At 37.8% G+C, this 57,671-nt stretch carries 54 protein-coding genes (1 of these 54 running past the window's edge); 27 read left to right on the top strand and 27 right to left on the bottom strand.

Going from position 1 to position 57,671, the window contains the following annotated elements; all coding sequences use genetic code 11:
- Positions 1-3,459, bottom strand: the 5' portion of a protein-coding gene (locus M899_RS11130; protein ID WP_021271529.1) for a tail fiber domain-containing protein. 525 nt of this gene lie to the left of the window's left edge; the window shows 3,459 of its 3,984 coding nt (coding positions 1-3,459); its start codon is at positions 3,457-3,459; the stop codon falls past the left edge of the window.
- Between the two features lie 232 nt (positions 3,460-3,691).
- Between M899_RS11130 and M899_RS11125 the strand changes: the two genes are divergently transcribed.
- Positions 3,692-4,042: a hypothetical protein gene (locus M899_RS11125; RefSeq protein ID WP_021271553.1), complete on the top strand. Its 351-nt coding sequence runs from the start codon at positions 3,692-3,694 to the stop codon at positions 4,040-4,042.
- Here the strand turns inward: M899_RS11125 and M899_RS11120 are convergent.
- The 7 genes from M899_RS11120 to M899_RS11090 all read right to left on the bottom strand — a co-directional run bounded on the left by M899_RS11120 (position 4,031) and on the right by M899_RS11090 (position 10,995).
- A complete protein-coding gene (locus M899_RS11120) occupies positions 4,031-4,846 on the bottom strand; it encodes a uracil phosphoribosyltransferase (RefSeq protein WP_021271532.1) in 816 nt (271 codons plus the stop codon). The genes M899_RS11125 and M899_RS11120 overlap by 12 nt on opposite strands.
- A gap of 8 nt (positions 4,847-4,854) precedes the next feature.
- A complete protein-coding gene (locus M899_RS11115) occupies positions 4,855-5,484 on the bottom strand; it encodes a thymidine kinase (protein ID WP_021271560.1) in 630 nt (209 codons plus the stop codon).
- A 316-nt stretch (positions 5,485-5,800) separates the two neighbouring features.
- Positions 5,801-6,457 carry a hypothetical protein gene (locus M899_RS11110; protein ID WP_034728941.1) on the bottom strand — a complete coding sequence of 219 codons (657 nt, stop codon included), beginning with the start codon at positions 6,455-6,457 and terminating at the stop codon, positions 5,801-5,803.
- Positions 6,458-6,487: 30 nt separating this feature from the next.
- Positions 6,488-7,801: a hypothetical protein gene (locus M899_RS11105; protein ID WP_021271552.1), complete on the bottom strand. Its 1,314-nt coding sequence runs from the start codon at positions 7,799-7,801 to the stop codon at positions 6,488-6,490.
- Positions 7,802-7,809: 8 nt separating this feature from the next.
- Positions 7,810-9,345: a GldG family protein gene (locus M899_RS11100; protein ID WP_021271515.1), complete on the bottom strand. Its 1,536-nt coding sequence runs from the start codon at positions 9,343-9,345 to the stop codon at positions 7,810-7,812.
- 2 nt (positions 9,346-9,347) lie between these two features.
- A complete protein-coding gene (locus tag M899_RS11095; RefSeq protein WP_231370275.1) occupies positions 9,348-10,058 on the bottom strand; it encodes an ABC transporter permease in 711 nt (236 codons plus the stop codon).
- 10 nt (positions 10,059-10,068) lie between these two features.
- Positions 10,069-10,995: an ABC transporter ATP-binding protein gene (locus tag M899_RS11090; protein ID WP_021271545.1), complete on the bottom strand. Its 927-nt coding sequence runs from the start codon at positions 10,993-10,995 to the stop codon at positions 10,069-10,071.
- Positions 10,996-11,138: 143 nt separating this feature from the next.
- On the opposite strand from M899_RS11090, the gene M899_RS11085 reads away from it, so the two are divergent.
- Positions 11,139-12,119, top strand: coding sequence for a DHH family phosphoesterase (locus tag M899_RS11085; protein WP_021271519.1), 981 nt, complete (start codon positions 11,139-11,141; stop codon positions 12,117-12,119).
- On the opposite strand, the gene M899_RS11080 is transcribed toward M899_RS11085, so the two are convergent.
- A complete protein-coding gene (locus M899_RS11080) occupies positions 12,116-12,571 on the bottom strand; it encodes a hypothetical protein (RefSeq protein WP_021271563.1) in 456 nt (151 codons plus the stop codon). The genes M899_RS11085 and M899_RS11080 overlap by 4 nt on opposite strands.
- A gap of 415 nt (positions 12,572-12,986) precedes the next feature.
- Between M899_RS11080 and M899_RS11075 the strand changes: the two genes are divergently transcribed.
- Positions 12,987-13,634: a hypothetical protein gene (locus M899_RS11075; RefSeq protein ID WP_021271507.1), complete on the top strand. Its 648-nt coding sequence runs from the start codon at positions 12,987-12,989 to the stop codon at positions 13,632-13,634.
- 161 nt (positions 13,635-13,795) lie between these two features.
- Positions 13,796-14,422, top strand: a complete 627-nt coding sequence (locus M899_RS11065) for a hypothetical protein (protein WP_081653806.1) — start codon at positions 13,796-13,798, stop codon at positions 14,420-14,422.
- 63 nt (positions 14,423-14,485) lie between these two features.
- On the opposite strand, the gene M899_RS11060 is transcribed toward M899_RS11065, so the two are convergent.
- From M899_RS11060 to M899_RS11040, 5 genes are read right to left on the bottom strand one after another with little or no spacing between them, the layout of a single operon-like run.
- Complete coding sequence (locus M899_RS11060) at positions 14,486-16,066, bottom strand: hypothetical protein (protein WP_021271522.1); 1,581 nt, start codon at positions 16,064-16,066, stop codon at positions 14,486-14,488.
- 18 nt (positions 16,067-16,084) lie between these two features.
- Entirely contained in the window at positions 16,085-17,344 is a 1,260-nt protein-coding gene (locus tag M899_RS11055; RefSeq protein ID WP_021271557.1) for a TRAP transporter large permease, read from the bottom strand.
- 9 nt (positions 17,345-17,353) lie between these two features.
- Positions 17,354-17,848: a TRAP transporter small permease gene (locus tag M899_RS11050; protein ID WP_021271518.1), complete on the bottom strand. Its 495-nt coding sequence runs from the start codon at positions 17,846-17,848 to the stop codon at positions 17,354-17,356.
- On the bottom strand, positions 17,848-18,810 hold the full coding sequence (dctP, locus tag M899_RS11045) for a TRAP transporter substrate-binding protein (protein ID WP_021271517.1): 963 nt from the start codon (positions 18,808-18,810) through the stop codon (positions 17,848-17,850). Before dctP ends, M899_RS11050 begins: the two co-directional genes overlap by 1 nt.
- 17 nt (positions 18,811-18,827) lie before the next feature.
- The gene (locus M899_RS11040) at positions 18,828-19,796 is read right to left on the bottom strand and encodes a putative lipoprotein (protein WP_021271561.1); all 969 of its coding nucleotides are present in this window, start codon (positions 19,794-19,796) and stop codon (positions 18,828-18,830) included.
- A gap of 397 nt (positions 19,797-20,193) precedes the next feature.
- Here M899_RS11040 and M899_RS11035 point away from each other — a divergent pair, with 397 nt between their 5' ends.
- On the top strand, positions 20,194-20,391 hold the full coding sequence (locus tag M899_RS11035) for a hypothetical protein (RefSeq protein ID WP_021271566.1): 198 nt from the start codon (positions 20,194-20,196) through the stop codon (positions 20,389-20,391).
- Here the strand turns inward: M899_RS11035 and M899_RS11030 are convergent.
- Genes M899_RS11030 through M899_RS11015 form a run of 4 tightly spaced genes read right to left on the bottom strand, consistent with a single transcriptional unit; the run spans position 20,388 to position 23,230 of the window.
- Complete coding sequence (locus M899_RS11030; RefSeq protein WP_034728932.1) at positions 20,388-20,882, bottom strand: hypothetical protein; 495 nt, start codon at positions 20,880-20,882, stop codon at positions 20,388-20,390. The two genes, M899_RS11035 and M899_RS11030, sit on opposite strands and share 4 nt — an antisense overlap.
- A complete protein-coding gene (locus M899_RS17795; RefSeq protein ID WP_196801759.1) occupies positions 20,879-21,268 on the bottom strand; it encodes a DUF167 domain-containing protein in 390 nt (129 codons plus the stop codon). Before M899_RS17795 ends, M899_RS11030 begins: the two co-directional genes overlap by 4 nt.
- Entirely contained in the window at positions 21,247-21,909 is a 663-nt protein-coding gene (locus M899_RS11020) for a Maf family protein (protein ID WP_021271524.1), read from the bottom strand. Before M899_RS11020 ends, M899_RS17795 begins: the two co-directional genes overlap by 22 nt.
- Entirely contained in the window at positions 21,893-23,230 is a 1,338-nt protein-coding gene (locus tag M899_RS11015; protein WP_021271558.1) for a hypothetical protein, read from the bottom strand. The genes M899_RS11020 and M899_RS11015 overlap by 17 nt, the downstream gene beginning before the upstream one ends.
- A gap of 235 nt (positions 23,231-23,465) precedes the next feature.
- Between M899_RS11015 and ileS the strand changes: the two genes are divergently transcribed.
- The 3 genes from ileS (at position 23,466) to M899_RS11000 (ending at position 28,182) form a co-directional block, all read left to right on the top strand.
- On the top strand, positions 23,466-26,600 hold the full coding sequence (ileS, locus tag M899_RS11010; protein WP_021271543.1) for an isoleucine--tRNA ligase: 3,135 nt from the start codon (positions 23,466-23,468) through the stop codon (positions 26,598-26,600).
- A 146-nt stretch (positions 26,601-26,746) separates the two neighbouring features.
- Complete coding sequence (locus M899_RS11005) at positions 26,747-27,301, top strand: hypothetical protein (protein WP_021271559.1); 555 nt, start codon at positions 26,747-26,749, stop codon at positions 27,299-27,301.
- Between the two features lie 38 nt (positions 27,302-27,339).
- Positions 27,340-28,182, top strand: a complete 843-nt coding sequence (locus M899_RS11000) for a hypothetical protein (RefSeq protein ID WP_021271538.1) — start codon at positions 27,340-27,342, stop codon at positions 28,180-28,182.
- 30 nt (positions 28,183-28,212) lie between these two features.
- Here the strand turns inward: M899_RS11000 and M899_RS10995 are convergent, their stop codons facing one another.
- Together M899_RS10995 and M899_RS10990 are read right to left on the bottom strand one after the other, a co-directional pair.
- A complete protein-coding gene (locus M899_RS10995; protein ID WP_021271562.1) occupies positions 28,213-30,366 on the bottom strand; it encodes a TonB-dependent receptor in 2,154 nt (717 codons plus the stop codon).
- Positions 30,359-30,670, bottom strand: a complete 312-nt coding sequence (locus M899_RS10990; RefSeq protein WP_021271506.1) for a hypothetical protein — start codon at positions 30,668-30,670, stop codon at positions 30,359-30,361. Before M899_RS10990 ends, M899_RS10995 begins: the two co-directional genes overlap by 8 nt.
- A gap of 184 nt (positions 30,671-30,854) precedes the next feature.
- Between M899_RS10990 and M899_RS10985 the strand changes: the two genes are divergently transcribed.
- The 8 genes from M899_RS10985 to M899_RS10950 are packed head-to-tail and all read left to right on the top strand — an operon-like array spanning position 30,855 to position 41,410.
- The gene (locus M899_RS10985) at positions 30,855-31,610 is read left to right on the top strand and encodes an aspartate kinase (RefSeq protein ID WP_021271514.1); all 756 of its coding nucleotides are present in this window, start codon (positions 30,855-30,857) and stop codon (positions 31,608-31,610) included.
- Positions 31,607-32,857: a diaminobutyrate--2-oxoglutarate transaminase gene (gene ectB, locus M899_RS10980; protein WP_021271554.1), complete on the top strand. Its 1,251-nt coding sequence runs from the start codon at positions 31,607-31,609 to the stop codon at positions 32,855-32,857. The genes M899_RS10985 and ectB overlap by 4 nt, the downstream gene beginning before the upstream one ends.
- Positions 32,847-34,292, top strand: a complete 1,446-nt coding sequence (locus tag M899_RS10975; RefSeq protein ID WP_021271520.1) for a pyridoxal phosphate-dependent decarboxylase family protein — start codon at positions 32,847-32,849, stop codon at positions 34,290-34,292. The genes ectB and M899_RS10975 overlap by 11 nt, the downstream gene beginning before the upstream one ends.
- Positions 34,283-36,682, top strand: a complete 2,400-nt coding sequence (locus tag M899_RS10970) for a GNAT family N-acetyltransferase (RefSeq protein ID WP_021271544.1) — start codon at positions 34,283-34,285, stop codon at positions 36,680-36,682. The genes M899_RS10975 and M899_RS10970 overlap by 10 nt, the downstream gene beginning before the upstream one ends.
- Entirely contained in the window at positions 36,663-37,934 is a 1,272-nt protein-coding gene (locus M899_RS10965) for a lysine N(6)-hydroxylase/L-ornithine N(5)-oxygenase family protein (protein ID WP_021271530.1), read from the top strand. The genes M899_RS10970 and M899_RS10965 overlap by 20 nt, the downstream gene beginning before the upstream one ends.
- A 9-nt stretch (positions 37,935-37,943) precedes the next feature.
- The gene (locus M899_RS10960) at positions 37,944-39,746 is read left to right on the top strand and encodes an IucA/IucC family protein (RefSeq protein WP_021271504.1); all 1,803 of its coding nucleotides are present in this window, start codon (positions 37,944-37,946) and stop codon (positions 39,744-39,746) included.
- Between the two features lie 8 nt (positions 39,747-39,754).
- A complete protein-coding gene (locus M899_RS10955) occupies positions 39,755-40,981 on the top strand; it encodes an MFS transporter (protein ID WP_021271526.1) in 1,227 nt (408 codons plus the stop codon).
- 33 nt (positions 40,982-41,014) lie between these two features.
- Positions 41,015-41,410, top strand: coding sequence for a hypothetical protein (locus M899_RS10950; RefSeq protein WP_021271539.1), 396 nt, complete (start codon positions 41,015-41,017; stop codon positions 41,408-41,410).
- Between the two features lie 45 nt (positions 41,411-41,455).
- On the opposite strand, the gene M899_RS10945 is transcribed toward M899_RS10950, so the two are convergent.
- The 4 genes from M899_RS10945 to rpsU all read right to left on the bottom strand — a co-directional run bounded on the left by M899_RS10945 (position 41,456) and on the right by rpsU (position 43,607).
- Entirely contained in the window at positions 41,456-41,842 is a 387-nt protein-coding gene (locus tag M899_RS10945) for a hypothetical protein (protein ID WP_034728925.1), read from the bottom strand.
- 379 nt (positions 41,843-42,221) lie between these two features.
- Entirely contained in the window at positions 42,222-42,665 is a 444-nt protein-coding gene (locus tag M899_RS10940) for an NUDIX domain-containing protein (protein ID WP_021271547.1), read from the bottom strand.
- Between the two features lie 13 nt (positions 42,666-42,678).
- Complete coding sequence (locus tag M899_RS10935; RefSeq protein ID WP_021271550.1) at positions 42,679-43,173, bottom strand: hypothetical protein; 495 nt, start codon at positions 43,171-43,173, stop codon at positions 42,679-42,681.
- 212 nt (positions 43,174-43,385) lie between these two features.
- Positions 43,386-43,607, bottom strand: coding sequence for a 30S ribosomal protein S21 (rpsU, locus tag M899_RS10930; RefSeq protein ID WP_021271549.1), 222 nt, complete (start codon positions 43,605-43,607; stop codon positions 43,386-43,388).
- Between the two features lie 143 nt (positions 43,608-43,750).
- Here rpsU and M899_RS10925 point away from each other — a divergent pair, with 143 nt between their 5' ends.
- From M899_RS10925 to M899_RS17790, 3 genes are all read left to right on the top strand, one after another.
- Entirely contained in the window at positions 43,751-45,016 is a 1,266-nt protein-coding gene (locus M899_RS10925; protein ID WP_021271510.1) for a replication-associated recombination protein A, read from the top strand.
- Positions 45,017-45,152: 136 nt separating this feature from the next.
- Positions 45,153-45,974, top strand: a complete 822-nt coding sequence (locus M899_RS10920; RefSeq protein ID WP_021271523.1) for an endonuclease I family protein — start codon at positions 45,153-45,155, stop codon at positions 45,972-45,974.
- A gap of 147 nt (positions 45,975-46,121) precedes the next feature.
- Entirely contained in the window at positions 46,122-46,952 is an 831-nt protein-coding gene (locus M899_RS17790) for an endonuclease I family protein (protein WP_021271525.1), read from the top strand.
- Positions 46,953-46,981: 29 nt separating this feature from the next.
- Here M899_RS17790 and M899_RS10910 read toward each other — a convergent pair whose 3' ends face one another.
- On the bottom strand, positions 46,982-47,707 hold the full coding sequence (locus tag M899_RS10910) for a substrate-binding periplasmic protein (RefSeq protein ID WP_021271537.1): 726 nt from the start codon (positions 47,705-47,707) through the stop codon (positions 46,982-46,984).
- Positions 47,708-47,795: 88 nt separating this feature from the next.
- On the opposite strand from M899_RS10910, the gene M899_RS10905 reads away from it, so the two are divergent.
- The 3 genes from M899_RS10905 (at position 47,796) to M899_RS10895 (ending at position 50,289) form a co-directional block, all read left to right on the top strand.
- Complete coding sequence (locus tag M899_RS10905) at positions 47,796-48,821, top strand: phosphate porin (RefSeq protein WP_021271540.1); 1,026 nt, start codon at positions 47,796-47,798, stop codon at positions 48,819-48,821.
- Positions 48,822-49,019: 198 nt separating this feature from the next.
- Entirely contained in the window at positions 49,020-49,790 is a 771-nt protein-coding gene (locus M899_RS10900) for a substrate-binding periplasmic protein (protein WP_021271551.1), read from the top strand.
- 133 nt (positions 49,791-49,923) lie between these two features.
- Positions 49,924-50,289, top strand: coding sequence for a hypothetical protein (locus M899_RS10895; RefSeq protein WP_021271505.1), 366 nt, complete (start codon positions 49,924-49,926; stop codon positions 50,287-50,289).
- Positions 50,290-50,321: 32 nt separating this feature from the next.
- Here the strand turns inward: M899_RS10895 and sucB are convergent, their stop codons facing one another.
- On the bottom strand, positions 50,322-51,950 hold the full coding sequence (gene sucB, locus M899_RS10890) for a 2-oxoglutarate dehydrogenase, E2 component, dihydrolipoamide succinyltransferase (RefSeq protein WP_021271511.1): 1,629 nt from the start codon (positions 51,948-51,950) through the stop codon (positions 50,322-50,324).
- 22 nt (positions 51,951-51,972) lie between these two features.
- Entirely contained in the window at positions 51,973-53,361 is a 1,389-nt protein-coding gene (gene lpdA, locus M899_RS10885) for a dihydrolipoyl dehydrogenase (protein WP_021271527.1), read from the bottom strand.
- Between the two features lie 128 nt (positions 53,362-53,489).
- Here lpdA and M899_RS10880 point away from each other — a divergent pair, with 128 nt between their 5' ends.
- From M899_RS10880 to M899_RS10860, 5 genes are all read left to right on the top strand, one after another.
- Positions 53,490-54,383: a 3'-5' exonuclease gene (locus M899_RS10880; protein ID WP_021271508.1), complete on the top strand. Its 894-nt coding sequence runs from the start codon at positions 53,490-53,492 to the stop codon at positions 54,381-54,383.
- A gap of 37 nt (positions 54,384-54,420) precedes the next feature.
- Positions 54,421-54,639 (top strand): hypothetical protein, encoded by a 219-nt coding sequence (locus tag M899_RS10875; protein WP_021271509.1) that lies wholly within the window; start codon positions 54,421-54,423, stop codon positions 54,637-54,639.
- Complete coding sequence (locus M899_RS10870; RefSeq protein WP_021271531.1) at positions 54,636-55,670, top strand: KamA family radical SAM protein; 1,035 nt, start codon at positions 54,636-54,638, stop codon at positions 55,668-55,670. The genes M899_RS10875 and M899_RS10870 overlap by 4 nt, the downstream gene beginning before the upstream one ends.
- A gap of 152 nt (positions 55,671-55,822) precedes the next feature.
- Entirely contained in the window at positions 55,823-56,248 is a 426-nt protein-coding gene (locus tag M899_RS10865; RefSeq protein ID WP_021271546.1) for a hypothetical protein, read from the top strand.
- A gap of 8 nt (positions 56,249-56,256) precedes the next feature.
- Complete coding sequence (locus M899_RS10860) at positions 56,257-57,579, top strand: tetratricopeptide repeat protein (protein WP_021271534.1); 1,323 nt, start codon at positions 56,257-56,259, stop codon at positions 57,577-57,579.
- Positions 57,580-57,671 lie beyond the last annotated feature (92 nt).

Genomic DNA, 57,671 nt, shown 5'->3' with positions numbered 1-57,671 from the left:
ATGCGCAGGTGCAGATGTATTAATTCCCACTCGTTGATCTTTAGTGATATTTAAAATTTTATTGATTGTTCCCGTATCACCAGTACTTCTTTGAGTGCTATCAATTCCAATTGAAAAAATTCCACTCACTGGACTATGACGAAGTTCTGCTGGATAGATATTGGCAACAGTTGAAGATGTTTTCGCCAAACTTGGGATATAGCGAAAGCCGTAAACATCATCTCCACCATTATGAATGAAAAGATTGTCATTGATATTGATCCGCTCCTGAGTAGTTGTTCCCCCAAGAACGAGTCCTCCATTCCACATCATTTTCTTGGCATTGACGTCAAAGTATCCAACAACTTCATTGGCATCAGTCTCCGCAATTGCAATTGCTTCATCCGATTTAATAAGAATACCATTATCATAAGGAGCTGTGGCCCCATAACCACCCATAGCATTGATTCCTGTGGTGTATGGATAAATGGTATGCTCACTGGCCGTCCCAAAAGCATACCCTATTCCATAGCCCGATGAGGTTTCAATGTGACCATTATCGATATCAAGTTTTTGAGATGCCGTAGCAGAACCAATACCGACATAACCATTATCACGATTTATTTTCATAACCGTTGTACCGGCGCCAGCAACAAAGGAGTTTAGTAAGAGAGCATTTGAAGTATTGTCTCCATTAAATTGAAATTGAAAACCACTTTCACTTCCAGATGTTCCAAGTTCAAATAGATTTAAATTTGCAACATCGAGATCACTATCACCTGTGATTGTAAGAGTGGCGACACTTGTATCAAATACAGTGAGTTTGTCACGTGGAGATGAAGTTCCAATTCCCACCTTTCCCGTATCTGACAAGAAAAGAGAATTGGCAGGGGCCAAATTAGAAAAAGTCATTATATTGCCCGTACCATTATAAAAGTGCAGAGAATCTGTTGCTCCAGTGTAGATATTCCACTTTAGCACACTGTCTTTTAAAAACTTATATGAAGGTGTTGTCGCACTCGTGGAATCAACTGCAATGGAAGAGGCCCCGGCACTATTTTGGACGTGAAGTTGATATTGCGGATTTAAAGAACCGATACCGACGTTTCCTGTTTTACCAATAACAAGCCTATCAGTTAAAGTACCTGAAGCAACCCCACCCCAGATTGAAAATTGATTATCATTAACCCCAAGCCCAACATTGTAGGCCCTAAATTCCCAAATCGAATCATCTCCAGTGGTTTCTGTAAGACGAATAGCAACTGGATCAGTAGCACCCTGAACTTCTAATTTTGCAGCAGGTGTTGTTGTTCCAACTCCTACATTACCAGTATTAAAATAAATATCGCTGGCATTTTTAATCCATTTACCGTTGGCGTCTATTGAGTTTGTCACATAGGTTTTAATTGCGCTCACAGAAGGAGATCTATCGGTTTCAGATCCTGCAGTTGAATTAATAACTGCCGCACTCTTAGCTCTTGCATCTGTAAAATAAAGATTTGTCCCCTCAGCAATATCTGTCGTTACCAGAGAGATATTAGAAGACAAGGCCTTACCATTGACCGTTGTACTCTTATCAACTTTATTCGCATCTGCTGCATCTACATATGTTTTGATCGCCGCCACACTCGGTGCTTGATCCGCTTCACTTCCTGCTGTGGAATTTACAACGGCCGCACTCTTCGCTCTTGCATCAGTGAAGTATAAATTTGTACCTTCAGCAATATCACTTGTGACTAAAGTGATATCAGCAGAAAGAGGTTTTGAATTAATCGTACGCGAAGTAGAAACTTTATTATTGAAAGTATTCCAATCTGTACTTGATAAATATCCGTTCGTAGAATTAGAAGATTGTGTGATCGATAAGTTTGGAGTGGCCCCACCACTGGACTGCAAAGGAGCAGTAACAGCAACGTTTGTCACGCTTCCTGTTGTTGGAGCAATCCAAGATAAGTTTCCGGCCCCATCAGTAGAAAGGACAAATCCACTTGTTCCATTATTTGCAGGAAGAATAAAGCTGAGATCACTCCCCATCGCCGCATTAGCTTTCAAAGTGACGTAATTAGTATCGCCGTCTTTTAATTTTATACCAAAAGTTGAAGTATCGAGGGCCCCTGTCATGACAACTGTTCCATCTTTTTTCAAAAAATCTGTGGCCCCTAAACCCGTCACGGCACTATCTACATAACTTTTAATGGCCTTTTGAGATGGAACTTTAGCATCACTGTCAGCACTCAACGCGATGTCAGTATCGATATCGGCCGAATTAAATTTAGATGCGATGGCCGTGGTATTTGCCGAAATACTTGAAGAGTTCGTAGTCACACTTGTTTGCAAAGAGAGAATATCCCCTGCGTTTGTTGATATATTTGAAGTGTTAGTTCCTACTTGCGTATTTAAAGTTGAAATATCAACACCATTCACAGTACCAACATTTCCAATATTATTTGTCCCCATATCCAGAGCGCCAGTCATCACACCACCAGCAAGATCTAGTTTTGAAGCAAGTGAAGTAGAGAGCCCTAGAATTTTTGATTGATCAATTCCCGCAGTGGCATTGATATCCGCATTAGTAATTGTTCCATCTTGAATTTCAGAAGAAGAAACAGAGCCTGCACCACCACTTGATAGATCATCGGATATAACCCATTTTGATCCATCATATTTTAAAATTTTACCTGCACCAATACCTGTCGTATCCACATCGCCAAGTTGTGCAAGATTATAATCACCAATAATTGGAACAACGGGACCGACTCTCCCATTAAATGAAGTTACTCCTGTTGAGTTATCAATCTTATCCCAATTAACTCCATTCCAAACAACCCAATCGCCCGCGGCCCAGGAACTGATTCCGTCGACATCGATAGTTCCAGGGTTTGAAACCACATAATACTCACCCGCAACAGATGCAGGCCCTGCATCTGGGCCGACGCCAATTTGAGTGGCATCCCATGAACCAAGATAAACAAGTCCTGATAAATCAGTTGGTACCCATGTGCTGCCATTCCATTGCATGACTTGTCCTGTGCCAGCTCCCATATCTGAGAGATGATTCGCACCGACAGCACCATCTGCAATTTTAGTGGCACTCACGGCCCCATCTTGTAATTCAAATGTAATTGTAAACGTTGCCGCCCCATAGGCATCACTGATGATCAGATCAAAGAGCTGGCCAATTTTGAATGAAATATTATTCAATCCATTGGCGATTATTTGATTATTGGAAATCGACTCAATTGAAAACTCTTCCGAAAAAGATGAACCTTTAATCTTTACGTTGGTTGCGTATTTTAAATCTGATCCAGCAATAATGAGTTGATTATTGACGATAGAAACTGAAGTAACGCTAGCGCTATCCATTTGCGTCTTTGCACCAGAAATTCTCACGCCACCGTTTTTAATACTAATGGCCCCTTTGTCCATGACACAGGCAGAAAATGTGAGGGAAATAAAGATTAAAAAATGAAGTCTAAACAAGCATAACCCCTTGGTTATCCTATCGGAAATTATAAATCCTATATAAAAATTTATTAGGTTTTCTGCGATTTTAATGCTTTATAACCGACCTTTTCACTTAAGTGTCTGTAAAAACGCCGACATTAAAAGGCATAGGCCTTTCCAAATACATTCCTAACCAAATCTGAATTGTTCACTTCAATTCTGCTCCTGTATCTATGCCCCCACAAACACAACACAGAAAAGGAAAAAAATGAAAACTTTAATTCTTATTGCGACAGCTCTTACTTCATCGCTATCATCTGCCGCCATTATGCATTCTGATTACAATGAAAAACTAAACAGCAATATCGAAAAGGCCATTGAAGCTGAATGTGGAAAAATGAATTGGTTGGAAGTTGTTTCTGCAAAAAAACAAAGAGTACAAGTTGATCAAGGAATCGTAGATTACAAATACACTACAGAATTGAAAGCGACTTCACCTGAATACAAAAGATATTCAGTAACTGTGACGACTTGGTACTATGACAGCTATGACCATTCAACTCAAGACTGGGGTTCTTACCACACAGAATCTGTTGAATGTGCTCCCCTATACAAATGAGTTGTTGAGAATTTCTCCTACTCCACCGGCACCAGGCACAATGTACTGGTGCTCATTTAAACCAAACTCTTCATCAATAAAAGTTCCAGGCACCGAGGCCAAAACTTTATCACTTGAAAGCCCACGGTCTAATCTTAGAGCAAAGATTTGAACATCAGGATGATCTTTTTGCATACGGCGAATGTACTCAGGTGTGATGATTAAGTTCATCGTAATGTATTTGAGAGCGTCACCTTCAACACTATTTTTATAGTGTGAAATAGCATGTGACATACTTCCGCCTGTGGCACCCATTGGGTCAGGAAAAAGGACAATGGCATCCTTAACGGGACCACCAATCTTAGATCCAGAAAGATCAACTCCCACAACTTCATTAGCAGCATTAGTCTTTCTTTGAATATAAAAGTGATCTTGTCTTAGAACCTTTGGGTCCATAATAAAATTTAAATGGTGATAGCAAAGATGACTTGGATAAATTCCAGCACGAGCAAGATCAACACTCACCACAGGAGTTGATGCCTTAATCACTTCACCGTGAAAAACACCTTTTTCATGGTGCTCTTTCATACGAGTGTCCATCTTTACAACTTCACGAGGGAAACAAGAATTCACAACGGTATCAAGTAAAATACCATAGAGTCTTTCTACAATATAATTAAGAGAAGGTTGATGTGTTTCAGGGGCCGAAAGCTTTGCGAGAAAACTTTGGGCCATGGGATGAGAGAGGATATGAACGTTGGGGCCGTATTTGTGCTCAATCTCTAGAGCACGAGATTCCAAGTTTACATATCCTCTATCTGTCATAATATATCCTACACTTCTGCGATTGTTGTTTTTCTGTCGTTGTTTTTAGGATCGGACAGAGTCACAGAAAATGCAAGTAGATCTTCTTCTTCGGCAAAATAGTCAAAGTGAGAGCGACAACGAGCTTCATAAAGATCAGTCTCTCCGACAAGGACTTGATCTTTGCTTTGAACATTTGGCTTTCTGTAAGTTTTAGTTGCGGGACATCCGCACACAGTACAGATCGCATGAACTTTAACAACTTCATCAGCAACACAAAGAAGGTTGGCCATTGGACCAAATGGAAGTCCTCTATAGTCTTGATCAAGGCCTGCGCAAATAACACGGATACCACGTCTTGCAAGCTTAGTTACAACCTTAACAATATTATCATCAAAGAATTGAACTTCATCAATGGCCACGATTCTTGTTGAATCATAAAGTCTTTGAAGAATCTCAATTGAGTCTTTTACGGGAATCGCTTTCACTGCTTGTGAAGAATGGCTCACGACATCTGTTTCATGATAGCGGTCATCGATACCTGGTTTAAAAATTTGAATTTTCTGTCTTGCAATTTGTGCTCTACGAACTCTGCGGATCAACTCTTCTGTTTTTCCTGAGAACATAGGTCCACAAACTACTTCAATTGCGCCTGTCATAAATTGACTAACTCCTAGAGGTGACACTTTAGAACTCCTTTCTGATGTGCCCTGCCCCTCCCTTTTCTCGATTGTGTGTGTTTGAAAAAAAGAAGAACAAATGCTGTGAATGTCTCTGTTAATATGCGTGTTAATGCTCATGACAGTTTCTCAATATGGCCCCATTCTGTAAACGAGACCACTTGGTGTGTCATTATAAAAGTATAATAATTTTAGAAAGATAGCGGTGAGATTTTTTCCTAAAAAGGTCTTACAGGTTTTTGATGAAATGCGTGGGCCGCATGCGACAAAATGATATTTGTCGCTAAAATAGGCCCTAAAACATATTGACAATCATAAGGACGTACAAGAGGAGGATCATCAAGAACACTACGACTAAAAACACCGGCGAGAAAATCACCACAGAAGCTTGAAGCGCAGTCATACCAAGGTTCTTGCGAAGTCCCGCAAAGATATACACAAGAGATGAAAAGTGTTTTGCAACTTCTCCAAAAATAGGAATGAGAAGAAAGAAGTTTGATACAAGTGAGTGGTTTACAATCTCATCACTCATTTCATCAATATTACCTTTGATATTGAAAAGATTGGCGAAAAACTTAATGAGCACTCCCCAAAATTTTGTGTAGACCCACATACTAAAAGGATAGAAAATAGCGGCCATAAGCGCAGTTAGAAGTACCATTTGTTGTGATTTCATCGGAAAGTTATTGAAGAAGATATTCCCGTAACTCTCACTGTCAATCATTGCCTTAGAAGCAACAACTCCTAAATGAATTGAAAAAATCGCATAGACCGCATAAACCATACGAATGGCCCATGAAACGCTCATGGCCTCAAGAAATGATAACTTAATGGGAGCTTCACCAATCGTTTCATTCGTAATGATCGTGATTCTCTCGCGATCTTTTTGCGCCATACTCTCACGTATCTCACGCAATTTTTCGTGCCCTGAAAAAGGGTGAAGAAATGTCATTATATAATTATAAAAAAGAGTTCCCAAAATTTACCTCAAGTAATCTTTGATCGATAATGAAGGCGCAACCTCACCATCTATTTTGTAATGTAATTTTAACTTCTTTTCCTTATTTAACACAACTAATTCATGATCATTCTTATAAAACAAGTAACTCTCATTCCCATAGTGAAGGCTTAGTCCCTCTTGTTTCATATCTTCTTTTAAATAAGGTGTGAAATAACTAGCATCTCTAGTCAAATAATCGGTCAATTTTGAAAACTTAGTCTTGGTCTCGTTATTTTTCTGAGCCTCGGCCTTTTTGCCATTTTTTTCAAGAACAATTTTCTTATTTAAATCCAAGGATTCATGGAATCTCTTTACGATGAAATCCTGATACTCTGTAAAGAATAAATTATCATTTTGTTCACTGACAGCAATTGCGTAATCACTGCCTTTAATTTTAACAAAACTACCAATCGTATTTTTATACATTCTATAAAAGTCGACTTCGATTTTTTCTTCGCCTTTAAAAAGAGAGATCGTGCAAATATGCGTAGAAAATTCTTCATCTTTTACATTAATATAAACTTTTTGACCTTGCATCTTTTGAATATTTTCAACAAAGCTAGAGAGTTGAGCCTCATTGAAAGTAAATGAACTTGGTATCGAAGGCGTTAGTCTTTTTTCTTTTGGAATAATCACATAGCTAAGTTTTTTGACATTATTAACAGTAACTTTCGATAAAGATTCAAAATCAAATTTAATTTTTGAAAAAAGACTCTGATCATACATAAACTCTTTGGGTAAAAAGATTAGGGACTGTAACCTTCTATACTTATAGTCACTTCTCTCATTTCCTCTCGCATCAATCACGGCCTCTTCAGGTTTAGAATCTTCGACAATAGCGATTTTCTCTTCATTGCTTAGGGAATCGACAACTTCCATATAAAACTCTTTAGAGAAATCTAATTTCTTCCCTAAAAAGACTTGGGCCCATCCCTTTTCGAAAGTGAACTTAACCCATGCATTCTTTTCTTCAATGAAAAATGATCGCCCAATTTTTTCGACATCACGTACAGGGACTACAGACTTTAGGCGAAGCCTCGTTAATTGCTCTAGAATCATATCGCGTTTTTTATCGTCAATTGGGAAATTGCCATCGACAAAATACTGATCCCCTTTTAGTACGAGATCAAAATCGGGGAAGCTAATACTTTTAAGAGACCCTAGCAACTCTTCATTGAATAGGCTCTCTTGCTTTTGTTTTTGTTCTACTTTTTGGCGCGAGCCTCTCTCCTCCACAAAGTATGTGACGGCCAAAAGAGAAACTAAAATAAGGAGTAAGGATAAATTCTTTTTCACACAATTTCCTACAACAATCGCCTTTTTCTATAAAACAAAATTGAAGCTATAATGAATACAATTGGCAAGAATAGCACTGAAAAATAAAAAATGATCCCAACTTGTGGTCCACCAATAAAGACAGGCTCTTCTTTAAGTTCTGGTCTATCGAAAGAAGAAATTAGATCTCTTCCACTCAACCAGTCCACTGCACTTGTTAAAAAGAGATAATTACCCACCATTCGCCCATATTGATTAGTTACAAATGTAGAATTTCCAAAAGCAACAATACGAGAAGGCCTTTCGCCTTCTGCCCCATGACCAGTCCAAGTCCCAGCAAGTGCAATTGGCCCAAGTTTATCAACGCCTTCAGTAAATTCAACTTGGCCGTTGGCCACTTCGTTAAAATCGTTCTCGGCCCAACTCTCCCCACTCGATCTTGCTAAATACTGAAAACTCCCTTTATGAAGAGGAGAATCAGCAAACTCGATGGCCGAAGATACGGGAAAGAAAAGCTGACCATTAAAACCATCTGAAATCTTATGCTTTGAAAAATCCTGAACAATTGGCGCCAAACCATTTGAACCGCGAATAAAACTCCCCTTATCAACCACAATGTTGTTAGAGACGCGAACTCCCCATGTAATAAGGAAATTTCTTAAATCACTTAAAACATCGCCATTTAACATAGGATCAAGAGATACCAGTAAGCTCTTTCCACTTCTCATATAACTTTCAAGTGCACTGATTTCATTTTTATCAAATCCTGTTTTCGGACCCCAAATAACTAAGACATCAGCATCTTTTGGAACTTCTCCAGCGGCCAAAAGATCGAGTTCCTTAACAGTGTAGGCAAGCTTTGAGATAAAATTTTTCAAATAACTTAAACCTTGGTCGGACTCATCAGCGATTGAAGGACCAAGGTGATTTGTTAGGAAATAGACGACTGGTAGTTTATCTCTTGTTAATTTAATAAGTGCATTTGTTATTTCTAGTTCACGAATATTGAGAACCGTTTGTTTCTTCCCACTCATTTCTACAACGAGGGCCGGAACTTGTGTTATGCCTTCTTTATTAACAAGATCAGGTCTAATGGCCGCATCAATAAATTCGTATTCAAAAAGTGAGCTTTCTTGTCTGTAGAGTTCAAAGAGGGCCTTGATATTAGGGAAAAAAGTTTTATCACTAAAGATTTTCACATTAACTTTTTCTTTAACAGACTTTACGACTTTCACAGTTTGTTCTGACAAGGAATTGTTATTGTAATTGGTATAATCTTTTTTCAAAGGATTTTTGAATGCCAGATAATTTACTAATCCCAATATACAAAAGATAAGAAATGCCTGAACAACGGTATTCGTAAATTCTTTGAAAAAATGTGACGAATAAAGATCTTTAAAACGATCTCGTTGAATAATAATGAGCACCAAACTCATGACTATGGTAGCACCTGAAACAAAAAGACAAAGTTGTATTTCATCAGAAACAGACAACCAAAGTGCAACAACGACAAAATAAAGAATAACGTTAACTATATTGAACAGTGAGATTAATGATTTTTTCATAATTACCATCTCCTCGCTTCCACTGACTTATGAGTGAGAAAAAAGAAGAATCCAACAAAACTAAAATAGTAAATAAAGTTAAAGCTCACCAATTGCCCACGAGAAAAATGAGCATGATGAAATCCAATTGAAAAGTATTGAATAATTAAACCAACAATATAGTTATCCGTAACCTGCGCCATATTTACGAGAAGAAGTAAGGCAAATAATATACAGAAGGTCACGACAACTGAAATAATTTGATTCTCTGTTAAAGTCGAGGCAAAAAGCCCTACTGAAATATAGGCCATTACAGATAAATAAATCGCCAAATAATTTGTAAAGACCAGGCCCCAATCAGAAAATCCCGATAGTCCTAAAATAATAGGGAAAATAAATGTCAAGGCCACTAAAAAGAATACCACGATGAAAGTTGAGAGAAATTTTCCCACAATTACGGCCGATGGCTTCAAATTCGACATCATGATTAAATCAAGAGTTTGATTTTTTTTCTCTTCAGAAAACTGTCCCATCGTCAAAAGGGGGACAATAAACATAAGAAGAAAATTCATCGCCCCAAATGTTGGTAATAAGATTGTATCTATAATACTTAAATTTGTTATTTCATTTGAAGAAATCAGATAATTATAAAAAATTAGTCCCATGATTCCCGAGAACAAAGAGGCCAAAACATAAACAAGTGGTGAAGAGAAATAATCCTTCAACTCTTTCATTACTAGAAAATTAATTCCCTTGAGCATCTTGAACTCCAAATGTCACTTCTTTAAAAATTCCTTCTAAATCCATTGTCTCTTCTTTAAGGGAGAGAACAATGCAGCCCTCTTTTGCAAGAAAAGAGCTTAAACGAGAACGAATATCGTGGGCCTCTTTTGATAACACTTTAAAAGATGAAATATCGCCAAGCACTTGATCACGTAGTTCAATTGGCAACTCCTGTACCATCTTTTCAAGAATCTCAGAACGGGCACCTTCAACTTCAACATAAAGCCTTTGACCACCTGAGATTTTTTCACGAATTTGTGAAACTTCCCCTGTCGTAAGAATCTCACCCTTATTTATAATAGTGATGTCTTCACATAAAAGATTCGCTTCATATAATTGGTGCGTTGAGAGCAGGATCGTATGATTACGGCTCAGCTCTTTTATGAGATCACGAATCTCTAAAATTGCTTTTGGATCTAAACCTACCGTAGGCTCATCTAAAATAATAATCTCTGGATTGTGGACAAGAGTTGAAGCAATGCCGACTCTTTGCTTATATCCCTTAGATAGATTTCTAATGAGACGCTCTTTAACATCGAGGAGTCCACATTTTTTCATAATGACTTCAAGCGAATCACCGCCATGGTCTTTATCTAGAGAATAGAGGTTTTTCACATATTGGAGATAGCCCTCAACTTTCATATTCATATATAGCGGGGGATTTTCTGGCAAAAATCCAATACGCTCCCCTTCAATAATGGAAACGTTTCCTGAATTTGCTCTTAAAAGCCCCGTGATAATTTTCATCGTGGTGGATTTTCCGGCCCCATTTGGACCTAAAAAGCCGTGAATTCTTCCCTTTTTTACTTGAAAAGAAATCCCCTTAAGCGCCAGACGACCTGGGTATTCTTTTACAACTTGATCTAATTCAATGGCAATCGAGCTCACCTTAACTCCAGTTCATAATTTGCATAGGACCAATAATAAAAAAGCATAGCAAAAATAACTGATTTTGAAAAAAAACTTCAGGCAAACTTTGTGTTAAGATATTCATGGTTTAGGCCAAATGAAAATTAACCGATAAGTGACCTATGAGAATTAAAGAACATTTTAAAAAGTTGACTAAAAAGGCCAACAATATCGTCATTACCACTCACATTCATCCAGATGCCGATGGCATTGGCAGCCAGATTGCTTTGTGTATGGCCCTTAGAAAACTTGGCAAAAATGCCATCTGCGTTAACGAAGAACCTTTGTTCGATCGCTACCGCTATCTCGATCCTGATAACGTAATCATTAGCCTTGATGAATATAAGAAAAATGAATTTGCTGAAATCGATCTTTTTATCGTGACTGATACAAATTCACTGCCTCGCATTGGAACAAATGTTCAACAGCTTGTTTTAAAATCGCGCGATCTTCTTTTTATCGATCACCACCCTTGCCCGAAAGAGCTTCAGGCCATTCACTGTATTGATACAAATATGGCGGCCACAGGTGAGCTTGTGGGAAATCTCATCGAAGCTGTTGGTGTGGAATTTGATCAAAAAATAGCGTTGGCCCTTTATACGGCCATCATCATTGATACGTCGAGCTTTCGTTATCCAACGGTAACGGGCAACACTCACCGTATTATTGCAAAGCTTATGGATGCAGGAGTAAAACCTCCCGAGGCGTTTAATCGCATCAATGGCACAAAGAAGATTGGCTATATGCAACTTCTTGGCAAAGTTCTTAGCTCTGCCCAAACCACTAAAGATGAAACTGTAGCGTGGATTAGCTTAAGTGAAGAGATGATTGATTTTCATGACTCAGATGCTGAAGATACTCATGGCTTTATCAACCACCTACTCATTCTCGACAATATCAAAGTGGCCTGTATGTTTAGAAAGATTGGCAACAAGGTTAAAGTCTCATTGCGCTCAGCTGTGGATGAAATTGATGTTGGAATTATGGCCCAGGCCCTTGGGGGCGGTGGTCACAATCACTCTGCGGCAACGATTCTAGAGGGTGATTTCAATGAAGTCGTAAAATCGACGATCAAAAAAATTCAGGCGATGCTAGAGAGCTAACCTAGAATTTGGGCGAGAACTTCCCTTTCTTTATCGTTAAATTTAAAGGCGCCATTTTGAAGGGCGTCTTTTAGTTTTTCCTGAACTCTCGGATCTTTTGGATCATTTGTAGCGATATCGCTCTTAAGAAGAAGGTCTTTCTTCTCTTCGCTTTCCTTCTTTTCTGTATCAATACTTGGCGCTCGTTCAGCTTTCTTTGCATTCACTGCTTCTGGATGATCAGGAATATGATTATTAACTTTTTTAACAGGAGTCATAACCATATTCTTTTGCTTGGCCCTCTCAAGCTTAGCTCTTACATCACGTTCATTTACGTTCGGTGGGGCATGCTGCTTTACTCGCTCATCAGAAATTTTTAACTCTCCAGCGCCTTCACTGGCCGCATTTTTTTTATGCGTCTTGCGATTTGTCGTTTGAGTTGTTTGATTTTCAAAAGCGTTAAATATTCTCATAGGAAACCCCCAACTCTATTCTATCAAAATTACTTAGATCAATGGAGAGAGACACAATTACCCTGCACACTTTTTGAGGCGCCATTTTAGTACGTTTTTATGACTAATTTTCAACAAAAATGCTCGAAAACCTTTAACAGACGGGCTATTCAACGTTTGAATATTGTTGTGCTTTTCTCTTTTTTTTGACAATTCTTCTTAAGAAATGTCAAAAGTCCTCCGAAGAAATACTTGATCAAAACACTTGTATCGCTAGAATCTTTTTTACAGCCGACAATGTTGTCGAGATCTACTTGTGAGAGAAAATCTTTTTTTTACCTAATGGTTTTGTGGTACGTGAGTTGTGGTAGTACGTTTTAGTTGTGGGAAACCTTAGGCTCGATAAAGAAACGACGTTTCTTTAGAGAGAACCCGTATGAATTCAGCTTTAGCTTTAAGAAACTCAAAGGCCGTCCTTGTGACACTAATGCTTTCTTTTTCAGTTCTTTTTACGAGCTGTGGAAAAAGTAACACTAAACTAGAAATTCCAGGCGTTGATGGACCAAATGTTGTTCTTCAAGAAGACAATGTAATCATCAGCATGACGTTTGAGAATCTAGAACTTGAAGGTGGGTTGAGATACGCCATTCCAAAGTATCCAAACTCGTATGTTGCGATTGAACCAGATGTATTCTCTACAGGTACATTAATGTCAATCTCTGTTTCACTTGATGACGTATTTGATGGAAGTGTAAGTAGACTTGACCCAATGACTTTACCAGGTGGAAGAAACCTACCAGGTGTGGCAAGTGGTTCACTACCAGCAGTAGCTTTCTCTATTGAGAAGTTTAAAAACATGGCCTTCTACTTAGGACCAAAAGTGTTCGGTGTTTGGGTCCCACTTAAAAAACTTGGTGCACCAGGCGCGATCATCACAGCAAGATTCAATTCTGGTAGTACAAGAATTGGTAATATCTCACTTGTTGGTGAAGACCAAAATGGTGAGAACGCAGGTTTCCTTCTTATGCTAGACATCTCTAGTTATGCAGAGAAGAGACTTAAGAAACTTGCTAAAAAATACTAGACAAAATTTCTCGGGGAGCATTCGCTCCCCTTTTTTCTAACCCACCAATATTCCAGTAAATCAGAACAATTCCTAAAAACCTCCTATAAAGCAATTTATTCCCAATCCGAAAATGTAAAAAAGAATTTTTTACAACCACAATTCTTAAAAGGGGTTTTAAAGTGAAAAGAACATTGCCGTTGCACGTACTTTTTTGTCTCGTGCTTTCATTTTCATTCTTTGGTTGTGTTGGGAAAGACACAAACATGGAAATTCCAGGTGTAAAAGGACCAAACGTTACACTTAGTGAAGACAACGTTATGATCTCTATGGTTATGGAGAACCTTCAACTTGAAGGCGGAGTAAGATTCAGAATTCCAAAATTCAATGACTCTTACCTAGAAATTTCTCCTGATCTACAATCGGATGGAACGCTACTTAGCTTCTCTGTTTCTCTAGACGACGTACTAGATAGAAATTTAAATCTTGATCCTGTAACACTACCAGGTGGTAGAGCACTTCCAGGTGTTTCTGGTGGAAAACTTCCAGCAGTAGCATTCTCAGTTGAAGGGCTTGAAAATATGAGATTCTACCTAGGACCAAAAGTTTTTGGTATTTGGGTACCAGTTGATGGTCTAAATATGGAAGGTGGAATTCTTACTACTCGTTTCCACGCTGGTGGCAACAGAGTTGGTAACCTTTCTCTAGTTGGTAAAGATGAAAATCTTGAAAACTCAGGTTTACTTCTTCTTCTAGATATCTCTGGAAAAATGGAAAAAAGACTTAAGAGAATTCAAAAAAGATATTAATCAAAATATCAGATAAAAAGACATACTCCAAAAGGATCGGGCCTCGAATGAGGCCCATTTTTTTTATGGATTTTTTAGAATTGTTAATTGCCACTGGTAAGAAGTCGATTCATCATTTCGAAGTTCGACATAAACCGGTGAATCTTTCCCTTCAATATCATTTACAACATAGAACGTAGTCCCAAGAACTGAAACAATATTATAAAGCCCCTGGTGCAATTCATTGTCTAAGAGATAACGAAGAAACATAAGTCTCATTGGCTCGACCTTAGAACCTAATTTGTCGTAGTTTCTCATATCAGTTAGAGCTTCTCGCGTTTGATATTCTTTTAGTGGTCCCTCAAGGGCCTTCAAAGTATTGTCATCTAAAAATGGTTCTTCTTTCATCAGACCCATATTGATAGAAAAGCGAGGAAAGTCTTCCTTTGAAACTTTTTTCAAAGCATTTTCAAACTGAGTAAGTGGTTTCTCTATAACTTTTGGTTCTGGCTTTGGTTGCACAACAACAACTGGAGGAGGAACAACCACTGGCGCAACGGCTACGACTTTTGGTTCTTCCTTTTTAACTTCAACAGGCTTTGGAGTTGGTTTTGCAACAACTTTAGGCTCTTCTTTGTAAATGAAGTCACTAAGACCTTTATCATCAAACTCTTTTAGAGCACCTGGCAGAAAAATCTCACCTTGCAGATAAACGTTTTTATTCGCAATAAGATGAGCATAAACAGATGGAAAAATTTCTTTAATCACATCTTTTGAATTTTCATCTTTCTTAAAAATATCTTGATATCTTTTTAAACAGCTATATCCCGTTCCATTCGAATTAATAATATTGGCCACGTTTGATTGCATAAGAAGTGATACAGATAATTCAACATTGGTAAGACCGTACATCAAATCTTCTTCAGAACAGATTTGCTTAATCAATTTTTTATCTTCATTACAAGATTGAATAAGCGCCTTGCCCATATCTTTGAGCGAAAGCTTTGCACAATCTTTTTCATTATCCTTACACCAGTATTTTAAGCGCGCTACGGCCGGTCCTTGCATTTTTGATTCATGAAAATCTGTCACAGCTTGGCGAAGTTCATCTTTTGACATTTTTTTGAATGAAGAGAAATCAGGTCTCTCTGAAATTTTCCCTTTTACCCTTCTCACAAATTTTTTCATTTCTACAGATTGCGCCTGACAAGTTTCAAAAACATCTTTCCATGTAATTGAACAACTTCCTTCGCTCGCTCCAATTTCAAAAAGAAATCTTTGGTAATCTTTTAGACCTTCATAGAGGTAACTCATAGAAAGAAGTCTAAAGAGGTAGCGCATATAACGGATGTTTTGACCAAGATCTTCATTGGGACAAGCAGAAGAAAGAGAAACATCTTTATTCCAAAATAAAAATAAATCAAAGAACCCAGAATGAATTGTATCGTAGAAATATTCATCCGTATAAATTGAGTCGAGGTAATTGAGGTCCCCTCTTCTTTGATCAAATTTAAATCTTGGATCAACTGGCCCAAAGTAGTGACCAGTATCTCTTTGACCTGTTCTTACTTCATCGTAAAAATCGCGAGGATCAGATCCTTGTCCAAAACTTAAAAAACTAATAAAAAAAAGGGCCAAAGGCCCCAATATGAATTTCTTTTTCACACACATCCTTTTCAAGGATTATTCTACCCAAAAGAGGCTAAGTTGTGGAATGTAGGTAATTATCACCAGTGCAAAAAGTAGCAAAAACAAAAAAGGTAGAGATGATTTATAAAGCTCTGTTACAGGCCTTTTAAATCTAAAACTACTAATAAATAAGTTTATACCTACCGGTGGTGTGATGTATCCAATCTCAAGGTTTGTTAAGAATATAATTGCAAGGTGTACTGGATGAACGCCAAATTCGTTTGCAATTGGAACAATCAATGGCACGACTACAATTATCGCACTAAAAATGTCCATTAAACTTCCCACGATTAGCAAGAAGATATTTAGGAATAACAAGAACGAATATTTATCATGGAGAAATGTTCTCATAAGTTCAAAAATCTTCATTGGAACTTCTTCATCTACTAAATAATTCGTTAAACCAAGTGCACAGCAAAGAATAAGAAGAATCCCCCCTACTAGCGCCATACTATCGAGAATAATTTTTGGGATATCTTTGATGAAATTTAAATCTCTATAGATAAAACACTCTACGATCAAAATATAAAACGCCGTAAGAGCAGCAGCCTCTGTCGCTGTTGTATAACCACCATAGATACCAAAAAGAACTGCTACAGGTAAAAGCGCTTCGAAAAAACAGGCCTTAAATGAATCAACTAACTCTTTCGCACTAAAAGGCTTGCGAGTTCTTTTTAAGTTCCCCTGGCGGATTGACCAGAAAGAAAGAATTAAAATTAGAAAGACTCCTGGAATAATTCCTGCTTTAAAAAGTTCATCTATATCAACATTGGCCACAAGACCATAAAGAATGATTGGTAAACTTGGTGGGAATAGAAGTCCGAGAGATCCTGAAGTTGTGATGAGTCCAAGTGAGAACTTTTCACTATACCCTTCATTCTTCAAAATGGGATAGAGCAACCCGCCAAGAGCAATAATCGTGACACCACTCGCCCCAGTAAAGGCCGTAAAGAATGCACAAATAACTAATGAAACAATTGCGACACCACCAGGCAACCATCCAAGAGCAGCTTCAGCAAAACGAAGAAGCCTAGCAGGGGCCTTAGACTCCGCCATGATGTAACCAGCAAAAGTAAATAATGGAATTGTTAGTAACGTAGGAGCACTGGCCAGTCTATAAATCTCAACAGCAACGGCCGAAACGTCTACCTCAGAAAGAGTAAAGGCTCCAAGGGCCGCTAAACTCATAACTATAAACAGTGGAGTTCCAAGAAGGGCCAAAAAAATGATTGAACTAACTAAGGCAATTCCCATTGTATTCCTTTACTTTGTTGGATGTGCAATGATTTTGAAAAATTGAAGGATAAAACGAATAGCAATAATGCCAAACCCAATTGGGATAATCATAACGAGAAATCCGCTATGGATACCCAAGAACGCTTCCTTACCATATTGAAGTTCTGTGAGAACAAAATCATAACTGGCCTTCACAAGCCAAATAAGAACAGCACTTGAGACCAATGCGATGAAGGCCTTAATGGCCATTAGCTTTTTCTCTTGCCCTTCTTTTGTCTCTAAAATTTTTGGTAGAATTTCGATCCCGATATGGGTTCCCTTACCTGTGGCCAAAACACCACCTAGAAATGCACTGGCAAAGACAAGGTGTCTTACGAGAGGGTCAATCCATAAGTATGAACTTCCAAACCAGCGCATGACAATATTGAGAACACTCAAAAGCAGCATCGCAAAAACTGCTGCAATAATTGTTACAGATGTGATCTTTTCGATGAATTTATCTAGTGCGAAAATAACTTTCATTACATCTCTTTTTCTAGCATCTTAAGTGCTTCTGCTGAGAAAAGTTTCCCAGTAAGCTTCTTAACGATTTCAGCTCTGATCCCTTTTCCTTTTTCAACATCTGTTTTAGGGAATTCTAAAAATTCAATCCCCATTGATTTCATAGCAGCAAGAGCATCAGTATTATCCTGAGAATTTACTTTATTGATCTCTTTAATATAGCGATCACAAATTTCTTCAGCTTTTTTTCTATTTTCAGGACTCACTTTATCCCACTTCTTCTTATCAAGAAGAAACGCCCCAACAGAATATGCTACTGGGAAATCTACAATATACTTAACTTTTGTGTTCCACTGAAGAGAAAGAATCCCTAGCGGTGGAGCGTAAGCAGCTTCAACAATTCCTGTTGAAAGCGACGATAAAACATCTGGCAGAGGTAGTGGAACTGAAATGAGATTCATTGTTTCAATCATACTTGTTACAAGTTGATCCCCTTCCCATGACCAAATTTTTAAACCATTAAGGCTAGCAATATCCCCTGTCTTCTTTTGCGAAACAAAATAAACAAGTCCAATTTCAAAGAAACCAAGGTTAGTGAAGTTCTCTTTATCAAATTTTTTATTAAAATATGGCGCCATCTTCTCAAGAGTAGCAAGCGCCTTCACTCTGTTATCATAAAATGTAAAAGGGATTTCAACTACGCGAACATCTCCATTGATATCACCAAGAGTTTTACCAGTAAAAATTCCACCTTGTAGTTGTCCAACACGAATCTTTCTTAAAACATCCGGTTCATCACCTTGTGAACCTCCGTAATAGATTTTAAAATTAACGGCGCCACCTGTAGCTTCCTTAACTTCACTGGCCATCTTCTTTAAGTTCTTGGCCCAGTTTGTCCCCTCAGGAGCAACAACTCCTAACTTGAAAGTTGCACCAAGTGCACTTTGAGTAAGAAGGGCAAGTCCGAATAAAAATCCTTTCATCCTATTCTCCAAATAAATTAAAATATTTCTTTTTCTAATCTCTTAATTATTTTAAATCTCTCAAGAGCAATTGATTGATAAAGTCTAAGTCTTTCTGGACCTACACTGATTGCATTATCAGGACTCCAAACCAAACTCTTATCAAAATCATTTTTAAAATTCTCGAGTCTTACTTTTAACTGGCGGTACTCATCTTCTTCTGCCATTGGAATGAGATAGTACTGAATATAGCTCACAGTTATCAGTGCATTCTCTGGCCACTTTTTCATGGCCGCTAAGAAAATCTCTTTTCCCTTCTCAGGATTTCCACCTAGCATACGAGGTCTTGCCGCTTCATAAGCGCCAAAGAAAATATCGCACATTCCGAAGTTAAAGTCAGGACTTAAGGCACAGGCCCAGTCAAACATTCCTTTGGCAACACCTAGACGTGCCACTAAGGCCATATTTGTCTTTTGCAAATTGATTAAGCCTGCTAACGATTGCGCAGTGAAAAGTACGGCATCAATGTCACGAGGAGAATCACTTAGTTTATCAGAAAGAAGTTTAGACATTCCTCCCTGATCTTTAAGCGATCTCTCAAGTTCAGAAAAACTAATTCCACTCGCCTCTAAATAACGAAGCCCATAAGAAATTGCTTTTGAATAATTGCGAAGGGCCTCTACTTTATTTTGAGTATCATCTTTTTCTTGAAGAGAATCTTTTAGAAAAGCTGTTTCATTTACAGCGAATGCGTAACCACCATAACCTTTCACTAAACTAGAAAGCAGATTAAGATCTTTTGGTTTAACTTCCAATAATCCTTCTAGCAATTTGAGATTACCAGGAGTGGAAGATTTAAAAAGTTCGAGGTCCCCTTCCTTTTCTAGGCCTTTTGAGCCCTCCATAAATAGTGGCGAGGCCATGCCTACGGCGCTATTTCTCAGGGTTGAACATGATGACATAAATGTCGATATTAGGATAATTGTGCTTAAAATTGGCAATTTCATGGGGCCCACCCAACTTTTAGTGTGAAAAAATAAGACGTCAAATTCTTAGTCAATGTCTCTAGATTGCAATAATTTTCAAGCATTTACAATACAAGGACGAATTTACAGGGACAAAGTGTATAGAGTTTTTTTACCTAGTGCGTGAAGAAAATGTAAGTTTATGATATGATTAAGGTAGCTGATAAAACCGCTTAAGTTTCCAGCACAGAAGCCGAAAACTTAGGGACATTGTTAACAAGGCACAAGGGAGTTGCCATTGCTCGTAAAACGAAATTGTTTTTACAGAGGCGCCTTCTGCTGATTCCAAAAGCCAAGCATTTCATGTAATGTCTTCGCCATAAAGAACAGTTGAAGGTTAACAAAAAGAACTTTTTAACTGATCTACTAGGAGGAGACCATGTCTACTGAAACTACTAAAACACAAAAAGAAGTGAGACCATCAATTAGAGCGTATATTGATACATCTCTAATCAAAGGTAGAAAAACTCTTACAAAAAGAGCTAGCTTAAAGCCAAATCGTTCACTTATTCGTGTGAAAAGTTTGAAGCCTAAGCCACTTCTAAATTCTGTTAACGAGACAGAACAGGAAAATTAATTTCTTGGGAGATCCTTTGAGGTTGCTCTCAACTGTTTCTTAGCAAACGTAGCATTAATGCTACCCAGAGCCTCTTCGCGCGCTTTCGAAAGCTCTTCTATTCTCTTCTCATGCATAGAATCTAAAAACTTTCTTCTGGCCACATACATATTGTTCACAAAGTTAATCTGAAGGGCCTTTAGCTCTCTAAAGCAAAGCTCGCGCTCTTCATTATTTAGATGAATACGACTCCCCTCTACTGGTGTACCTTGGCTAGAGAGAATAATTGTCGAGAACTCACCTGTGCAAACACGCTTTTTATGATCGATGTATTTTTCAATAACATCGCGATAGGAATTTACTTTTTGAATATATTCTTCTGGTCTGAGTTCTTTTAACTCATCAATCTTGCGACTTACTTGATCAGTGTACTCAAATGTAGTTGTCGGCGCCTTTTCTTGTGAGAAGGAGCTTGATGCGAAAAGAAGTATAAGCAATAAAGTTTTAGTCATAAGAATAATTTTTTTAGTTTTTCTAAATAATAATCTACATTCTTATGATCTGTAAAAGTATAGATGAGTTTAAAACGCTTAAACTTTGATCTTGCACCGCCATCAAGTACAAAACTGGAAGGACTCACCCCTAAAGAGCGGGCCACATACTTTGTGATGGCCACATTGGCCTTGCCTTCAACGGGGCGTTCACTGATGTAGACGATCAACTCCCCTTGCTCACCGATAACAATTTTTTCTTTTTTTGAACCAGGCTTGGCCCAAAGATCAATTCCCATAATCAAGGAATTCCCTTCAACCTTTGGATTCACAATGGTTAAATTTTTATCTGTCAAAAAACTAATGATTTGTTCAGGATGGCCAGCTAACAAAAAAGCTCTCTCCACTTCCCTTCTGTATCCTTTTCATGACCTAATTCTTTTTTGAACTCGTGGATAAAATCAGTCAATGGAAAGCCCACAACATTTGAATATGATCCTTCAATAGAAGAAATAAACGTTAGTCCCTGTCCTTGAATGCCATAACTTCCCGCTTTATCCAGAGAATCACCACTTGCAAGATAGTTCTCTAGAAGGTCGCGATCAATCTTTTCGAAAGTTACTTTTGTCGAGATCGAAAAGGCGCGCTCTTTTTTATCGCCACTTTGTTGATCGCGATAAATAAAGGCCACGGCAGTTACAACTTCATGTTTTTTTCCCTCAAGTTCAATAAGCATCTCTCTCGCTTCTTGAACATTTTTAGGTTTTCCATAAATTTTCTCGCCCAAAGTCACAATCGTATCTGATGAAATGATAAAAGGAAATTGATGTTCATTTTTTTGCATGAGCTTTTGGTAAACATCTTGCCCTTTAATTGTCGCAAGATCCTCTGCGACTTCCTTTGGGTGAACTTTATCTGTGATCTCATCAATATTGGAAACGATAATTTCAAAAGGGATATTCATCCATCCAAGAAGTTCTTTTCTTCTTGGTGAACCACTAGCGAGAATTAACTTATACTGATTATTTTTATTATCTGTAGATGCCATGCATGTTCTTCCATAAAGTTTTTTTAGTACTATTGAGATCTTCGATATACTCTTGATCTTCGCGCCAAGCTTCTCGTGTGATGAAGTAATTGGCAAGGGCCTTTTTATAAAATCTATCACTGTATTCGTATGTAAGAATCGTCTCTCCACGAGATTTTAAGCGTTCACGAATTTTTCTTGCGGCCATTAGATTTGTCGTTTCAATTCTTCTTGTATATTCCGTTAGAAAATCAATGCGCTTTTCTAAATCTAATTTTTCTTCATTGCCCTCTGTGGCACGTTCTGGAAATTCCCATAATCGATAACCGTATTTTACGGCCAATTCTTCTCTGTCCGTAATTGTGTGAGCAAAACTTGAATACTGCTCCATTAAAATTTCTCTGGCCTGAATGATACTTGGGATTCTTTTTGTAACATATTCTCCAATTCTAAATTCACGAGGTTCATTTATTTGAGCAATTTCGCGCCCCCTCTCTTCAACTTCATACCAAATATTAGGAAGAATGGATTCACTTTCGGTATTTTCAAATCCCCTGAAAGTAAAAGTTGCTATAGGTGTATAGGTGCGTGTAAGTCCTAAATTATCTCCTGTTTTTGTTTTAAAATAACTCTTTCCCCCAAGTAAAACGATAAATTCTGCGATGAGGTTATCTCCCATGACATTTCCATTTGGCAGAACAATAAACGACTTCGTTTTCTTTTTAACCCACTGATTATTCTTCTCAATACTTTGATTTAAAACTTCGTACTGAGTTACTTTGGCCGTATCATTTTCAAGATATTTAAAAAGTTCATCGTCCGCAAATTCACGTTTTAACTGTCTTGGATTGGCGTCATGAAGCTCTAGAGGTAAAAACAAAGTATCTGTCTCTTTTAGTTGTGAGCCACTGTAAGGTGAAGCGTTGCGATTCATCCAAAAAATATTTCCAGCATTCATGCGCACATGTAAAAAATTATTTTCAATTCCTATGTTAATTTCTTTAAATGAAATAGATGAATCGGGTGCTAATCGAACAAGAGTTCCATCGAAGAGAAAAACCCAAACATAGCTATCGGCCGTTGTTAATAGCTCATCACCTTCTTTGATATCACTTCTAAAAGTCACTGCGTAGCTCGTTTCTCCGCGGTAAATACGGCACTCCCCAACACAGGCAATGACTCGTCCCACGTCTTCAATAAGATCCCTATCGCGAACAATTCTCTCCCAATTGGGCGTCTCTTCTTTTTCTTTGAGATCCTTTTTCCAAGAATAGAAATCAAGCCATTCTTTTTCATCGAGTTTGCCCCACTCGATTAAGCTTTTGCTTTGATCGCGGTACACGGGAACCTCTCCTGCGAGGGTCCTAGTCCAAAAGGCGCATAAAATAAGGGTATAAATAATTCTTCTCATGTCTTTTTTATCGGAAAATTAAGCACTTGCCTAAGGATGCCCCCCATCTTTATATGGGCCTGCACTTTTTTCCTACCCAATGTATCCAAATAAGGTCTCTTTTGTTACAATCTGTCCCTATAAATTCGGTATCTTAGTATTCAAAAAATAAATAGCGGAGTAAGGCGTGTCAGAAGAAACATCAAACACAAGTAATGAGCAATTTTCTTTCGTGGAAACAGAACACCAAGTTCTAAAATTCTGGGAAGAAAATGATATTTTCAATAAATCACTTGAGAAGACGAAAGGCGCCGCCCCTTATATTTTTTATGATGGTCCTCCATTCGCAACAGGTCTTCCTCACCACGGTCACCTTCTAGCGGGAACGATCAAAGATATCGTACCAAGATACTGGACAATGAAAGGTCGCTACGTTGAAAGACGTTTCGGTTGGGATACTCATGGTCTACCGATTGAGCAAGAAATCAACAAAAAACTTGGTATGAGTGCTCACGATGCTCTAGAGAAACTTGGAGTTAAGGGCTACAACGATGAATGTCGCGGTATCGTTCAACGCTATACTTCAGAGTGGAGAAAAACAGTTACTCGCCTTGGTCGTTGGGTTGATTTTGATAACGATTATAAAACGATGGACCCTTCATTCATGGAATCATGTTGGTGGGTATTCAAAGAACTATGGCAAAAAGACTTAGTTTATATTGGGACAAAAGTTGTTCCTTACTCAACAGCTCTTGGAACTGTTCTTTCAAATTTTGAAGCAGGTCAAAACTATAAAGACGTACAAGATCCAGCGATTACTGTTCTTTTCAAATTAGATTCAGAAGATACTTACGTTGCTGCTTGGACAACGACTCCATGGACACTTCCATCAAACCTTGGTCTTTGTATGGGAGCAGATATCGATTACGTAAAAGTAAAAGATAACGATCTTGGAAAAGTTCTTATCATCGCAAAGGCCCGACTTGAGTTTTATGGTAAGAAGAGAAATCTAGAAGTTATCTCTGAACACAAAGGCTCTGAGTTTGTTGGACAAAAATATGAACCACTGTTTCCTTTCTTCACAGAACTGAAAGCAGAAGGTGCATTCCAAATTTTAAATGACGAGTATGTTACAACTGATAACGGTACTGGTATCGTTCACCTTGCTCCTGCATTTGGAGAGGACGATAACCGCGTAATGAAAGCAGCGGGAATTTCTGCGGAAGTTTGTCCTCTTGATGACGCTGGTAAATTCACAAAAGAAGTAACAACTTATGTTGGTCAGTATGTAAAAGATGCTGACAAAAATATTATCAAAGATCTAAAAGATAATGGAAAAATGTACGATCAAAATACTATCGTTCACAGTTACCCATTCTGCTACAGATCTGACACTCCACTAATCTATAGAACGATCCCAACTTGGTATATCAAAGTTGAACAAATCAAAGAAAGACTTCTTGTTTCTAACTCACAAATTCGTTGGGTACCTGAGCATATTAAAGAAGGTCGTTTTGGTAAGTGGCTAGAAGGAGCAAGAGACTGGGCCGTTTCACGTAATAGAGTTTGGGGTACCCCACTTCCTATTTGGTATAACGCTGAAACAGGTAAGCATATTTGCATTGGATCAATTGCTGAACTTAAAGAATACTCTGGCGTTGTCGTGGATGATCTTCACCGTGAACACGTTGATGGCATCACTTTCACAGTTAAAGGTGAAGAAGGCTTTTACAAGCGTATTACAGATGTATTTGACTGTTGGTTTGAGTCTGGTTCAATGCCATACGCCCAACTTCACTACCCATTTGAAAACAAAGAAATGTTTGAACAAGGATATCCAGCAGAGTTCATCGCTGAAGGTCTAGATCAAACTCGTGGTTGGTTCTATACTCTGACAGTTCTTTCAACAGCGCTATTTGATAAGCCAGCTTTCAAAAACGTAATTGTTAACGGTCTCGTTTTAGCAGAAGATGGAAAGAAGATGAGTAAGTCTCTCAGAAATTTCACGGCACCTGATGAACTGATGGAATCATTTGGGGCAGACGCTCTAAGATTATATTTGATCAACTCAGGACTTGTTAAAGGTGAAGAGCAGAGATTCTCAGACACTGGAGTTAAAGACCTTGTTCGTCGTGCTCTTCTTCCGTGGTACAACACCTTTAAATTCTTCTCAACTTACGCTGAGGTAGATGGTTGGAAGGCCGATAAAGACCTTCAGTTCGGTGATAATATCATGGACAACTGGGTTATCTCAAAACTGCAAACACTTAAAAAGAATATTGCCCTTGAGATGGAAGAATACAGACTTTACAACGTAGTACCTGCTCTATTTAACTTCATTGAAGATTTAACAAATTGGTATATTCGTTTGAACCGTTCACGCTTTTGGGGAGAAGGATTAGACGAAGACAAGTGTAACGCCTACTCTACTTTGTACACAGCAATTAGAGAGCTTACAATTGCCATGGCACCATTTGCACCGTTTTTATCTGAGCATATCTTCAGAGAACTTAGTAAGTTTAATGCAGCTGAAAAAGAGATCTCTGTACATCTTTGCGACTACCCAACTGCTGATTCTTCAAAAATTGATCCTGTTCTTGAAGATGCCGTTGATAGAATGCAACAGCTTATTCTTCTTGGAAGACAAAAGCGTAATCAAGTGCAGATTAAAGTTAAGACACCACTTAGCCGCTTAACAGTCATCCATAAAGACGACGCTCTTTTAAAAGAGATTGCAAAACTTGAAATGTATATTCAATCAGAGCTAAACGTTAAAAACGTTGAGTACTCAACTGAAGAAGATAAATATATCAACCTATACGCTAAACCAAATTTCAAAATCCTTGGTAAAAAACTTGGAAAGAGAATGGGACAAGTTGGTGGCCTTATTCAAAAACTTTCAGCTACTGAGCTGAATGACTTTGAAGCTAAAGGCTCAGTTGTTCTAGATGGTGAAACTCTTGTTGCAGAAGATATCGACATCTTCCGTGAAGCAAAAGCTGGAACAGAGGCCCTTTCAAACCGTTTCATCTCAATCGATATTGACTGTGAACTTAAGCAAGAACTTATCGATGAAGGATTGGCAAGAGAAGTGGTCAATAGAATCCAAAGAACAAGAAAAGATTCTGGCTTCAATGTTGACGACAGAATCGTTATCACACTTGCGGCCTCTTCTGAGCTTCGTAGTGCCGTAGAAAAACACGAAAGTTATATTACTAAAGAAACTCTAGCTAACCAAATTAAGTACGAAACGACTTTGGCGGACGGTATTGAGTTTGACGTAGATGACTACAAGTTGACTTTAAAAGTTAGCAAGGCCTAATTTCATAATGGGCCCATTTTCGTGGGCCCAATTCTCACATTTTCAAGCACTTATCAATTTCCTGATAAAAAAAGGCTAATATTTTTTTTGTAAACTGACGATAGTTTTATAATTAGAAGGTGTTCTTTTTAGGCAGGGGATGGGACATGAACCAACAACAATTTCGTGGAAAAATTTGTGATTCAATGAACAACAAAGTATTGTGCAACTTTAATATCGAAGCACCTAAAGTCGATATGAAAGACAAGCTTATGTTCAACTTTAAAAACATCCTTTTTAGCAGCGCTGAGAAGAGGTTTCTAACTTCGACTATCAGAGAAAAACTCTACAGCTATCAGCATATTAATGAAAAAGAAATCATGATTCATGCTGAGAAGCTAATTAATCAGATCAACAGCTCTACTTCGAACAATCTTCACATTGAGGCATCTGAAGTTGGGGCCTATATCTGTTTGGCCGCGGCCTATTCTGGAAAAATCAACAAAGATAAGATTGTAACTTTCACTCTATCTTCTTTCCCTGTAATGATTTTTCCAAAACACCTCTCGAAAACTTGCAATAAAAATACTTTTATTACGATGACTCTATCGGAGAAGTGTTGGTTAAAACCATTTACAACACTTAATACTCCGCCGAAGCATCTGAATATCGAAATTAAGACTGATGATGCAGACGACCAATTCTACTATCAGGCCGCATAACACTTGACTTTAAGGGGCCGTGAGCTAACCATTATCATATGGTTAAACATCTCATTTTGGCCCTTTATCTCCTGAGTTTTTCAAGTAGCGCTGACTACAACTACTTCTTCTTTAAAAAATCACAGATAAAAGTTCCAGAGGCTTCTTTTCAACGATACATCCAACCGCAACTAAAAAGTCTTGTGGTGGAGTTCTTTCTTATACTTAAGAAAACTCATCCCTTTCATGGTGAGCTTCTCGAACTTAGAAAGCACCTTCGTAAACAAAAGAAGGAATGGTATGAAGTAAAACGCATCTGCAAAATAAAAGAAGAACCTGAAAAATGTGAGAAGAGTTATAAGAATTTTTATACCCTCACAAAAGATCTCGATATCATTCTTTTAAAAACTCAGACTAATTTTCCTGAGTTTTCGAAATTAGAATTTCCAACTCAAAAAGATAATCTTCTGGGTGTTATTTCTATTATTAAGAAGATCACTAATGAAAATTATAAAATGATTCACTTTCTAGAAGAACATTTCATTACTTCTAGAACAGTTTATGAAAACTTCTATCATGCTGATAAACAGTTCTCTTCAATTATTCATAAGAATGAACTTGAACTCAACCTTACCTACTCTGCATTATTACCAAGTGATTACAGACAAGACTTTGAAGACACTTTCACAGGCTTCATTTCACCTGTTGAAGAATTCATCATCGATGGAAATAACTTTAATTACTTGGTTGATAATTTAGAGGAGCTCAATATTGTTTGGAACACATTCCATATGAGAATTGAAAAAGGAAACCTCTCCATTGCAAAACAGCATATCTCTCTCGTAAAAATCATGCACAATCGTTGGAATTCTGTTTTAAAAATGCTTCTTCGTGGTCCATAAAAAAAGGTGCCCTAAGGCACCTTTCTCTAATTAGTAGTAGTATGAAAGTTCAGCACCATAACGTCTCGGGTCTCCCGGTGTCGCTACAGTTGTCTTAATTGATGAGTAGTAATATCCTTGGTCGTCATATTTCTTATCAAAGATATTCTTTCCATAAAGGGCAAATTCAAAGTTATCTTTTTCAATGGCCACTCTTGCGTTCCATAGTCCAATAGCTCCAAGCTTTGTCACATTTGTCACATCACCATAACGGCCACCAGTGTAAGCATAATCAACTCTTGCAACAAAAATCGAATTGCCTAACAGAGAAGTTTCTTTCGTATATTGAGTAAAAGCATTTCCATTCCAATAAGGGACGTTTGAAAGTCTATTTCCTTCACTTACCGTTTCAGATGAACTTGCTGAGTATGTTTCACTATACTGAGCATTTGTATAACCAACGTTTGCACCAACAACAAGACCTAGATCAAACTTATAGCGAGATTCAAATTCAAGGCCATAAATATCAACATCGATATTTTCAAATTTCGAAAGGCCAGTCCCACCATCTCTGATGCGAACTTGCTTATCACTGATGTTGTTGTAGAAAAATGATGTATTAACTAGTAAGTGCTTCTCTAAGAATTCACCTTTTGTCCCAATTTCATAGTTGTATGAAACAGATTTATCATATGCCGGTTGGTCAGATGACTTATCCGTGTAGTTATTAAACTGATAAGATGGGTATCCACCAGGCATTGTTGAGCGTGAAATAGATGAATAAATCTGGTGGTTCTTCTCTAAGAAGTACTGGTAAGTCGCTTTTGCACTATAGTCAGTATAATCTTCTTTAGAACTTTGTGTATATGAAGCTAAGGCCCCAGTTCCCGTTCCTTTGTGAATAGAATCATATTTCTTAATATCATGCCCCACTCTTAGGCCAGCACTTAAGATATTTTTTTCATTAAGCTTTTTCTCAACGTGACCAAATACCGCAACTGAATCATTTGTAAGCTTTACGTTTTGATCAATTGTTTTATCTGTTAGTGTGCTCGAGTGAATCGTTTTCACAAAACTTAATAATCTGTAGTTCTTATTTGTATAGTTTAATCCTAATGTGAAAGGCATCTCCCCTTTATCAGAAGAAATTCTGAACTCTTGGAAGTACTGTCTTTCATACTCTTCAAAGTCTCTAAATCCACGATTTGGATCATTAACGTAGGCATCAAAAGCAGAATGATACATCGCTGGTAAAGTCGCTCTAAAATCAGATAGAAGCAATGCTCCAGCTTCGTCGTACTTCACTCTGAAGTTGTGGTAATTGAAAGCTGAAATACTTGTGAATTTTAGAGAGTCGAAATTATGCTCATACTTCAATGAAGAAAGTGTGTTCTTGTCCGTATAAGCAGGATCAATGGCCTGTTTTACTTCTGGTTTAGATAGACCAGCTTTAATGAATGAAGGATCATTTCCTTCTTCTTTTTGAGTGAATACTTTGAAAACAAGGTTCGATCTATCCGTCGGTTTGATTTGGAAAGTATTTTGAACGCTGTAATTCTCAAAATCACCGTAGTCTTTATTTAAAGTACTGTTGTGAATCCAACCATCTTGTTTCTTATATTGAACAGATAGTGTATTTCCAATATTTGAAGAAACCTTCGCAGTGGCCTGGGCCTGAACTTTGATTGCATTGTCATTTCCGTAAGCAACAGAAACTTTATCATCATTTTTTTCTAAAGGTGCGTGAGTTAAAAAATGAATCGCTCCACCTTGAGTGCTGTTACCAAAGAATGTTCCCTGAGGACCTCTAAGAACTTCAACACTTTTAAGGTCTAGAAAATCTAAATCAAAAGCATAACGTGGAAGAGGAACTTCATCGAGATACATCATAACTGAGCTCTCGTCTGGAAGTTGAATATCTTGGTTCCCAAGGCCTCTAATATAAGGCGTGATGTAGCGACCTGAAGAAGAACCGATAATTTGTACGTTCGGAACTTGGGCCGTGATATCTCTAACTGATTCCGATTTTGTATCTTTTAAATTTGTTTCAGAAAAAGAAGAAATTGGCATTGGAACATCTTGAATGTTCTCAGCAGTTTTTCTGGCATTTACATAAACATCATCTATTTTAACGGCCTCAGAGTATGCACTCGTCGACACAAGAGTTGTGGCCGCCAAAAAAAGTGTTTTCACTTTCTTAGTCATTATTAAATCCTTTCTTTATTAATATTTTTTCCGCCAAGAGCGTGGCGTTCGCTAAACTATCTTCAACTTGATAAGGGCATGGCATGGCCGCACTAAAGGCCTTGCTCGAAATCCTTGTAAATACGGAAACATGTGAGCAAATTCGGATCAGGGAAAACAAATTCTCTTTAAGAACTTGTTTATTTGCCTTAAACCACAGAGAAAGCTCTCTTTTATGCTCCGGCTCAAAACCACCTTGTCCATCAGTATCTAAAATCAGAACAATTGGGCCAATATTTGGGAGCTCATCCTTTAAAAAAGACATCAGATTATGGAAGTCCGAAGGCTCCGTAGGTGCTGAAAATTTAAGGTGAATTACCCTCTTTTTTAGGTGTGAAAGATTGAACATGGCCCTTTACTTCTTCCTTCAAAAATACTAGAAATCAAAAAACTGTTTGAACAGTCAAACTTTTTATAACAAGACCATCTTAAAGAAGCAAGGTCAAACTATGATCGTTATGAAATTCGGCGGCACTTCAGTGGGAAACCTTGAAAAAATGAAGCACGCCGCGCGCATCGTTTTAAAAGAATATATCAATGGCAACTCCCCCCTTGTTGTGGTTTCGGCCATGGAAAAAGAAACAGACCGCCTCGTCTCTTTGGTGGACACTTTAACTAAAGAAAATTGTCCTGAAAGAGATCTCATCATCAGCACTGGTGAAACAGTAAGCACGGGTCTTTTTGCGCTTACTCTTAATAAAATTGCCAAAGAAGAATTTTCAAAACAGATACAGGCCCTGGCCCTAACGTCCCTGCAAGCAGGAATTGAAGGCAGCGGTCCGGCGGGTGAAGGAAATATCGATTCAATTAACGATACTAAACTTCATGCCCTAATCAATGAAGGAATAATCCCTGTTCTTCCTGGCTTTCAATGTTTAAAAAGCACGCAACTTATAACGCTAGGTCGCGGTGGTTCAGATACAAGCGCAGTAGTTATTGGTGCTCTTTTAAATGCGAAGAGAGTTTATATCTATACTGATGTTGATGGTGTCTACAATGTAGACCCAAGAGTCCATAGCGATGCCATTAAATACGATCGTCTCGAAATTGAAGAACTTATTAAGCTTACTGAAAGTGGCGCAAAGGTAGTTCACCCAAAGGCCGCAATGTTTGCAAAAGATAGGAACGTACCTTTAACAATCAAATCAACTTTTTTCCCAGAAAATGCAGGAACAGAAATCCTTGCAAGTGGAGTCATACAATGAAAATTTTTGAAGAATTAGAATCTGAAGTAAGAAGCTATTGCCGCGCCTTCCCTACTGTATTTGCAAAATCAAACGGGGCCATTATTACAGATGAAAGTGGTAAAGAATATATCGACTTTTTCTGTGGCGCAGGAGCACTAAACTACGGACACAATAATAAAGAAATTAAATCTGAGCTTGTTAGCTATCTTATGGAAGATGGAATATTGCACAGTCTTGATCTTATGACTGTTGCAAAAGCAAAGTTTTTAACAGCATTCAGCAATATCATATTGAACCCAAGAAAAATGAATTACAAAATTCAATTTCCTGGACCAACAGGAACAAACTCTGTTGAAGCGGCCATTAAAATTGCTCGAAAAGTCACAGGCAGAACAAAAGTTGCAACATTTACAAATGCATTTCATGGAATGACATTGGGTTCTCTTTCATTAACTGGAAACGAAGGAAAAAGAAAAGGTGCAGGTGTTGAATTAACTGGCTCGTACTTTATTCCCTACGATGGCTACCATGGTGAAGAAGTTAATACTGCCAAGATGTTTAGAAAGTATCTAGAAGACAGAGGTAGTGGTTACGATATTCCTGCCGCAGTAATTTTAGAAACTGTTCAAGCTGAAGGTGGAGTACGTGTTGCTCGCACTGAGTGGCTAAAAGAAATTGAATCGATTTGCCGAGAATACAATATCGTCTTTATTGTTGATGAAATTCAAGTTGGATGCGGAAGAACTGGAACTTTCTTCAGTTTCGAAGAAGCTGGAATTTCTCCAGATGTTATTTGTATGTCTAAATCACTTTCAGGAATTGGTCTTCCATTCTCTTTGACACTCATTAAGCCAGAGCTTGATAAGTGGAATCCAGGTGAACACAACGGAACATTTAGAGGACACAATCTTGCCTTTGTCACAGCAACAGCAGCACTAAATAATTGGGTCAATGATGATCTACAAAAAGGTGTTTTCGAAAGAGGCGCATTGATCAAAGAAAAGATGTCTGAACTCATTGAAAAATTCCCATACGATCTATCTCTTCGCGGTAGAGGATTAATTTGGGGTGTTGAATTCAAAAACACTGAACTTGGTGACCTTGTAAGCAAGCTTTGCTTTGAAAATGGTCTAATTATTGAAACTTCAGGTATCAATGACCAAGTTGTGAAATTCTTACCTCCACTAAATATTGATATCGCCCTTTTAAATAGTGGCCTTGATATTGTTTCAAACGCTATCGAAAAGGTTTTAAATGAAAACTAAGCATTTCATAAGTGCTAATCATTTAGAAAGTCTCGATGAACTTACGAATATTATCGCTAAGGTCAACGAGACGATGAAAACCCAACTAACAGAGAATCGCTACTGTTATTCAGGTCTGTCACCAAAAGATCTTAATGAGCTGATTATTTCAACTCAGAATATAGCTGAAGAAGGTTGCGATCTTAATACTCTTTTAAAAGATGTCATTACACCTTATTTCAAACATTCTACAAATATCTATTCTCCATTTTATATGGCCCACCTTCACAGTACAGTCTCAAAAGAGACTGTACTTGGTGAATATTTAATAGGACTCCTAAATCCATCAATGGATTCTTGGGATCAGGCACCATTTGCTACTGAGATAGATGAACTTGTAACAAAACTTTTTTTAGATAGAGTTTATCCTGGTGACAACAATACCGATGGAGTATTTACTTCTGGTGGAAGTCAATCCAATCTCATGGGTATACTTCTAGCACGCGATGAGAAAAGAAATCGTCACGAAATAAGATCTAGAGAAAGTGCCCTAGGGTCTGTTGAGGGAAAATATCGCATCTATTGTTCAAGTGTTTCACACTTTACTGTTGAGAAAAGCGCATGGCTTCTAGGCCTTGGAACTGATAGTGTTGTTAAACTTCCTGTGGATGATAAATTCAAAATTGATCTAAAAAAATTCAAAGAGATAATCGCCCATGATGTTGAACAAGGGCTTATTCCCATGTGTGTTGTCTCTACTGCTGGAACAACAGATTACGGAAGTATTGATCCTATCGATGAAATTGCCCTTATCGCCAAGGAATATGAGATGTGGCACCACATCGATGCGGCCTATGGCGGAGCAATGATTTTCAATAAAAATATCAAATGGACAGAGCACTTTGAAAAGAGTGACTCAATTACAATTGATATGCACAAAATGCTTTTTCAACCGATATCATCGAGTCTTTTTCTCTACAAAACAACAAAGGCCTCGGATAATTTAAACTTTGAATCAGATTATTTAAGCCGCAAAGAAGATATCGCTAATGGTATTAAAAATCTTGTGGATAAATCTTTGCAAACTTCAAGACGTTTTGATGCTTTAAAACTCCTTCTCACTTTTAAAAGTATGGGTCTTCAAGAAATCCACAATCAGTTAGAAGCTCTGTTGCAACTCGCAAAAGACTGTCATCAATACCTCCTGTCTTGTAATGAAATTGAAACATTGAATGCCCCAGAACTCTCTTCAGTTGTTTTTAGACACAAATCAAACAATGAAGTGAATAAAAAGATTAGAGATTCTCTTATTGCAAGAGGGATCATCATTGGCGAGACAAAACATAACAAAGAAACATATTTAAAATTTACCTTATTAAACCCAAATGCTGATCTTGAGAATTTAAAAGAAGTAATTGACAGCATTATAAAGACTGGAAATGAATTATGGACGTAAGAAATATTAGTGAACATCTTGCAAAAGAAATTCTACTTAATAGTTTTATTACAGAAACAAAGCATTTTAAAATTGTTAAAAAAAATGATTATAAAAAACTTCAAAGCGATTGTTTAGAAGTTTTGACAACAGAACTCGGAAGTTCACATATTCAAATATTTGCTCCAATTTATCATAAATCAACTGTTGGAAGATATAAATTTGAGAATCCAATTTATAGACTCTCTCCAAATGGGGAAGACTTTACCCCAATTACATACACAGAGCTTGCTTATGCCGTTTTAAATGATCTCTCTGAAAAGTATGAAAGACCAATTCCTGCGGACACACTTGTAAGAATCCTCAAAAGTGAATTGACCCTAGAAAAAATTCTAGACCACAACAAGTTCTCTATTGATGAAATCTACAACCACTATCAGTCACTATTAAAGAGTGAGCAGAACCTCCTCATTGGCCACCCTTTTCACCCAGTTGGAAAGGCCCGTGACGGATTTGGTATTGATCACTGGAAAGAGTTTTCTCCAGAAACGAAAGGAAGCTTTGCCCTAAATTACTTTCTGGTAGATAATTCTCTTTTCATATCAAAATCGGCCATCAAATACGATGCTAAAAAAGATATTCTCGATGCATTCCTTACTGATGAGCTTACAGACAGCGCTTTAAAAGACATAGTCCAAAGTAAGCAAGAGACTCACTCATTACTTCCAATGCACCCATGGCAGGCCTTCCATTTACAAACAATGGAAGTCTTCAAAAACAATAAGAAGAAAGGTCTGATTATCGAACTAGGACAAACAGGGCGCCGTTTCTATCCAACTCAATCAGTACGAACACTTTATTCACCAGAAGTAAGCTTCATGGTGAAATTCTCACTAAATCTTGAAATCACGAATTCTAAGCGTGTGATGCTTGAAAAAGAATGTATCAGAGGTATTGATACAACAAACCTTTGGGACAGTGAGCTTGGGGGGAAAATTCAAGAGGAGTATCCCACATATAAAATTCTCAATGACTTTGGGTATTTCGGATTAAAAGAAAAGTCTGAAGATGAATATGCTATGAGTGAATCACTTGTAAGTATTAGAGAGAACCCATATTACGGTGGAAAATCAAATCAAAACGTCGTTGTAATGTCTACGCTTTGCCAAGACTTCCCTATTTTCGGTGCTGGTCAGTCAGTTCTTGGAAATCTTATCAAAGAAATTTCTAAAGCGACAAAGCACGATAAAGATAAAATTGCGGTAAAGTGGTTCCAAGATTTTTTAAATGTGGCCGTAAAACCAGTAGTTGAAATCTATGCAAAATATGGTCTGGCCTTTGAAGCACACCAACAAAATACTGTTTTAGAATTGCATAATTTAATGCCAAAGCGTTTTGTTTACCGTGACAATCAAGGTGTTTTTCACACGAAAGATGTGACTGAGAACCTAAATAAGTACGTTCCAGGAATTGGTCATAAAACGGAATCTATTGGACCCAAAAAAATTGTTAATGAAAGAATGGGTTACTACTTCATCATCAATAACGTCTTTAACCTAATCAATGCTTTTGGTATTACTGGTTATGTAAAAGAAGAAAGACTTCTCTTTCTTCTGCGCGACTGGTTGATTGATCTAAGAGAAACCCTTCCAGAAGCAGATACAAGCTTCATCACTTACCTTTTAGAATCTGATGAATTAGAATTCAAGGCCAACTTACTCACGCGCTTTATGGAGATGGATGAACTCGTTGGTGACCCTACGACTCAATCAGTTTATATAAAGCGATCAAATCCTTTTAATCTTGATATTATTGATCGCTCAAAGGATTTATTTGCAAGGGCACGTTTTGAGAAAAAGATCGATTCTCATAATGCAACAGTAACTTTCAGACCATTCAACCTTGAAGAAGATATCGAGCTTCTTCATAAGTGGATGCACTATGAGCACGTTTCAAAATTTTGGCGTCAAAACTGGAATCTAAGAAAACTTAAGGCCCACCATGAGAAGATGGGACGTCTACCATTTCATAATAACTTCATCGGTTTTGTTAACGGTGAACCTGTGAGTTTTTGGGAACAATACTGGTGTACAGAAGATCGCATCAATGAGTTTACACCAAATCATAAATTTAATCGTTACGATCAAGGTATGCACTTTCTCATTGGTGAGAAATCCGTTTTAGGAAAAGGGCTTGCTCCTCATCTTATTCGAGCATTCACAGATTATCTTTTTACAGTTTGTAAAAAAACTCAGTGTGTTTATGGTGAGCCAGATCATACAAATCAACAATTGCTAAAATACCTAGGGCCATGTCAGTTTAAGGAAATTGGTTCAATTCGCTTTCCAGAGAAAGTGGCCACATTCTTAGAATGTAAAAAGGAAGATTTTTATGACTCAGAAAATTTATGATTTAATAGGTATTGGACTCGGTCCGTTTAATTTGTCACTTAATGCTCTTCTGGATTCAAAGAAAGAAGAAGTTGATTATTTATTCTTAGAGAAGAATGATGAATTTGCATGGCATGAAGGAATGATCCTTGATGGAACAACATTACAAGTTCCATTTATGGCCGATTTAGTGACAATGGTAGATCCAACATCTCCCTATACTTATTTAAACTATTTGGCCGAAAAAGGTAGATTATTTAACTTCTATTTCTATGAATCTTTTTTCATCCCTAGAAAGGACTACAACAACTACTGTAAGTGGGCCGCAAAGAAGATGGGAAATATCAACTACAATAGCGAAGTTAGAAACATCGAACTCATTGATGGTCTCTATCATATCAGTATTGAAGGAAAAGAAACGTTAATTGCCAAGAACATCTCCGTTGGCGTTGGCTCCTCTCCTTTTATTCCAGAAGCTTTAAAGAAAGTTGAAAGTGAAAATATCTTTCACAATGCTCACTTTAAATACAAAGAAGAATCTCTTAAGAATAAGTCCGTCGTAGTTATCGGCTCTGGACAAAGTGCTGCAGAGTGCGTGTTGTCACTACTTAATGCCAGAGACAACTACAAAGACCTTTACTGGGTTACACGCTCAAATGGCTTTTTCCCAATGGAATACTCTAAGCTGGGTCTTGAGTATTTTTCTTCTGACTACACTGATTTTTTCTATTCTTTGAAGCAAGAAACAAAAGATGATCTTCTTAAAAAGCAGTCCCTTCTTTATAAAGGTATTTCTTTTGGAACAATCGCTGATATTTATAATCGTATTTATGAATTAACGCTTGAACAAGAAAACCCACTTCACTTGGCGGCCATGTTCGAATGCACAGAGGCTTCGCAGGACAATGATTCAATCACTGTTGCCTTTAAGCAAAAATTTACTGGTGAAATTGAAACGATCAATGTCGATGCCGTTGTCTGTGCCACCGGATATTTTGAAACAGCAAAACCATTTCTAGCAGGTCTTGATAAAGACCTCATGAGAGATGAGAAAGGTCGCCTCAATATTTCTAGAGATTTTAAAGTTACGACAAAAAATGCGAAGGGTACTTTCTATATTCAAAATGGTGAACTTCACACTCATGGTGTTGGAACTCCTGATTTAGGACTCGGAGCCTATAGAAGTGCAGTTATTGTTAACGATCTCCTCGGGCGTGAATGTTACAAAATTACAAAAAAGAATGTTTTCCAAAACTTTGGGCATATTAAATAAAAGGTTTATATGAACGTTTTCAATAAAGAGAATCTTTCAATCGTTGGTAAAAAACTCATTGCGAAAACTTTGAATGAGTTTCACTACGAAGGGCTTACAAAACCCTCTATTATCGCTGAAGATAAAAATGGGTGGAGCACTCTCCAAGTTAAATTAGGTCATAAGATCTATACTTATAAAGGTAAAAAAAGAATTTATGGCAACTATGTCGTTGACCCTAATTCAATTACTCTTTTTCAAGATGGAAAGACTCAGGAGTTTTCTGATATTCTTCAACTATGCCTAGACATTGCAGATGAACTTAAAATAAGTGATTTCACCAAGGCGTACTTTATTGAAGAGATGAACTCTACAATTATGGCCGATCTTCACCTTTTGCAAAGTTCACAAAATGTCGCCACGTCTAGAGTTGCCCAAATGACTTATGAAGAAATCGAAGGTGAAATTGAAGCTCACCCATGGGTTATCTTCAACAAAGGCCGTAAAGGTTTCTCTTACTCAGACTATTTAAAGTATGCACCTGAATCAAAATCAAAGATTAATCTTTTCTGGATTGCGATAAAAAAAGATCATGCCAACTACGCTGGTGACGAAAACAATAGCTACGAAACTCTTATCAATGAAGAGCTTTCGAAAAATGAAATTGAGAACTTCAATAATATTCTAAAAGATAAGCAATTAGATCCAGCCCAGTATATGTTTATGCCAGTTCACCCTTGGCAGTGGGACAATATGATTGTTTCTCACTTTAACATGGCCATTGCAAATAACGACCTTGTTCCCCTTGATTACGGTAAAGATAACTATCTTGCACAGCAATCAATTAGAACTTTAAGCAATATTTCTGACAACAATAAGCGCTTTGTTAAAACTTGTATGACAATTTTTAATACTGCCGTTTGGAGAGGGTTACCAAAAAAGAGAATTCTACTTGCTCCCGATCTTTCAACGTGGCTCAAAAACCTCATTGGAAAAGACGAATTTATTGCAGGCGAATGTGGACTGGGCCTTATGAGCGAATGCGCAGGCATTCAACTTGATCAAGACTACTATTTCCAAATTCAAAAAGCACCTTACCAATTCAAGGAGATGCTTGGAATTACATGGCGTGAACCAATGTCAAATATTCTAAGAGAGGGCGAAAGAGCACTTCCTCTTTCTTCGCTTATTCATGTGGGATTTGATAACACTCCAGTTGTGAAGTGTATTATTGAGAGTTCAGGTCTTTCGGTGAAAGAATGGACGAAAAAATTTCATGAGGCCATGCTTTATCCCCTTCTGCATACTCTTGTTAAATACGGCCTTGTTTTCTCACCACATGGGCAAAACGCCGTTATCGTTTTAAAAGATAATATACCCACAAGAATGATCATTAAAGACTTCGCTGACGACGTTCATATTTCAATCGATGGCTACAAACAAATGTATAAGGATTTCCCTGCGATCGCAAAGGGCACAATCCTTGAGAGTCCACCAGAAGTGCTTATTCACTTCATTCAAACGACACTCTTTATTTGTCACTACCGCTATCTTTCAGATATACTTGATCGCTATATGGATTTCAGTGAAAAAGATTTCTTTGCAAGCGTAAGAGAGACAATTCTTTCTTACCAACAGAAATTTCCTGAACTCAAAAATAAAATGGCCCTTTACAATTTCTTTGAATCTCACCATGTTAAGGTTGCCCTTAACAAAGTTCGTCTTGTGACTCAAGGATACAAGGATGATGCCGAAAGACCTGAACCGGCCATCAATGAACTTGTTGAGAATCCATTGGTTGAAAAGCGTGACACTCTCGCACACGAGCTTTAAGGACTAATTTGAAAAACGCAAAATTTATCAAAATATTTTTCTTTTATTTTGTACAGTCAGTGCCTCTTTATATTTTCTCAGGGGCACTGCCTTCTATTTTGCGTCTTGAAGGCCTTGATCTTTCAAAGATAGGTTCTTTGTCACTAGTTGGTTTACCGTGGGCCTTAAAATTTTTATGGGCCCCAAAAATAGAAGAATGGGCGCGCGTAAATAAGAAGGCCAGAAAAAAGCTAATGATCTTCTTTCAAATCATTATTGCAGCTTCCATGTACGCTTTGTACCACTTTGGTATCAAAACAGATTTCAATACCATTCTTGTTATCGGTGCTTTTCTCTCACTTGCAAGTGCGACCCAAGACATTATGCTGGATGCCCTAACTTGTGAAATGCTTGATGAAAAGGAAAGAAGCCAGGCCGCTTCTATTCAATCATCTTCCGTTGCTCTAGGGGCGCTTCTTGGTGGAGGTCTTCCATTAATGCTCTACAATAGCCCCTATTTAAATAGTGTTTTTCTTGGAACTTTTGCCCTGGCACTAGGGTCACTGGCCGTTTATTGTCTATTTAGAGATGACAATATTCACCAAGGTGAAGAGCTTGATCAAATTTCATTAAAGCGCTCTTTTTCAAATGACACTCTTCTAAAGGCCATTGGTCTTACTATAGTGTTGCGCCTACCTGAAACGGGATTTGCGGCCCTGCAAAATATTGCCCTTGTTGATCGTGGAGTCGCCATCGAAGAAATTGGTCAGTTTCTTTCATTACTAGCTCCTATCGTTGGAATTATCGCTTCGCTATCACTTGGTAAAGTGATGGAGAAGCTTCACTTAACAAAGGCCACCGCAAGCTTAGTTCTCGTCAGAACTTTGGTCTATTTAAGTTTTTATCTCACATTACTTTTTGGCAAGACAGAGCATCTTGTTGTGATTGCGGCCATGCAAATCGCCCTACGCTATTGTACCCTGTCACTTTTAAATTACTCTTACCTAACGGCATCTTCTAAAATGCAATCAGGTACAGACTTTACTCTTTTGGCCTGTTCTGACCTCTTTGTTTACATTGTAATGTCTTTTGCATTCTCTAAGCTTGCTCACACAATTGGTATTGAAAATACACTTCTTATATCGTTGATTTTAGGTCCAATCCTAGCATCAAAGATCTTTATGAAGTCTTTTGAGGGCCGTCTACAATTTAAACGGCCGTGTAATAGTCCCCCTTCTCATGGCCCATTTTTATAAGTCTGCTATTTTCATGAAAAAAGGAGACTCCCCATGAGAATTATAGCGGCCCTATTTTTAGTTCTTTCAGCCCAAACATTCGCACTAGACTGTAATGAAATTGCCGAAACAATTAGTAATAATATTGTAAATAAAGCACTACTCCAAAATAGAATTAATGCTTACGATGAAGAGATCATTAAGACTTATAAAGATGAAGCGCTTTTATCAAAAGAAAGAAGAGATTTAAACACTGGTATAACAGGAACTTCAAAAGACCCTCTTGTTAAACAACTCACTCTCACAAAAATTGAAATCGCAATCACTTCCCTAAAGACTCAAAGAAACCACAAAATTATGGAAAGAAACAGACTTTATACTCTCCTAAATAATCTCGACAGAAATAATGCTGTTCACGATGAAGTTTACCAAGCAAATTGTCAGAAATAAAAAAAGCTCCGAGAGGAGCTTTTTAACTAACAATATCGGTCAAAATTATTCATCTCTATCGAAAACTCGTTTTTTATTAATTTTATCAAAACAGAAAGATTGATAGTCGTTTAGAATTTTCAAAACAAAATCTTCTCTCAACTGATTCTTCACACATAAATTGTCAATATAACAGATTTTTAAATTTGAATGAGTTGCAGCTCGTCTAAAGATTACCAAGAAAAAGTCATCAAAAGATTTATTCTTAACTAAATCGAGAGAACAAAGATCAATGGCCAATGTAGATCTCAAGTATTCCAATTGATAATATTTTTTTTCAGAAACATTAAGAATCATAATTTCATTAAATAAATTAGCACAATATTCCCATTTTCTTCCAAACAAAGTATCAAACTGCCAGTAAATTCCAACCTGGCAAACTATAACTGTCATAATATCCTGAATCGAAATTGATTCCAATTTGCAGGACTCAGATAAAATAATGCATTTGAATACAATAAAATAAACTGCCCCAAATAAAGCAGTAATCCAAATCGATCTGATAAAATTAAGTATCGGTTGAGAGAAATTGTTCAAAAAGAGGTCATGTTCCAAAAAAAATAGCGATTTTAAAAAGCCATTATTCCTTCTAATTCGAAATGAAGGCTTGTTTATTTCAGTGGTACACATAATCCAAAAGTCCTATTAATCAGATGGAAATATCAGTCACACTACTCGAAATAAATTACAATTAATTTAATAAAGATTTCTTAATAAACATATTTTTTTTTTTTCAAATTAACAAGAATTGATAAAAAGTAATAAAATATCTCTATTCGAAATATGGAGTAGTCCTCTTTCCATTTATATATTCAAATCCATGCTTAATACGGATGTTATGCCCATCTGATAATTTAGGAATCTCATTCTCTGAAAACCAAGCGACTTTAAGTGTTTCACTTGAAATTGTTTCTTTACCACCTTCTATTTTTGCAACAAAGAGAAGATGAATAAATTCGTTTTCTTTCCATGGATAGTGGATATATTCATAACAACTCGAACTATAGACGCCAATCAAGTCCGTACATTTTACGAGTAATCCAGATTCCTCAAAGCATTCCCTTTCGGCACATTTTTTAGGAGTTTCTCCCAAATCCTGACAACCACCAGGCAAGGCCCATAACCCATTGTCAGCTCTTTGAATAAGTAGAAGTTTATTTTCGTGATTTAATACGAATACATCACATCCAACAAGTGGTGTAATTGGTTTTCCCATTTTTTGCCTTTTCTTAGCGAGTGTTGATAGCGTCTTTAATGCTCTTTCTTAAATAGAATTCATCAAAGCGATTTAACTTGTAAGGAACTCTAAGCTTATCATTCACTGCTTGCACAACAAATGAGCCAAGAACATCAAGACCCATATAGCGAATGTCTTGTAGAAGAATATATTTTTTTCTTGGAAAGAGCTTCTCTTCAACTGGACCGAACACCCCATTAGCATCCACTCCGAAAGAAAGAAATTTTGCCACGTAGAAATAAATCCCTACGAGTGACAAAGAAAATAAAGCGGCACTTAAAACAAATACCAAAAATGTATAAGTGACAATTGTTGAAGGAAGAAAATCGAAAATCCAGTTTTGCAGAAATTTCCACTGCCCTACTGTTTCAAATTGAAAGTAGCCAATTGATAGGGCCACGAAAGATAAAAGCGAAATAAAAAATGAACTCTTTTTAAAGAGAATGAAAAAAGCCGGTCTATTAAAAACAAACTTTTCTTTGTTCATTGTCAGTCACCTCCACTCCCCTTTATTATAGGGGGTTTTGGCGATTGTTTAGTAGAGGGGAGAAATTTCCTACAAAGAATAAAGACTGGTTCTCGTTACGCTTCCAGCTCCACTCGAAGTTGTTCGGCGTCATCTGCTCCTGCAGATGCCGCCTCCAAAAAAAAGGCCCGCTTATTAAGCGGGCCTTTCAAAGAATATCTTGATCTAATTAATTAGATTTTTGAACCTCTTGAGAATTTGATTTGTGTTTTCTTTCTTCTCTTATCGGCAGCAGCTAGCTTTTCTTTGTTACGTACAGAAGGTTTCTTGTACTCTTGTCTTTTGCGGTACTCACGGATAACGCCAAAAGATTCGCAAAGTCTTTTAAATTTCTTTAAAGATCTTTCCGCACCCATTTTGTCATCAATGTTAACTTTGATTGAGTAATCAGACATGTCATTCACCTCCTTCTTTCTAGCATTGGCCACTTCATACGAAATGGGATAAAAATTCTTGTCTAACTTAGTGTTTATGGGGCCCTAAGTCAACAGACTTGTTATTATATTCCCCAAAAGTTTTTTATCAAAGGGTAAATTCTGTGAGTGATGAACTAAATCTCTTTAGTCAAAATAAGGCCGACAATGAAAGCTCGCGCCCCCTTGCCCACAGAGCAAGACCCCTAACCTTTGATAATTACGTGGGTCAGGCCCATATTTTTAACCGCTACTCCTTTTTAAAAGAGAAGAATTTCCCAAGTTTAATTCTATGGGGACCTCCAGGAACAGGAAAAACAACCCTTGCCCGCATCATCGCCAAAAACTCAGGACGCGAGTTTTACTCCTTTAATGCCGTTTTGGGCGGAGTAAGTGACCTCAAAAAGCTCATCGCCAGCGCCATTGAGATGCGCGACATGTTTGGTAAAGAGGCCGTTATCTTTGTGGACGAGATCCACCGCTTTAACAAATCCCAACAAGACGCTCTACTTCCCTATGTTGAGGCGGGAGATTTTAAACTTATTGGCGCCACAACAGAAAATCCGAGAAGCTCAGTAAACCGCGCTCTTTTAAGTCGCGTTCAGGCCATTGAACTAAAAAAACTTGATGAAAGTGATCTTTTACAAATCATCAGCACTGCTGCCAGTGATTTTGATTTGCATATTACTAAAGACGCTATGGAATTTATCGCTGATCACGCTAATGGCGATGCGAGAAATGCTCTCAATCTTTTAGAAATTGTCACTCAATATAGTGCGGGCAATGAAATGACGCTTGAATTCGTGCGCCCACTAATTTTAGAAAACGCGCGCTCTTACGATAAAAATCAAGACCGCCATTATGATGTGATCTCTGCCTTTATAAAAAGCATGAGAGGCTCTGATCCTGACAGCGCTATTTTATGGTTGGCCGTCATGCTTGATGGTGGTGAAGATCCTGTCTTTATAGCGAGACGCCTTGTGATCTTCGCTTCAGAAGATGTGGGTAATGCCGATCCGCAGGCAATCACCATGGCGGTTTCGGCACTTACGGCCGTTCAAAATATTGGTATGCCAGAAGCGCGCATAAATCTTGCGCAAGCAACAACTTATCTCGCGTCTACAGTAAAGAGTAATGCCGCTTACAATGCCATCAATGCAGCTTTGGAATACGTTCAAAACCAGCAGACTATAGAAGTGCCAAATCATCTTAGAAACTATCCCCCTAAAGGAACTGCGCCTTATAAGTATCCTCACGCCTATCCGCACCACTTTGTGAAACAACAGTATTCGCCAAATGGGACGCCAAAATTTTACGAACCCCAAGAAATTGGTCTCGAAAAAAACATCAAAGAGCGTCTAAACAAGCTATGGGACGGCGCAAAGAGCTAGTTGTCGCATAGCAAGGCCTATGAAAATTCGAAATGTAAGAATTTTTATAAGTTTGCCTTTAAAAAAGTATTAGCAAATCTAATTTTTTATTTTATAGTGCCTGCACACACCAACAACACGAACAGAAGGAATTCTCGTGAAACAACTTTTGAGCTTACTTATCCTAGGTTTATCAGTATCTACACTTGCAGCACACAACTACTATCCTGCTGACATCCAATCACAAATCGAAAACGGACAACTTAAGAATGAAGCTTTAAAAGAAGCTCTTTTTGAAGTTGTGAGCAGCACGCACCAAACAAATGGAAATGGTCCAGACACACTTGGTTGCGACTCTAGAAAGAAAGGAAGCTGTTACTCTCCAATCGTTCTAGGCTACAAAGGTGCTAGAAAAGTTCTTTTCGGAAAACTTCACCTTGAACAAGACGCTAAAGGGTATTACGTAAAAGACGTATACTGTAACAAAGAAATCAGAAATTCTCAGACTAAAGTTGGACCAGGAATCATTCCTAACTCTAACATCCTTAACTGTGAGCACACTTGGCCACAATCTAAGTTCACAGGAAGATTTGGCAACGAAACTCAAAAATCAGATCTTCACCACCTTTACCCAACGGATTCAAGAGCAAATTCAGTTCGCGGAAACTACAAATTTGCTGACGTTAATGGATATGAAGTAGGTTCTGACTGTAAAGCTTCTCACACAGAAGGAAACGGCGGAGACTTCGAACCACCAACTGAGCACAAAGGAAACGTTGCTAGAGCACTTTTCTACTTTGCAGTTAGATACCAAATGGATATCGATCCAAAGCAAGAAGCTACTCTAAGAAGATGGCACGAACAAGATCCAGTTGATGCAGACGAAATGGATAGAAACGATGGGATTTATGAAGTACAAAACAACAGAAACCCATTCATCGACTACCCGCACCTAATCGACTCAATCAGCAATATCTAAATAAAATCAGGCTTCCATTAGGAAGCCTTTTTTTTCTAACAAAATCCTAATAAGTTTTTCTAAAAAAATGTATTAGCAAAATTAATTTCTTTTTGTACACTTTTAGAAAGGGACCATTGAAGGTCCGAATCAAAAAAGGAATTCACTTTGAAAAAACTGATCTGGTTGACCCTCATCATCCTGCCAGCATTTACTTTTTCTGCAGGACTTGATTACTATCCTGAAGATTTTCAAAAGAGTATTGAACAAGATCAGTTAAGAGATGAAGAGCTTAAAAGAGCACTTCAAAAAGTTCTTACTGAAGTACACCAAAAACGCATTAATGCTCCAGACACTTTAGGTTGTAACCGTAGTGAAAAAGGACAGTGCTATAGCCAAATTTCACTTGGCTACCGTGGTGCCAGAGAAGTACTTTTTGGAAAACTTCACCTTGAAAGAGACGCTAAGGGCTATTACGTGAAAGACGTTTATTGTAACAACGTTTACCGCGAAGACTCTCCAAACATTGGAAACCTTGGACCAAAGCAAATCCCTAATCAAGATGTTCTAAATTGTGAGCACACATGGCCACAATCTAAATTCTTTGGTGGAAAACAGGCCTCTGTTCAAAAAGCAGATCTTCACCACCTCTTTCCAACTGAATCAAAAGCAAATTCAGTTCGTGGTAATTATGAATTTAGAGATGTTGAAAAAACCGACGCCAGAAGTCTTTGTAGTGCATCTAAATCTGATTCAAAACACAATTTTGAACCACCTGATGAACACAAAGGAAATGTAGCAAGAGCACTTTTCTACTTCGCAACTCGCTACGGTGGAAGCATCTCCAGAGATCAGGAACAAACGCTTAAGAGATGGCACCTTCTTGATCCTGTAGACGGTGAAGAAAGAGAAAGAAATGAAGGTATCTATGAGCTTCAAAACAATAGAAACCCTTTCATTGATTTTCCAGAGCTAGTCGAAAAAATTTCAAATTTCTAATAAATAAAGGCCTTCATATGAAGGCCTTTTTATTTCAGACCTTCATTTACTTTTTCCAATAGTATCTTTGCATTCTTAAACTTTTTAGGGATTAATAAATACAATTCCTTATTCTCTAATGGTGGGCCAATCTCTTCCAAATCAATACAGCCAATTTCTCCTTCTTTGGCCATCTTATCAATCAAGTACTTGGCAACAAGAAAATCAATAACAATAAGTTCAACTCTATTAGCGCATAATTTTTTTAAATTCTCTTCATCTGAACTGGCAAAATCTTTTTTCAGATCTAAAGTCTTATCAACTAAAATTGAATTTACATACCCTCGAACGAGTCCAATCTTATATTGCTGAAGGGATTTTATGTTCCCATCATAATAGAGATTTGTTGATTTTTTCTTATAAAATCCTACTGGTCCTTTCATAATTGGATCAGAAAAATAGAAGTCCTTAGATCTCTCACCACTATAATAAGCAGGAAATATCCCATGATACTCTCCTTCCCCTGCTTCTTTGAGAGCACGTACCCAAGGTCTGTAATGAATGGAAAATCCCGTACGGCTTTTACGAAGGGCCTTTTTTAATGCGGTTGCGGCCAGCCCGTTATCATACAAATCCTTACCGACATATGGGGGCCACTCAAGCGTGACGAAGTTGTATTCGATATTTTTATCTTCTGAAAATGAGCTCGAAATATAAAAAAATATGAAATATGTAATAAGAATCATTCTTTTGGCCATATCAAAGTATACGCTCATTTCTAACTCAAGAGGCTTAAGAATAAATTAAGTTTTCCAATTCACTTTTTAGAAGAACAATTTAAGTATCAATATTCAAGGAGAGAAAATGAGTTTTTACAAGATGTCACTAGTGACGCTTATGCTTGCCACAGGGATGGGCGCATTTGCCGCAGGTTCACACAAAATTAATGTCCAAGGTCGTTTCGATTACGTAAGTGCTGACAACGATCAAAAAAAGTCTGGTACACCAAATTATACAGATTTTGAAGCAGCTACTCTTTATAGTTCTTTCTCAGGAACAGTAAATGATAAATTAGATTACTATGCTCGTTTCTCTTGGACACAAGATGGAAAAGATAAAACAGATGGTCTTAACAAAATCGCTCAATACATTTACGTGACTCACAAGCCAACAGCAAATATCGACATCAACATCGGTAAGCAATTCGTATGGTACGGTACAAGAGAAGAAGATTACAATGCTGCCGACGTTTACCACTATTCATTAGCTGGTAACGGGACAGATACACTACCTGTTCCTTTTTATGAAATGGGTGTTAACGTAGCGACAAAGTTTTCTGGGCAAAGCTTAATGTGGCAAGTTTTCAATGCTGATAAAGACACTGATGGAAGTGGAAATAAGAAGCAAAGAAATGTTCTATACGGTGTAACGTATCTAGGAAATTTCATGGATGGAAAAATCCTTCCAATGGCATCTTACCACGTTCGTCCAACTTCTGGAGCTAACGATCAAAAGATGACTTACCTTGCAGCTGGTTCACAATTTCACTTTGGGTCAATGTACCTAGATGTAGATTACAACCTATTTAAAGGTGATAAAGTAAACAGTGGTAAAGATGAAGAGATTACTTCTATCGTTACTAAACTTGGTTACAAAATGGATAAGCACCATGTTGGATTCAAATTTGTAATGGATAAACTTGAAATCGACAATAAAGAAAACTATTCTGAAAATGCATACGCTCTATCTTACGAGTACCATGTAATGCCTGAGTTCCGTTACCACGTAGCTTACGTTATGCAAGATCGTGACTACAAAGCTGCTGGGACAGAAGACCCTACTTTCACAAAAATTATCGTTGGTATGAAATTTAACATCGATGTTCTCTAGTACGATTGATCATCTTACTTGACTTAAGGGCCCGAATTTATTCGGGCCTTTTTGTATCAAAATTTTGTTTAACTTGAGTATCTTTTTTTTCAAAGCCCATCATAATGGATTCATGCTTAGATTATTTTAGGCAACTCCTTGACCGAGCCTTGGCCCTGTCATTTTGTTAATATGACAGGGCCTTTACAATTATAGGAAATGAAATTTTTAATTTTACTCGTCCTATTATTTTCGACTCAAACATTTGGACAAGAAAAACCAAAGAAGCGACAACTCGTCATTTGTGGAAACGTTTGGTATCCCTTCACTTTTTATAAAGGCGAAGATTTCAATCAAGGTATTAGCATTGAGATCGCTTCTCTAATTCTTAAAAAACTAAATTTCGATTTTACCTTTCGTGATATTCCTTGGACTCGCTGTAAGCAAGGTGTTCGAAATGGTGAATACGATGCCATTTTGGATGCAACTCCCGATGGTAATCTTTATGCCCCTAAAGCATACGCTTCTTTTTTTCCAATTGGTCTTTATACAAAAATAGATAACTCCGATGCACCAGAAGTATTTACTTGGCAATCAATGATTGGAAAAAGAGTTGGTCTTATAAAGACTTACGACTATCCAGGAAAGATCAATCAATTTAAAGGCTGGTATCGAATTGAGTCTGAAACAGAAGAAAAATCTCTCATGAAATTAAAGGCCAATCGCTTTGATTTTATTCTCACCGATGTCTTTACTGCAGATCTCTTGGCCCCAAAAATGAAAATAAAATTAAAACAAATCCCTCCGCTTGTGGCCTTTGAAAATCTATTTTTGGTTTTCAATATCAAAGATAAGGCCATAGCAGATGATTATTCTAGAGAGTTGGAAGGGCTTATAAACGATGGCACTGTTGATCGCATCTTTAAAAAATACCTCCATAAAACATTTCACGAACTTGATAAAAACAATGAAGGCGTTGTTAACCAATGAACATCTAAAGTTTAGACGGCCATCAGTTTCTTGATCTCGAAATAGCTCCTAACCTATTGAAACTCTATAATTAAGGCCGGCAAGAAAATTGCTTTAAAATCATCAAAATTCTTTTGAGATGAGGAGATCTAAGATGAAAGCGATAGCTGCAACGTTCATTATGTTATTTGGTCTTAATTCCATGGCCATGAGGCTCAATGCTGAAGTTAGTTGTAAAAAAAGATACAACGATCGTACCATTGAAGTCGTTCATGTGAAAAACGCTGTTACTTCGGAGGAAATTTACATCATCCAACATAGTGATATCGACAATTCAAGTGTCGTTATTTTTCAAGATGATGTTGTCTCTTACAAAAATGTTATCACTGGAAAAGAATCCAGACTTGTTCTACTTGAAAACTCCAAAGGAACACTTACAATCAAGGCCAAGCACTATGAAGACCTAGATGGTGCACTACTTAAATGCGAAAAAGATGTTGAAACATCATTTGATATCTAAAAAAAGGCCCGATCAAATCGGGCCTTATTTTTTTAGAATAGATTAGTTGGATCCATTGTCTCAAGCGTGTTGATAACATGCTTAAGGAATTTCGAACCAAGTTCCCCATCAATAAGTCTGTGATCGTATGAGTGAGTTGCATACATAATATCACGAATTGCAATTGAAAGGTCTTCAGTGATAACTGGTCTTTTCTTAATTGTACCAACACAGAAAATACCAAGTTGTGGTTGAAGAATAACTGGTGTTGCAGCAAGAATTCCAAATGAACCGTTGTTAGTGAAAGTATAAGTTCCACCAGATAGATCATCCATTGAAAGTTTTCTTGCTCTTGCTTTTTCAACAAGTACGTTAAGTTGTCTAGCAAGACCTGTGATATTTAGATTATCAGCACCTTTGATAACTGGAACAACGAGACCGTTACCAGGAACAGAAACTGCACATCCAAGATTGATATCTTTCTTAACGATAATATTGTCACCATCAATTGAAGCGTTAACAAGAGGGAACTCTTTAAGCGCTTGAACGATAGCGTATAGAATGAAGTGAGTATAAGTAAGAGAGAACCCTTCTTGTTTTTGGAATTCTTTCTTGAAACCTTCTCTGAACTTCACAAGTCTAGTCATATCAACTTCATCAATTGAATTCACGTGTGGTGAAGTCATTTTAGAAGCGATCATATTTCTAGCGATTGCTTTTCTCATATTATCCATTGGGATAATTTCAACTCTGTCACCAGTTTTAAAAGCTGGAACAGATGAAGTTGCTGGAGCTGCTGGTTTCGCCGCTGCTGGAGCAGATGCTACTGGAGCTGCCTTAGGCGCTGAACCACGAGTTGCTAGGAAGTTTTCGAAATCTTTTTTCGATACTCTTCCCGCTGCTCCTGTTCCGTGAACGCTTGCAAGTTCGTTAAGAGAAACTCCCGCTTCTTTGGCCATAGCTTTAACAAGTGGAGTATAGAATCTTCTCTCACCAGAAGCTGCTTGTGCAACTGGAGCAGATGAAGTTGTCCCTACAGCTGCTGGAGCTGCCGCTGGTGCAGATGCTGCAGGAGCTGAAGAAGCACCAAAAGCAACCGCAGATGGGTTAAGCTCAAGAGTTGCGATCTTTAGACCAACATCAACTGTCTCACCTTCAGCGTAAAGAATTTCTTCAATTCTTCCTGCCATTGGTGAAGGAATTTCTGACTCTACTTTATCAGTAGAGATTTCTAGAAGAATTTCATCAATTGCTACCATATCACCTGGCTGCTTGTGCCACTTAGTGATTGTACCGTTAGTGATCGACTCTCCCATTTGAGGCATAACAATGTCATGTCTCTTGCTTGCTGGGTTTGAAGCCGCTGGAGCTGCAGAAGCAACTGGAGCTGGTGCCGGTGCTGCCGCTGGTTGTACAGCAGGTGCACTTGCAGTTGCATTAGCGTCGTCATCGATAACAGCGATTAGAAGACCTACGTCAACTGTGTCGCCTTCAGCATATTTAAGTTCAACTACTTTTCCTGAATAAGGAGAAGGAATTTCTGATTCTACTTTATCAGTAGAGATCTCAAGTAAAACTTCATCAAGTTTAATTGTGTCACCTGGGGCCTTGTGCCATTTAGTGATCGTCCCGTTAGTGATGGACTCTCCCATTTGCGGCATTACGATTTCATGTCTTGCCATATAAATCTCCTTACAAAATTAATTAAAAGTTAAGTGCTCTGCCCTTAGCGGCCATAACAGATTCAGCAAGAAACTCACCAAGCGTTGGATGCGGGTGAACTGTTGCAAAAATCTCTTCATCGATCCCTTCCATTGTACGGAAAAGAACGTACTCATGAATAAGCTCAGTAGCGTGAGTTCCAACAATGTGGGCCCCAAGAAGTTCCCCGTGCTTACCAATTAGAGTTTTAACAAAACCAGCTGTCTCATTTGAAGCAACCGCTTTACCATTGGCCTGGAAAGGAAGTTTTCCAACTTTATATTCGATACCTTTCTCTTTAAGAGCTTTTTCTGTGTACCCAACTGATGCTACTTGTGGCTGACAGTAAGTACAACCAGGAATATTCATCTTATCTAGAGCGTGTGGGTGTTGACCTGAAATATGCTCAGCTGCGATAACACCTTCGTGAGAAGCTGAGTGAGCTAGTAGCGGAGGTCCAGCAAGGTCACCAATTGCGTAGATATTTGGTACATTAGTTTGGTACATATCGTTTACAGCAACAAATCCTCTGTCAGTTTTAACACCAACTTTATCTAGACCAAAACCATCGATATTTCCTGTCATACCAACAGCAATTAGACCCATTTCAAATTTGTAGTCTACAGTCTTACCGTTTTCTACAGCAGTGATTGTTACATCATTACCGTTATTCTTAGCAGAAACTTTCTCTACACCTAGTGAAAGTTTAATACCGTATTTTTTGTATGCTCTTTCCACTTCTTTTGAAGAATCTTCATCTTCGATTGGCAGAAGATTTTTTTGAAGTTCGAAAATATGAACGTCTACACCGAAGGCATTCCAAAAGTATGCGAACTCAACACCGATAGCACCGGCACCAATGATACCGATAGACTTAGGAAGAGTTTCCATTTTAATCGCTTCCCAAGCACCGATAAGTCTTTTTCCATCGTGCTCAAGACCAGGGAATGCTCTGTAGTGTGCACCAGTAGCAAGAATGATATTCGTAGCTTTTAGTGTCTCTACTCCACCTTTTGAAAGTTTAACTTCAATAGTGTTTTTATCATTAAGAGTTCCGAAACCATTGAAAGTTTCGATTTTGTTTTTCTTCATTAAGAACTCAACACCCTTAGAGATTTTATCAGAGATGCCTTTTGCTCTTTTAACAGCTTGAGAACCATCTAGGCCCTTAAGTTCAACGTTAATACCAAGCTCTTTGAAGTCATGAAGCTCGTGTACTGAGTGAGCAGACTTTAAGACTGCTTTTGTAGGGATACAACCGCGGTTTAGACAAACACCGCCCATTTTATCCATTTCCACGATCGCCACTTTTTTACCAAGTTGGCTCGCTCTAATTGCTGCAACATACCCACCTGGGCCTGCACCAATTACAACAACATCAAAATTCTTCATATACCGTCCTTAAATTAAGTCTAAAAATAAGACAAAGTTGTGGCCTTAAAGCACGAAAAATATTAAACACTTTTAAAGTCCACCGGGCACGATGTCAATGGAAGTAGAGTCAAGACAAGGTACATTTAATGAGCGAAATTTCGCACTCCGAAACAGAGATTTTATTACGAGCTTTTCCGAAGGGCGTCATCGCCGTAGACCTTGAAACTACAGGGCTTTCACCACTTCTCGATCGCATCATAGAACTCTCGGCCGTAAAGGTTACAAAAGACGGTATCGAGACATTTGACCAGCTCATAAATCCCGGAATTAACATCCCGCAAAATACTATCGATATTCACGGAATTACCGATGAAATGGTGGCCACTTCTCCAAAAATTGAAGACGTACTCCCTCGATTTCGAGAATTTGCTGGCGACCTGCCTTTTATCGCCCATAATGCCAAGTTCGATGCCGGCTTCATTGTTTATGCTGCCCATCATCTTAATACAGCTTGGCAAAATAATGACGTCTTTTGTTCATGTCGTTTCGCTAGGCTCACCCTAAAAGATATGCCTAACTATAAACTAGGAACGTTGAGCGAAGAGCTCGACATCACCCTAGAGAATCATCACCGCGCATTGGATGATGCTTGGGCATCTTTGCATATTTACATCAAAGGTCTTGGCGCTCAAGGCGAGAAAATGGATGCCCAAATTGGAAAATTATTTAACCTGAGCGAGTTTAGTAAAAACAAAGATCTATCAATACCAACAAAACTTGCAGGCATTGTAAAAATGGTTGAAGAACAACGTGTTCTTCTCATTCGCTACAAAGGCGGCAGCATGAGAGGACAACTGAGACCAATTAAGGCCATTGCTCTCTTGCCACTACCTGCAGGAAATATTCTTTACGCCCACTGCTTAAAAACAAATCTTTTTAAATCTTATTCGCTAAATAAAATCATTGAATTTCGTGAAGTTGAAGGCAAAGAGGCCCGCGAATTTATAAAAGAAGCAAAAACGATACGCCCAAAACAATAAATTTGCCTAATGCAGGGGGCCTCGATATAAAGGGCCCATGTTAGCTTATAGAATTCAACAGGCCATTATTTTTGTCATCCATATCGTTCTCCTTTATTGGATGTACTACACCCTTGCAAACGCTGGCGAGATGTCAACGATGGAAGTCATCCTTCATTTCACCGGTATGTCTATCTACGGGGCCCTTCTCATTCGCGGCACGGCCTTTTGGGCCAATTACCACTACCAAAAAGAGAAGAAGAAACAACAGCAATGATCCAGTGGCAACAAGAATTTAAAAATTCACTGCGCACACCAAATGACATCAATGCTTTTTTTGGCACTGATTTAAAAGACATTGAGTACAACTCTTTCATTCCAAAATCTTTTGCACAAAAAATAAAAGAAGCTGGTCCACAATCATCTTTGTGGAAACAATTTATTCCGGCCCAACAAGAAAATGAACAAATTGATGGAATGTATGATCCCATCGGTGACACAACTCACGCAAAAGCAAAACAGCTAATCCATCGCTATAAAAATCGTGCTCTATTTCTCCCGACAACAGTTTGCCCAATCATTTGTCGCTATTGCTTTAGGAAAAATGAACTCACGTTTAAAGACGATCTTTTTAAGGCCGATTTTCAAAATACGATCCAGTACTTGAAAGACCACCCAGAAATTGAAGAAATTATTTTTAGCGGTGGTGATCCACTTATTTTAAGCGATGAAAAATTGCGTGAATATCTTGAGGCCTTTGCTAATGTTGGTATCAAGTGCATACGCTTTCATTCTCGTGTTCCGATAATTATACCTTCTCGCTTGAATGAAAATTTCATTCAGTTAATTAATGAGTTTTCTTCAAAATTTCAAACAATCACTCTTGTGACTCACTTAAATCACAGTGAAGAAATTTCAACTGAAGTCGAGGCAGTCATTACGAAATTAAAAAAAGAAACAAATCTTCTTTTATTGTCTCAAAGTGTTCTTCTAAAAGATGTGAACGATAACTCAGATACTCTTGCTGATTTATTTTGGGCCATCCACAAAATAGGAATTCGTCCCTATTATTTACATCATCCTGATTTGGTAAAGGGTGGAATGCATTTTCACTTAGATTTAGAAACCGGAAGAAAAATATTTCTGCAACTTCGTGACAAAATTCCTGGTTGGTTAATTCCTCATTACATCTTAGACATCCCTGGTGGGCATGGAAAAACCCCGGCCTTCAATCCTGAGTCTCTTGAATTTTCTGGCACATTAATTGACCGATACAACAAAATTCATCGCTACAAAAATATGCAGTAAGCAAATTCTTCTTATCGACTCTGGGGCCATTTTTTAAGGTTATTTGGGAAACTATTAGAAATGAGCAACTTCTTAAGAGAGCTTAACACTTTTCTTTAATTTCAAGTAGTTTTGCCTTGTTCCACGAATAATCTTGATTTATTCTATCCTCTATGAAAAAAGACGGAAGTCTCGCAGACAATTTATCAATCAACATTTTTCGCGAGCTTAAGCACAACATTCTTATTCGCAACAATACTTCGAAAACAGAAGTTGTGGACCCCTCTGTGATTCAACTTGTTGAACTTGGCGATCACAGTGCAACGTTAAATGTGCCAAAAAATATTTGTGGCCTTGGTCACCTTCTTTCTCTCTATATTTTCAACCACCCAATGAAGAGAAAACTTGTAAAACTTCCAACGACTCCATTAGTTGGACAAATTCTCATCACAGGAAGAGTTCAAGAAATCTCTATTGTGGAAAATGAAGAAGATAGAATTCATATCGTTGTTGAAGTAACAAGCTCTCTTGAAGAGTGGAAAAAGATAACTGAACTTTATAGTGAACACCAAAAGAAGATAGCAAATCTTTTTAAGTAGAGAATTTAATGGAACTGAACTTAGAAAAAGATCTTCAAAAAAAATTGAATGACTTCTTTAAAGGTAAAGATGCCGTTATCGTTGACCCTACGACGTCAACTCGTTCTACTATTAAGAAAATTTTAAACTCATTAGGTTTTCCTCTTTCCAGCATTCATATTGTTGGAGATTTTTATCAAGCGGCGGAGATTGTTAGAGAGAAAATGGCTGCCATCATTTTTTCTGCTGGAGATTTAGGTAAAAAGAACGCTCAGGACTTACTAGATCTTCACGTAGATTTAATTCCCAATCGTGAAAATTGTGTTTTCATGGTTGTCTCTAAGCAAAACAGTGAAGCCTCCGCCGCTTCTTATATCGACACAGAAGTTGATAGCTATATCTGCCAACCATTCACAACTGTGACACTACAAAATGCGATCATTGAGGCCTTTACTAAAAAAGTAAATCAAACTCGCTATCAAAGAGAAGTTTGTAAAATTAAAAGTCATATTCATAAAAACGATTTCGAAGAGGCCTTAGTAGGAATTGATAATTCCATGCAATTAAGTGATGACTTAGTTTGGACCTACTATCTCAAAGGTCTTGTGTATGAAAAGCAAGGAAATCTAGAGGCCGCAAGAGAAGAGTATCAAGTGGCCCTCTCTTATAGTGAAAGACACTTTCAAACTCTCACTGGCCTTATGAGAACATACCAAGGTCTGCGCCAATATGGTGACGCCTATAGTGCGGCCAATGCTCTTCTTAGTCGCTTTCCACTGGCCATCAATCAAATTCCTGATCTAATCAGAATTTGCTTGGCCAATAGGAAATTTGAAGACCTAGAAAAGTTATCGCTAGTTCTCAACCAAGTTCCCGACCTTTCGGAAAATATCAGAAAGTATATATCGGCGGGACTTGCGATGTGTGGGAAGCATTTACTTATTTCGAACCAAAGCAAAGATATCGCTCTTCGCTCACTTAAAAGGGCCCTAGAGTCATCAGATGATAATGTTCATGTCGTTGTGACTGTAGGGAGAACTTATTTAGAATGTAATTACTTCAATGAGGCCCTACACGTTGCTAACTCATATGAAGATAAGCTTGGTGATTCAGAAGAATTCAAAATTTTTGAACTTGAATTATTCTATCAAACGAGTGAAACCAAAGGACAAGTACTCACTTTGGGGAACGAGCTATTGCAAAAAAATATTAAGCGCCCACGCGTCTATGAGATCATTATTCAGGCCTCAATTGAGCTCAAAAGAAGGAATGAGGCCATTGAACAATTGGTACATGACGCATCGAGCGAGCACCCCAATTTAAAATCATTTTTTCAATCATTTTTGAATTGACAAAAAAATTCGGCTTCAATAATATCGGCGTTACCAAATAAGCGAGCGTAGCACAGTTGGTAGTGCGCCACCTTGCCAAGGTGGAGGTCGCC

This window comes from Bacteriovorax sp. BSW11_IV (assembly GCF_000447755.1).
Classification (GTDB): Bacteria; Bdellovibrionota; Bacteriovoracia; order Bacteriovoracales; family Bacteriovoracaceae; genus BSW11-IV.
Note: the sequence above shows the minus strand (reverse complement) of the source record. Positions and strands in the feature narration are given on the sequence as shown.

Coding starts and splice junctions, on each gene's coding strand:
- M899_RS11125 (WP_021271553.1), top strand. CDS start 3,692: ATGAAAACTTTAATTCTTATTGCGACAGCTCTTACTTCATCGCTATCA.
- M899_RS11120 (WP_021271532.1), bottom strand. CDS start 4,846: ATGACAGATAGAGGATATGTAAACTTGGAATCTCGTGCTCTAGAGATT.
- M899_RS11115 (WP_021271560.1), bottom strand. CDS start 5,484: ATGACAGGCGCAATTGAAGTAGTTTGTGGACCTATGTTCTCAGGAAAA.
- M899_RS11110 (WP_034728941.1), bottom strand. CDS start 6,457: ATGACATTTCTTCACCCTTTTTCAGGGCACGAAAAATTGCGTGAGATA.
- M899_RS11100 (WP_021271515.1), bottom strand. CDS start 9,345: ATGAAAAAATCATTAATCTCACTGTTCAATATAGTTAACGTTATTCTT.
- M899_RS11095 (WP_231370275.1), bottom strand. CDS start 10,058: ATGAAAGAGTTGAAGGATTATTTCTCTTCACCACTTGTTTATGTTTTG.
- M899_RS11085 (WP_021271519.1), top strand. CDS start 11,139: ATGAGAATTAAAGAACATTTTAAAAAGTTGACTAAAAAGGCCAACAAT.
- M899_RS11080 (WP_021271563.1), bottom strand. CDS start 12,571: ATGAGAATATTTAACGCTTTTGAAAATCAAACAACTCAAACGACAAAT.
- M899_RS11075 (WP_021271507.1), top strand. CDS start 12,987: ATGAATTCAGCTTTAGCTTTAAGAAACTCAAAGGCCGTCCTTGTGACA.
- M899_RS11055 (WP_021271557.1), bottom strand. CDS start 17,344: ATGGGAATTGCCTTAGTTAGTTCAATCATTTTTTTGGCCCTTCTTGGA.
- M899_RS11050 (WP_021271518.1), bottom strand. CDS start 17,848: ATGAAAGTTATTTTCGCACTAGATAAATTCATCGAAAAGATCACATCT.
- dctP (WP_021271517.1), bottom strand. CDS start 18,810: ATGAAAGGATTTTTATTCGGACTTGCCCTTCTTACTCAAAGTGCACTT.
- M899_RS11040 (WP_021271561.1), bottom strand. CDS start 19,796: ATGAAATTGCCAATTTTAAGCACAATTATCCTAATATCGACATTTATG.
- M899_RS11035 (WP_021271566.1), top strand. CDS start 20,194: ATGTCTACTGAAACTACTAAAACACAAAAAGAAGTGAGACCATCAATT.
- M899_RS11030 (WP_034728932.1), bottom strand. CDS start 20,882: ATGACTAAAACTTTATTGCTTATACTTCTTTTCGCATCAAGCTCCTTC.
- M899_RS11020 (WP_021271524.1), bottom strand. CDS start 21,909: ATGGCATCTACAGATAATAAAAATAATCAGTATAAGTTAATTCTCGCT.
- M899_RS11005 (WP_021271559.1), top strand. CDS start 26,747: ATGAACCAACAACAATTTCGTGGAAAAATTTGTGATTCAATGAACAAC.
- M899_RS11000 (WP_021271538.1), top strand. CDS start 27,340: ATGGTTAAACATCTCATTTTGGCCCTTTATCTCCTGAGTTTTTCAAGT.
- M899_RS10995 (WP_021271562.1), bottom strand. CDS start 30,366: ATGACTAAGAAAGTGAAAACACTTTTTTTGGCGGCCACAACTCTTGTG.
- M899_RS10990 (WP_021271506.1), bottom strand. CDS start 30,670: ATGTCTTTTTTAAAGGATGAGCTCCCAAATATTGGCCCAATTGTTCTG.
- M899_RS10985 (WP_021271514.1), top strand. CDS start 30,855: ATGATCGTTATGAAATTCGGCGGCACTTCAGTGGGAAACCTTGAAAAA.
- ectB (WP_021271554.1), top strand. CDS start 31,607: ATGAAAATTTTTGAAGAATTAGAATCTGAAGTAAGAAGCTATTGCCGC.
- M899_RS10975 (WP_021271520.1), top strand. CDS start 32,847: ATGAAAACTAAGCATTTCATAAGTGCTAATCATTTAGAAAGTCTCGAT.
- M899_RS10970 (WP_021271544.1), top strand. CDS start 34,283: ATGGACGTAAGAAATATTAGTGAACATCTTGCAAAAGAAATTCTACTT.
- M899_RS10965 (WP_021271530.1), top strand. CDS start 36,663: ATGACTCAGAAAATTTATGATTTAATAGGTATTGGACTCGGTCCGTTT.
- M899_RS10960 (WP_021271504.1), top strand. CDS start 37,944: ATGAACGTTTTCAATAAAGAGAATCTTTCAATCGTTGGTAAAAAACTC.
- M899_RS10950 (WP_021271539.1), top strand. CDS start 41,015: ATGAGAATTATAGCGGCCCTATTTTTAGTTCTTTCAGCCCAAACATTC.
- M899_RS10945 (WP_034728925.1), bottom strand. CDS start 41,842: ATGACAGTTATAGTTTGCCAGGTTGGAATTTACTGGCAGTTTGATACT.
- M899_RS10940 (WP_021271547.1), bottom strand. CDS start 42,665: ATGGGAAAACCAATTACACCACTTGTTGGATGTGATGTATTCGTATTA.
- M899_RS10935 (WP_021271550.1), bottom strand. CDS start 43,173: ATGAACAAAGAAAAGTTTGTTTTTAATAGACCGGCTTTTTTCATTCTC.
- rpsU (WP_021271549.1), bottom strand. CDS start 43,607: ATGTCTGATTACTCAATCAAAGTTAACATTGATGACAAAATGGGTGCG.
- M899_RS10910 (WP_021271537.1), bottom strand. CDS start 47,707: ATGAGCGTATACTTTGATATGGCCAAAAGAATGATTCTTATTACATAT.
- M899_RS10905 (WP_021271540.1), top strand. CDS start 47,796: ATGAGTTTTTACAAGATGTCACTAGTGACGCTTATGCTTGCCACAGGG.
- M899_RS10900 (WP_021271551.1), top strand. CDS start 49,020: ATGAAATTTTTAATTTTACTCGTCCTATTATTTTCGACTCAAACATTT.
- M899_RS10895 (WP_021271505.1), top strand. CDS start 49,924: ATGAAAGCGATAGCTGCAACGTTCATTATGTTATTTGGTCTTAATTCC.
- sucB (WP_021271511.1), bottom strand. CDS start 51,950: ATGGCAAGACATGAAATCGTAATGCCGCAAATGGGAGAGTCCATCACT.
- lpdA (WP_021271527.1), bottom strand. CDS start 53,361: ATGAAGAATTTTGATGTTGTTGTAATTGGTGCAGGCCCAGGTGGGTAT.
- M899_RS10880 (WP_021271508.1), top strand. CDS start 53,490: ATGAGCGAAATTTCGCACTCCGAAACAGAGATTTTATTACGAGCTTTT.
- M899_RS10875 (WP_021271509.1), top strand. CDS start 54,421: ATGTTAGCTTATAGAATTCAACAGGCCATTATTTTTGTCATCCATATC.
- M899_RS10870 (WP_021271531.1), top strand. CDS start 54,636: ATGATCCAGTGGCAACAAGAATTTAAAAATTCACTGCGCACACCAAAT.
- M899_RS10865 (WP_021271546.1), top strand. CDS start 55,823: ATGAAAAAAGACGGAAGTCTCGCAGACAATTTATCAATCAACATTTTT.
- M899_RS10860 (WP_021271534.1), top strand. CDS start 56,257: ATGGAACTGAACTTAGAAAAAGATCTTCAAAAAAAATTGAATGACTTC.